The 56460-nt window shown below is 70.9% G+C and carries 46 protein-coding genes and 10 pseudogenes; 31 read left to right on the top strand and 25 right to left on the bottom strand.

Going from position 1 to position 56460, the window contains the following annotated elements; translation table 11 throughout:
* Nucleotides 1-172: 172 nt before the first annotated feature.
* A complete protein-coding gene (locus ACH4MY_RS36180; protein ID WP_398008799.1) occupies nt 173-406 on the bottom strand; it encodes a hypothetical protein in 234 nt (77 codons plus the stop codon).
* Nucleotides 407-1250: 844 nt separating this feature from the next.
* On the opposite strand from ACH4MY_RS36180, the gene ACH4MY_RS36175 reads away from it, so the two are divergent.
* Together ACH4MY_RS36175 and ACH4MY_RS36170 are read left to right on the top strand one after the other, a co-directional pair.
* Nucleotides 1251-2150, top strand: coding sequence for a universal stress protein (locus ACH4MY_RS36175; RefSeq protein ID WP_398008797.1), 900 nt, complete (start codon nt 1251-1253; stop codon nt 2148-2150).
* A pseudogene (locus ACH4MY_RS36170) lies at nt 2150-2347 on the top strand (helix-turn-helix domain-containing protein); the annotation flags it as partial. The gene ACH4MY_RS36175 and the pseudogene ACH4MY_RS36170, both read left to right, overlap by 1 nt.
* 30 nt (nt 2348-2377) lie before the next feature.
* Here the strand turns inward: ACH4MY_RS36170 and ACH4MY_RS36165 are convergent.
* A complete protein-coding gene (locus ACH4MY_RS36165; protein ID WP_398008838.1) occupies nt 2378-2536 on the bottom strand; it encodes a hypothetical protein in 159 nt (52 codons plus the stop codon).
* Here ACH4MY_RS36165 and ACH4MY_RS36160 point away from each other — a divergent pair.
* Complete coding sequence (locus tag ACH4MY_RS36160; protein WP_398008835.1) at nt 2477-2878, top strand: pyridoxamine 5'-phosphate oxidase family protein; 402 nt, start codon at nt 2477-2479, stop codon at nt 2876-2878. The genes ACH4MY_RS36165 and ACH4MY_RS36160 overlap by 60 nt on opposite strands.
* A 661-nt stretch (nt 2879-3539) precedes the next feature.
* On the opposite strand, the gene ACH4MY_RS36155 is transcribed toward ACH4MY_RS36160, so the two are convergent.
* A complete protein-coding gene (locus ACH4MY_RS36155; protein WP_398008795.1) occupies nt 3540-4220 on the bottom strand; it encodes a response regulator in 681 nt (226 codons plus the stop codon).
* A 379-nt stretch (nt 4221-4599) separates the two neighbouring features.
* Between ACH4MY_RS36155 and ACH4MY_RS36150 the strand changes: the two genes are divergently transcribed.
* The 4 genes and pseudogenes from ACH4MY_RS36150 (at nt 4600) to ACH4MY_RS36135 (ending at nt 7882) form a co-directional block, all read left to right on the top strand.
* Nucleotides 4600-4881 carry an STAS domain-containing protein gene (locus tag ACH4MY_RS36150; RefSeq protein ID WP_398008793.1) on the top strand — a complete coding sequence of 94 codons (282 nt, stop codon included), beginning with the start codon at nt 4600-4602 and terminating at the stop codon, nt 4879-4881.
* A 21-nt stretch (nt 4882-4902) separates the two neighbouring features.
* Nucleotides 4903-5433 (top strand): annotated as a pseudogene (locus ACH4MY_RS36145) (AAA family ATPase); the annotation flags it as partial.
* Between the two features lie 217 nt (nt 5434-5650).
* The gene (locus ACH4MY_RS36140) at nt 5651-6601 is read left to right on the top strand and encodes a hypothetical protein (protein ID WP_398008836.1); all 951 of its coding nucleotides are present in this window, start codon (nt 5651-5653) and stop codon (nt 6599-6601) included.
* 396 nt (nt 6602-6997) lie between these two features.
* A complete protein-coding gene (locus ACH4MY_RS36135; protein ID WP_398008791.1) occupies nt 6998-7882 on the top strand; it encodes a universal stress protein in 885 nt (294 codons plus the stop codon).
* Nucleotides 7883-8204: 322 nt separating this feature from the next.
* Here ACH4MY_RS36135 and ACH4MY_RS36130 read toward each other — a convergent pair.
* Nucleotides 8205-8881: pseudogene (locus ACH4MY_RS36130) on the bottom strand (IS5 family transposase); the annotation flags it as partial.
* A gap of 414 nt (nt 8882-9295) precedes the next feature.
* On the opposite strand from ACH4MY_RS36130, the gene ACH4MY_RS36125 reads away from it, so the two are divergent.
* From ACH4MY_RS36125 to ACH4MY_RS36115, 3 genes are all read left to right on the top strand, one after another.
* The gene (locus ACH4MY_RS36125) at nt 9296-10171 is read left to right on the top strand and encodes a slipin family protein (RefSeq protein WP_398008789.1); all 876 of its coding nucleotides are present in this window, start codon (nt 9296-9298) and stop codon (nt 10169-10171) included.
* Nucleotides 10172-10333: 162 nt separating this feature from the next.
* The gene (locus ACH4MY_RS36120; protein ID WP_398008787.1) at nt 10334-11488 is read left to right on the top strand and encodes a site-2 protease family protein; all 1155 of its coding nucleotides are present in this window, start codon (nt 10334-10336) and stop codon (nt 11486-11488) included.
* Between the two features lie 264 nt (nt 11489-11752).
* A complete protein-coding gene (locus tag ACH4MY_RS36115) occupies nt 11753-12295 on the top strand; it encodes a flavodoxin domain-containing protein (protein WP_398008785.1) in 543 nt (180 codons plus the stop codon).
* 62 nt (nt 12296-12357) lie between these two features.
* Here the strand turns inward: ACH4MY_RS36115 and ACH4MY_RS36110 are convergent, their stop codons facing one another.
* Nucleotides 12358-12756 (bottom strand): DUF302 domain-containing protein, encoded by a 399-nt coding sequence (locus tag ACH4MY_RS36110; RefSeq protein ID WP_398008783.1) that lies wholly within the window; start codon nt 12754-12756, stop codon nt 12358-12360.
* A gap of 682 nt (nt 12757-13438) precedes the next feature.
* Here ACH4MY_RS36110 and ACH4MY_RS36105 point away from each other — a divergent pair.
* The 3 genes from ACH4MY_RS36105 (at nt 13439) to ACH4MY_RS36095 (ending at nt 16339) form a co-directional block, all read left to right on the top strand.
* Nucleotides 13439-14257, top strand: coding sequence for a sigma 54 modulation/S30EA ribosomal C-terminal domain-containing protein (locus ACH4MY_RS36105; protein ID WP_398008782.1), 819 nt, complete (start codon nt 13439-13441; stop codon nt 14255-14257).
* Between the two features lie 72 nt (nt 14258-14329).
* The gene (locus ACH4MY_RS36100) at nt 14330-15112 is read left to right on the top strand and encodes a CBS domain-containing protein (protein ID WP_398008780.1); all 783 of its coding nucleotides are present in this window, start codon (nt 14330-14332) and stop codon (nt 15110-15112) included.
* Nucleotides 15113-15388: 276 nt separating this feature from the next.
* Nucleotides 15389-16339 (top strand): ATP-dependent metallopeptidase FtsH/Yme1/Tma family protein, encoded by a 951-nt coding sequence (locus ACH4MY_RS36095; RefSeq protein ID WP_398008833.1) that lies wholly within the window; start codon nt 15389-15391, stop codon nt 16337-16339.
* A gap of 183 nt (nt 16340-16522) precedes the next feature.
* On the opposite strand, the gene ACH4MY_RS36090 is transcribed toward ACH4MY_RS36095, so the two are convergent.
* Nucleotides 16523-16750 carry a hypothetical protein gene (locus ACH4MY_RS36090; protein WP_398008778.1) on the bottom strand — a complete coding sequence of 76 codons (228 nt, stop codon included), beginning with the start codon at nt 16748-16750 and terminating at the stop codon, nt 16523-16525.
* Nucleotides 16751-17023: 273 nt separating this feature from the next.
* Between ACH4MY_RS36090 and ACH4MY_RS36085 the strand changes: the two genes are divergently transcribed.
* The 3 genes and pseudogenes from ACH4MY_RS36085 to ACH4MY_RS36075 all read left to right on the top strand — a co-directional run.
* A complete protein-coding gene (locus ACH4MY_RS36085) occupies nt 17024-17332 on the top strand; it encodes a DUF2267 domain-containing protein (RefSeq protein WP_398008777.1) in 309 nt (102 codons plus the stop codon).
* A gap of 151 nt (nt 17333-17483) precedes the next feature.
* Entirely contained in the window at nt 17484-17990 is a 507-nt protein-coding gene (locus ACH4MY_RS36080; RefSeq protein ID WP_398008775.1) for an HPP family protein, read from the top strand.
* A gap of 135 nt (nt 17991-18125) precedes the next feature.
* A pseudogene (locus ACH4MY_RS36075) lies at nt 18126-18239 on the top strand (archease); the annotation flags it as partial.
* Between the two features lie 105 nt (nt 18240-18344).
* On the opposite strand, the pseudogene ACH4MY_RS36070 reads toward ACH4MY_RS36075, so the two are convergent.
* A pseudogene (locus ACH4MY_RS36070) lies at nt 18345-18662 on the bottom strand (DNA polymerase/3'-5' exonuclease PolX); the annotation flags it as partial.
* On the opposite strand from ACH4MY_RS36070, the pseudogene ACH4MY_RS36065 reads away from it, so the two are divergent.
* The 3 genes and pseudogenes from ACH4MY_RS36065 to ACH4MY_RS36055 form a co-directional block, all read left to right on the top strand.
* A pseudogene (locus ACH4MY_RS36065) lies at nt 18558-18836 on the top strand (hypothetical protein); the annotation flags it as partial. The pseudogenes ACH4MY_RS36070 and ACH4MY_RS36065 overlap by 105 nt on opposite strands.
* Nucleotides 18837-18922: 86 nt before the next feature.
* Nucleotides 18923-19297 (top strand): annotated as a pseudogene (locus ACH4MY_RS36060) (RtcB family protein); the annotation flags it as partial.
* A gap of 77 nt (nt 19298-19374) precedes the next feature.
* The gene (locus ACH4MY_RS36055) at nt 19375-19893 is read left to right on the top strand and encodes an RtcB family protein (RefSeq protein ID WP_398008773.1); all 519 of its coding nucleotides are present in this window, start codon (nt 19375-19377) and stop codon (nt 19891-19893) included.
* Nucleotides 19894-19912: 19 nt separating this feature from the next.
* On the opposite strand, the gene ACH4MY_RS36050 is transcribed toward ACH4MY_RS36055, so the two are convergent.
* From ACH4MY_RS36050 to ACH4MY_RS36035, 4 genes are all read right to left on the bottom strand, one after another.
* The gene (locus ACH4MY_RS36050) at nt 19913-20371 is read right to left on the bottom strand and encodes a cyclic nucleotide-binding/CBS domain-containing protein (RefSeq protein WP_398008771.1); all 459 of its coding nucleotides are present in this window, start codon (nt 20369-20371) and stop codon (nt 19913-19915) included.
* 11 nt (nt 20372-20382) lie between these two features.
* Complete coding sequence (locus ACH4MY_RS36045) at nt 20383-20577, bottom strand: hypothetical protein (RefSeq protein ID WP_398008769.1); 195 nt, start codon at nt 20575-20577, stop codon at nt 20383-20385.
* A gap of 93 nt (nt 20578-20670) precedes the next feature.
* A complete protein-coding gene (locus tag ACH4MY_RS36040) occupies nt 20671-22143 on the bottom strand; it encodes an AAA family ATPase (RefSeq protein ID WP_398008831.1) in 1473 nt (490 codons plus the stop codon).
* Between the two features lie 103 nt (nt 22144-22246).
* Nucleotides 22247-23113, bottom strand: coding sequence for a universal stress protein (locus ACH4MY_RS36035; protein WP_398008768.1), 867 nt, complete (start codon nt 23111-23113; stop codon nt 22247-22249).
* Between the two features lie 296 nt (nt 23114-23409).
* Between ACH4MY_RS36035 and ACH4MY_RS36030 the strand changes: the two genes are divergently transcribed.
* Together ACH4MY_RS36030 and ACH4MY_RS36025 are read left to right on the top strand one after the other, a co-directional pair.
* Nucleotides 23410-23874, top strand: coding sequence for an Hsp20/alpha crystallin family protein (locus ACH4MY_RS36030; RefSeq protein ID WP_398008766.1), 465 nt, complete (start codon nt 23410-23412; stop codon nt 23872-23874).
* A gap of 99 nt (nt 23875-23973) precedes the next feature.
* Nucleotides 23974-24597 (top strand): hypothetical protein, encoded by a 624-nt coding sequence (locus ACH4MY_RS36025; protein WP_398008765.1) that lies wholly within the window; start codon nt 23974-23976, stop codon nt 24595-24597.
* A 106-nt stretch (nt 24598-24703) separates the two neighbouring features.
* Here ACH4MY_RS36025 and ACH4MY_RS36020 read toward each other — a convergent pair whose 3' ends face one another.
* The 6 genes from ACH4MY_RS36020 to ACH4MY_RS35995 form a co-directional block, all read right to left on the bottom strand.
* Nucleotides 24704-24910, bottom strand: coding sequence for a DUF1918 domain-containing protein (locus ACH4MY_RS36020; protein ID WP_398008763.1), 207 nt, complete (start codon nt 24908-24910; stop codon nt 24704-24706).
* 368 nt (nt 24911-25278) lie between these two features.
* Entirely contained in the window at nt 25279-25857 is a 579-nt protein-coding gene (locus tag ACH4MY_RS36015; RefSeq protein WP_398008761.1) for a hypothetical protein, read from the bottom strand.
* A gap of 19 nt (nt 25858-25876) precedes the next feature.
* On the bottom strand, nt 25877-26803 hold the full coding sequence (htpX, locus tag ACH4MY_RS36010) for a zinc metalloprotease HtpX (protein ID WP_398008759.1): 927 nt from the start codon (nt 26801-26803) through the stop codon (nt 25877-25879).
* 7 nt (nt 26804-26810) lie between these two features.
* Nucleotides 26811-27089, bottom strand: a complete 279-nt coding sequence (locus ACH4MY_RS36005) for a hypothetical protein (protein ID WP_398008757.1) — start codon at nt 27087-27089, stop codon at nt 26811-26813.
* The gene (locus tag ACH4MY_RS36000) at nt 27086-27841 is read right to left on the bottom strand and encodes a PspA/IM30 family protein (RefSeq protein WP_398008755.1); all 756 of its coding nucleotides are present in this window, start codon (nt 27839-27841) and stop codon (nt 27086-27088) included. The genes ACH4MY_RS36005 and ACH4MY_RS36000 overlap by 4 nt, the downstream gene beginning before the upstream one ends.
* An 829-nt stretch (nt 27842-28670) precedes the next feature.
* Entirely contained in the window at nt 28671-28952 is a 282-nt protein-coding gene (locus tag ACH4MY_RS35995; protein ID WP_398008753.1) for a dsRBD fold-containing protein, read from the bottom strand.
* 974 nt (nt 28953-29926) lie between these two features.
* On the opposite strand from ACH4MY_RS35995, the gene ACH4MY_RS35990 reads away from it, so the two are divergent.
* Nucleotides 29927-30181 (top strand): hypothetical protein, encoded by a 255-nt coding sequence (locus tag ACH4MY_RS35990; RefSeq protein WP_398008751.1) that lies wholly within the window; start codon nt 29927-29929, stop codon nt 30179-30181.
* A 16-nt stretch (nt 30182-30197) separates the two neighbouring features.
* Nucleotides 30198-30739: pseudogene (gene hemC / locus ACH4MY_RS35985) on the top strand (hydroxymethylbilane synthase); the annotation flags it as partial.
* Here the strand turns inward: hemC and ACH4MY_RS35980 are convergent.
* A pseudogene (locus ACH4MY_RS35980) lies at nt 30735-30964 on the bottom strand (transposase family protein); the annotation flags it as partial. The pseudogenes hemC and ACH4MY_RS35980 overlap by 5 nt on opposite strands.
* A gap of 746 nt (nt 30965-31710) precedes the next feature.
* Here ACH4MY_RS35980 and ACH4MY_RS35975 point away from each other — a divergent pair.
* Together ACH4MY_RS35975 and ACH4MY_RS35970 are read left to right on the top strand one after the other, a co-directional pair.
* On the top strand, nt 31711-32847 hold the full coding sequence (locus ACH4MY_RS35975) for a tyrosine-type recombinase/integrase (protein WP_398008750.1): 1137 nt from the start codon (nt 31711-31713) through the stop codon (nt 32845-32847).
* Between the two features lie 2046 nt (nt 32848-34893).
* Complete coding sequence (locus ACH4MY_RS35970) at nt 34894-35865, top strand: esterase/lipase family protein (RefSeq protein WP_398008748.1); 972 nt, start codon at nt 34894-34896, stop codon at nt 35863-35865.
* 696 nt (nt 35866-36561) lie between these two features.
* On the opposite strand, the gene ACH4MY_RS35965 is transcribed toward ACH4MY_RS35970, so the two are convergent.
* From ACH4MY_RS35965 to ACH4MY_RS35950, 4 genes are read right to left on the bottom strand one after another with little or no spacing between them, the layout of a single operon-like run.
* A complete protein-coding gene (locus tag ACH4MY_RS35965; RefSeq protein WP_398008747.1) occupies nt 36562-37581 on the bottom strand; it encodes a DUF5914 domain-containing protein in 1020 nt (339 codons plus the stop codon).
* Nucleotides 37578-38672, bottom strand: a complete 1095-nt coding sequence (locus tag ACH4MY_RS35960; RefSeq protein ID WP_398008745.1) for a phytoene/squalene synthase family protein — start codon at nt 38670-38672, stop codon at nt 37578-37580. The genes ACH4MY_RS35965 and ACH4MY_RS35960 overlap by 4 nt, the downstream gene beginning before the upstream one ends.
* On the bottom strand, nt 38669-40189 hold the full coding sequence (locus ACH4MY_RS35955) for a phytoene desaturase (protein WP_398008744.1): 1521 nt from the start codon (nt 40187-40189) through the stop codon (nt 38669-38671). Before ACH4MY_RS35955 ends, ACH4MY_RS35960 begins: the two co-directional genes overlap by 4 nt.
* The gene (locus ACH4MY_RS35950) at nt 40186-41577 is read right to left on the bottom strand and encodes a polyprenyl synthetase family protein (RefSeq protein ID WP_398008742.1); all 1392 of its coding nucleotides are present in this window, start codon (nt 41575-41577) and stop codon (nt 40186-40188) included. Before ACH4MY_RS35950 ends, ACH4MY_RS35955 begins: the two co-directional genes overlap by 4 nt.
* Before the next feature lie 220 nt (nt 41578-41797).
* On the opposite strand from ACH4MY_RS35950, the gene ACH4MY_RS35945 reads away from it, so the two are divergent.
* The 4 genes from ACH4MY_RS35945 (at nt 41798) to ACH4MY_RS35930 (ending at nt 46651) form a co-directional block, all read left to right on the top strand.
* The gene (locus ACH4MY_RS35945; protein ID WP_398008740.1) at nt 41798-42985 is read left to right on the top strand and encodes a lycopene cyclase family protein; all 1188 of its coding nucleotides are present in this window, start codon (nt 41798-41800) and stop codon (nt 42983-42985) included.
* A 130-nt stretch (nt 42986-43115) separates the two neighbouring features.
* On the top strand, nt 43116-43835 hold the full coding sequence (locus tag ACH4MY_RS35940) for a class I SAM-dependent methyltransferase (RefSeq protein WP_398008738.1): 720 nt from the start codon (nt 43116-43118) through the stop codon (nt 43833-43835).
* Nucleotides 43832-45388, top strand: coding sequence for an FAD-dependent oxidoreductase (locus tag ACH4MY_RS35935; RefSeq protein WP_398008737.1), 1557 nt, complete (start codon nt 43832-43834; stop codon nt 45386-45388). The genes ACH4MY_RS35940 and ACH4MY_RS35935 overlap by 4 nt, the downstream gene beginning before the upstream one ends.
* Before the next feature lie 39 nt (nt 45389-45427).
* Nucleotides 45428-46651 (top strand): hypothetical protein, encoded by a 1224-nt coding sequence (locus tag ACH4MY_RS35930; RefSeq protein WP_398008735.1) that lies wholly within the window; start codon nt 45428-45430, stop codon nt 46649-46651.
* 41 nt (nt 46652-46692) lie between these two features.
* On the opposite strand, the pseudogene ACH4MY_RS35925 reads toward ACH4MY_RS35930, so the two are convergent.
* The 3 genes and pseudogenes from ACH4MY_RS35925 to ACH4MY_RS35915 all read right to left on the bottom strand — a co-directional run.
* Nucleotides 46693-47304 (bottom strand): annotated as a pseudogene (locus ACH4MY_RS35925) (transposase family protein); the annotation flags it as partial.
* A gap of 355 nt (nt 47305-47659) precedes the next feature.
* On the bottom strand, nt 47660-47809 hold the full coding sequence (locus ACH4MY_RS35920) for a hypothetical protein (protein ID WP_398008734.1): 150 nt from the start codon (nt 47807-47809) through the stop codon (nt 47660-47662).
* 516 nt (nt 47810-48325) lie between these two features.
* Nucleotides 48326-49279 carry a helix-turn-helix domain-containing protein gene (locus ACH4MY_RS35915; protein WP_398008733.1) on the bottom strand — a complete coding sequence of 318 codons (954 nt, stop codon included), beginning with the start codon at nt 49277-49279 and terminating at the stop codon, nt 48326-48328.
* Nucleotides 49280-49370: 91 nt separating this feature from the next.
* On the opposite strand from ACH4MY_RS35915, the gene ACH4MY_RS35910 reads away from it, so the two are divergent.
* Together ACH4MY_RS35910 and ACH4MY_RS35905 are read left to right on the top strand one after the other, a co-directional pair.
* Nucleotides 49371-53594 carry a S8 family serine peptidase gene (locus ACH4MY_RS35910; RefSeq protein ID WP_398008731.1) on the top strand — a complete coding sequence of 1408 codons (4224 nt, stop codon included), beginning with the start codon at nt 49371-49373 and terminating at the stop codon, nt 53592-53594.
* Nucleotides 53595-54304: 710 nt separating this feature from the next.
* The gene (locus ACH4MY_RS35905; RefSeq protein WP_398008730.1) at nt 54305-56038 is read left to right on the top strand and encodes a SulP family inorganic anion transporter; all 1734 of its coding nucleotides are present in this window, start codon (nt 54305-54307) and stop codon (nt 56036-56038) included.
* The last annotated feature ends 422 nt before the right edge of the window (nt 56039-56460 follow it).

The following is a 56460-nucleotide window of genomic DNA, read 5'->3' as shown; positions in this document are numbered from 1 at the left end:
CGGTGTTCCCGGCTGGGGTGGGGGTCGGTGTTGCGGGGGCGCTCATCGTGGTACCCGGGCGGTCGCGCCCATCCGGGCTCGGCGTGCTGTCTGCTGGACATGGCCTTGCGTCATCGTGCCCACCTCCGCGGAAAGGGAGACAACTCGCTTCCCATGCTGGGGCAGCGCGAAGTCACCCGCATACCGGCCCGGCCCGCACCGCCCCGTATCCGGTACTGAGAGCCCCGACCCCGGCGCCGGGAAGGCGGACCTTGGCGGGCTGCCGTCCGGACGGGTCCCGTTCGGACGTTCGGCCGGGCTGTCGCCGGGCTGTCGCCGGGCTGGTGCGGGGGTGGTGGCCGAGCCAGCGGTAGGCGGTCAGATCGATGCGGTCGTTGATGAGGAACCAGAGCAGCGCGTGGGCCATACACCCCTCCCCTGCGGCCCGGCCGAGCGAATGGCCCTCGGCTTGACGGCGCACAGATGTCCGAACTGGGGGTCGTGTTTCCTGTGACGTGTTCCCCATGACCGCGGGGCCCCGGCGTCCGGCAGCGGATTGCGCCTACCGGATCGACTCGCTGGGGGCTCGACGCGAGCGGGGCTCCCGTCGTCGAGTGCAACTGCGGCACGGTCCGGGCGTCCTGTCCCGTCGACCGCAAGCAGGAGGAGCGGGAGAATGCCGTGTCAGCGATCTGCGCAAGGCGATGATCCGGGGAGGATGGCGGCGGGCCGATTTCCCGGAGCCGTCGAGCAGGCTCTGCATGCGTGTCAGCGATCTCCGTGTGCAGCTGTTTCGCCCGCACGGGACGCGACACTCCCTCCGCGGCCGGCGCAGCGCGGGCGGAACGGCGTCGCTCGAAAGGCCAGTCCTCGTCGACCATCGGCCGCTTGAGGTGCCCGCCGCCCGCGGCCCTCCGTTGCTGCTGCGCTCCCTGGGTCCCGACGATCCGATGGTGCCGTCGGCCGTTTCCCGTACGGCAAGGGCCGAAAGGGGGCCGTCGGGGCCCGGACGGCCCTGGCCGGAGCACTCGGCGCGTGCTTTCCTGAAGGTGAGGAGAGGTCCTCCTGGAAAGACGCGGAGGAGCGGACTTTCGAGCCGCGCACCGCGCAATCAGGATCCGCGAGAAGCGGATGGGCCCCTCCTCCCGTCGTTCCCGCGTAGTGATGTCCGGGCGGACCACGGCCGGGACCGACCGGCCCTACCACGCCTCCCCCCCTCCCGTGTGAGCGTGGCAGCAAGGCATCCCACATCCCGAAAGGCGGTGGGGGCCATGGAGACGCCCCTCGTGGTCGGAGTCGACGGTTCCGACACCAGCCTCACGGCGACCGACTGGGCTGCGGACGAAGCCGTCCGTCTGGGAGTCCCGTTGCGTATCGTGAACGCCTCGCGGTGGGAGTGGTACGAGGGCTCTGTGCCGGCCTGGAGCCTGAATCGGCCTTCCGGCCAGGTGCTCGCCGAGAACATCGCCGCCACTGCGGCCGAACGTGCCCGGCGTCGCGCCCCGGGCCTGAAGGTCACGACGGACGTCCTCGTCGAAGACGCGGCGAGCGCTCTGGTGAAAGAAGGACGCTCGGCCGCGGCGGTCGTCGTCGGATCCCGGGGCCGCAGTGAGCTCGCCGATCTCCTGCTCGGCTCCGTCGGACTCATCGTGGCGGCCCGCTCCCACGGTCCTGTCATCGTCGTGCGCGGCGATCGGCATGCCCTGGAAGCGCGCCACCGGAGAGTCCTGCTCGGTATCGGCGAGTACGACGTGGACTCGCCGGCCGTCCGCTTCGCCTTCCGTGAGGCCGCTTTCCGGCAGGTCGAACTCGACGTCGTCCACGCCTGGCGGCGCCCGGCCCACGAACCGGTCGATCATCCCTTGCTCACCGGGGGTGCCTCGCACTACGAGGAGCAGCGGGCGACCGTGGTCCTCGACAAGGCCGTGGAGGCTGCCGTCCGGGCCTATCCGGAGGTGCGGCTGCGACGCACCACGGTCGAGGGCCCGGCGCACAAGACGCTCGTCGAGCGGTCGGTGGCGGCGGACCTGCTGGTCGTCGGAGCACGGCGCCGCGAGGGCCACGTCGGCATGGAGCTGGGCCGGGTCGTCCATCGGGCCCTCCACCACGCCGCCTGCCCGGTCGCCGTCGTCCCGCAGGGCCACGGCGCTTCGACCAGGGGTGAACGGTGATGGCCGGCGCCACCCCGCACGCTCGCGGCGACATCGGCCGCCGGGTCGCCGCCCGGCGTGAGGCTCTCGGCCTGACCAGGGAAGAGGTGGCCGAACGCGCCGGTTCGGCACCGAGCTACATCCAGTACGTGGAGGAGCGGGTGGCCACGCCTGGCATCTCCTTCATGACCCGCCTCGCCAACGCCCTGGAGTGCACCGTCCAGGACCTGACCGGGTATACGGCCGAACTACCGGACGGCGCCGGCCGAGCAGGACGCGATGCGCGGCTCGCCGAGCTGGACGAGCCGGAGTGCCGGCGTCTGCTCGGCACCCACGGCGTCGGGCGGATCGTCTTCACCACCGAGGACGGACCTGCGGCCTTCCCCGTCAACTACCAGATCGATCACGGGGAGGTCGTCTTCATGACGGCGCCGGGCGCGGCGGTGGTCCGTACGGACGGGAAGGAGATCGCCTTTGAGGCCGACCACGTGGACGAGGCCTTCAGCCAGGGCTGGAGCGTGCTCGTCGTGGGCCAGGTCCGCCGCGTCACCGAAGCGTTCGCCACCCGACGGCTGCAGAGCTCGGCACGCAGACCCGTATCCATGGCCTCGAACAGCTCGGAGTCGTGTACGAGGTCGAGCACGGTGTCGGTGTGCCAAGGGCCGGGTGTGAGCAGCCGGCTGCCTTCGAGCAGAGCAGCGGACCGCAGTGCGTCGAGAACCGCCTGCGGGACGCGTTCGTCGGTGTAAGGGAAGCGGCTGGTGTGGCGGCGGCGCAGCACCGGCTGAAGGATGGCGAGGGCGTCGTCCATGACGGGGTCGGTGGCCTTGCGGAGCGTCACCTCCGCGAGGAACAAGGGGCTGTCGGGGTCGGGCAAGTGCCGTACGGACGTCCCCCAGCCCCGCCAGGCCGCCCCCACCCGCATGTTGAGGACGGCGGCACCACACCCCAGGTGGAGGGCGCGGTGCTGAGGGTCGGCTTCTGGCAGCGTACGCGCGGGGTCGCCGTACACCTCGATGGTCTCGCCGTTCACCCGGTGGAGTAATCGCCACGGCTGGGCGTTCTGCATGGAGGGGGCGGTCACCGAGTCCTCGACGAGCGAGGTCACCAGCGCCGCGTCGGGACGGTGGAGCGTCATGGCGGTTCGTCCTCTCCAGTGGTGGTTCGCTACGGAACCGGCGAGGTGGTCACCACCTCTCACCTTCCGCGCGGCTGCTGTCGCTGGAACAGGGCCGAACGGTCCTGGGCCATGGCCGAACGGTGCCGGCGTTCCGGAGGGTGGCAGGTGCAGAGGTCTGAGGAACCTCGCCGAGCGCACGGCAATCCTTGGGCGGTGAGGCCGGTGCAGCCGAGAAAGCCGTCCGGCACCCGGCTGGACGGTAGGTGATGCCGCCACGGTGACTGTCGGTGTCAGAGGTGTGGCGCGTCGTGCTCGTGTGCCCCGGCGGCGATCACCGCGGCTTGCACGCGCCGCTCGACGCCCAGCTTGCCGAGGAGACGTGAGATGTGGTTCTTGACCGTCTTCTCCGACAGGTACAGACGCTTGGCGATCTCATGATTGGTCAGTCCCTCGCCGACCAGGTCGAGCACCGCGTGTTCGCGCTCCGTCAGCACGGCCAGGCGTTCGTCCTCTGGCGGCTTCCCGGCCTGAGGGCCGCGCAGGGTGCTCATGAGGCGAGCCGTAGTGGCTGGATCCAACATCGACGCGCCCGCGGCCACCGTCCGTATCGCCGCGACCAGGTCGGAGCCTTTGATCTGCTTGAGGACGTAGCCGGAGGCCCCCGCCATGATCGCGTCCAGCAGAGCCTCCTCGTCGTCGAACGAGGTCAGCATCAGACAGGCGAGTCCCGGTACCCGGCAACGCAGTTCGCGGCACACCGAGACACCGTTCCCGTCCGGCAGCCGTACGTCGAGAACGACGACATCGGGTCGCAGCGCAGGCCCGCGGGCCAGTGCCTGCTCGGCCGACGAAGCCTCCCCGACCACCTCCATGTCCGGCTCGTCGTTGATCAGGTCACGCACGCCTCGGAGTACGACCTCGTGGTCGTCCACGAGGAAGACCCGGGCGGGTGGAGTGAGGACGTCGGCCATGCCGGACCCCAGTCGACGGACGGCGAGAAGCTGTGCCCCGATTGTCTCAGGAGCATCGGTCGCGCACACGGCGGAAGCGGCCCGCTCGGCCGTCGTCGCCCGGCCGCAGCGGTCGGAGCGAGGGGCGCCGCCAAGGTGCCCCCTGATGCCCAGGTCATCGATCATGTGGTGCGGCCCGCCCGTGCCGTCGGGCTGTGAACGAACCCGACGGGCGCGGGTGCGTTCCTCTTCGTCGGGTGCCACTCTTGGAGGGCGTCTGTCTCCGCTCACCGCGCGCACCGGATCTCCGTGAGCCCCGCAGCTCGACTCCGGGACAGCCGAGGGGCCATCCGATCGGCGTGGCCGAGTGGCGTCGTTCCGCCACGGACGGGAGGACCTCGTGATCATCAGTCACAGCGTGGACGGAGACATCCTCCGGGTCACGATCCATCGCGACCTGGACATCACCAACCGCGCTGCGGTCGCGCGTGCGCTCCCGGCCTTGGTCCAGGCGCACCGTCCCACGCGGGTGCTCGTGGACGGCCCGCTGACCGAGCCCTCGCCCGCTACTCTGAGTGCTCTCGTCCGAACCCACCATATCTGCAGGAATGTCGGCGTCGACTTCGTGCTCACCGGGCTCGGTGCCGACGCCCAGCGACTCCTGGACGCGAGCGTCTCGTGAGCGGCCGGCATCCAGGGCGGCATGCACGGGTGGCGCTCGGGGAGGGGCCGAACGGGTTCCCACAGGGGCCGATCGGGCCCTCACGGTCTGTTCCCCGGCTCGTATCGTGAGATGCGCGGGGCGAAGACCCCCTCTCCTCGCCCCGGTCTTCGGGTCGTCCACAGGCACGAGAGGTGTCCTGGGAAGGGGGAGAGAACAGTGGGAGCTCTGAGCACCCCTGTCGACCGGCCTCAGGGGCTCTACGACCGTGAGGCCGAGTGGGACAGGCTTGTCGCGTTCGTCGACGATCCGCGTCCCAGGCCCGCGATCGGTGTCGTCACCGGTCCACGAGGGCACGGCAAGTCGTTTCTTCTCAAGGCCCTGGCCCGTGCGACGGGCGGGTTCTACTTCAGCGGCCAGGAGGCCGCTCAGGCCGAGACCCTGCGCGCGCTCGCCCAGCAGTACGCGCGCCGTGCCGATCTCGCACGGGCACCTCACTGGACGGGATGGAGGGACGCGCTGCTCACGCTGGCGGCCGAGGGGCGTGGCCCGACCGCGTTGGTCGTCATCGACGGATTTCCCGAGGTCGTGCGGCAGAGCCCAGGGCTCCCGGCCACGATCAACGAGGTGTGTCATCAGCTGGGTGACGGCCCAGGAAGTTCCTCCCGGCTCCGGCTGCTGCTCTGCGGCAGTACGACACCGGTGATGAGCCGGCTGCTCAGTGCCTCCGACAGGTGGGTGGACCAGGTCGTGGAGATGGCCCCCCCCGGACTACCGGCAGGCACGAGAAATGTGGGCGATCGACGACCTCGCGCTCGCGCTGCGCGTACACGCCGTTGTCGGTGGCAGCGTGGCTTTCCGCTTCGACCCCGCAGGCGAACGACCTCCCGCCGGCTTCGCCGACTTCGACCGGTGGATACGCGAGTGCGTGCTCAGCCCGCGCCTGCCGCTGTTCTGGAAGGCCGGGCACATCCTGGACCGGGTACCGGACAGTTGGGACGTCGCCGCATGCCACTCCACCGTGGCCGCGCTCGCCGCCGGCCGTTCCACGCCCGGTGAGATCGCCGATTTCCTCGACCGGCCGGCGACGGATGTACCGCACATCCTGTCCCACCTCGAAGAGCGCGGCTTGGTACGCGGCGAGCCCGACGCCTTCCAGCCTGGGCTGATCCACTACTGCATCGCCGAACCGCTGCTGGCCTTCGACCACGCCGTGATCCGCCCTCACCGCTCCGACCTCGTGGACGCGGGTGCCACGGAGATCGACGAGATCTGGCGGCAGGCCCGGTCCGTGTTCGAAAGAGACGTGGCGGGCCCGCATTTCGCTCAGATATGCCGGGAGTGGGCGGCCCGGTTCGCTGCGGCGGAGCTCTTCGGAGACGTGCCGGAATCCGCACTGCCGGGCTCCCTGCCCCATACCACCGGTGAGGCGGCGATCATGGACGTCGTGGTGCGCGGCCGATCAGGCCGCCGCCCCGGTCCGCTGCTGTCGATCGGCTTGGTCTCCTGGTCGCACCCCATGGACACGCCCCACCTCGAACGGCTGCGCGACCAGCGGGCGCACCTCGCCGCTCTCGGCGAGGACGCCGGCCAGACCCGCCTCGCCTGCTACGGAGCCGCGGGCTTCGGACCGGCGCTGAGGGACGCCGAGGCGAACGGGGAGGTGCTCCTCGTATCACCCGAGCAGGTGTACGGCGACGGACCGTGGCCGCGCACCGCGGAGGAAGGAGGACGTCCGTGACCGACAGGGCACAGCCGCCCTCCACACGGGAGACCGGGGCCAAGGTCCGGTCCGGTGATCGATGACCACCGGCTCGTCGGCGAGATCAGCGAGGCGGATCTCGCCAGGCACCGGGACGAGCAGCAGGTCGGGAAGTTCGTCGAGGCCGTCTGCTCCTGACAGGTCACGGCCCCCGACACTGTCGGCAGGGACGTGGCTGGTCCTCGGGGGAGCGAGGGATTCGGGGACCAGCCCCGACCGTGTGTCGACACGCAGCCAGCCACCGGCTCCGGGCTGCGGCGGGTCGACTCGCGTCGCCGGTCCACGACATCAGGAGGATCTGCCGGTCGGTTTCCTCTGTGGCCGTCGAGCGTCGCCGGGGTGAGGCTTGACATGGGGGCTGAGCGGAGGAGCGCCGTGAGTGGTCTGGTGATCGTGGGAGCGGACGGTTCGGCGTCGAGCCTTGGCGCCGTCGAGGCGGCGGCCAGGGAGGCCCGGTGGCGAGATGCGGGGCTGCGGATCGTCCATGCCTTCCACTGGCCGGTGGCGCGTATGCCGTTGTGGCAGGCCCTGCCGATGCCGGCCGAGGGCGAGATCCGGAAGATGTCGGAGGGCCTGCTGGCTGAGGCGGTGGAACGGGCCAGGACGGTGGCGCCGTCGGTGGATGTCACCGATGCCGTGGTGGTCGGGGAGCCGGTGACGGTGCTGGAGGCACAGTCGCGTGCGGCGGAGCTGGTGGTCGTCGGGTCCCGGGGCATGGGAGGGTTCGTGGGACTGCTGGTGGGCTCCACGGCGGTGCACCTGGCAGCGCACGGCCGATGTCCCGTGCTCGTCGTGCGGGACCGGTCGGAGTCGACCGGGCCGATCGTGCTGGCGGTCGACGGCTCTCAGGCGGGTGCGGCAGCGGTGGATTTCGCGTTCGCGGAGGCCGCGCTGCGCGGTGTGGGCCTCGTGGCCCAGCACGTCTGGACCACGTGGAACGCCCCTATGCCCCCGCCGCAGGATCCAGCCGAACCGTATGCGAGCGGTCCGGGCATGCTCGCCCAGGCCGAGGAGCGTCTGCTCGCCGAGGCGCTCGCGGGTCACCGGGAGCGCTACCCGGACGTCCCAGTCGAGCTCCGGGTGACTCGCGGCGGCACTCGTGAGGCTCTGATCGAGGCAAGCGGCACCGCGCCACTCCTGGTCGTCGGCGCACGGGGACGCGGTGGTTTCGCGGGCCTGCTGCTGGGCTCGGTGAGCCAGGCGGTGCTGCACCACGCGCACTGCCCGGTCACCGTGGTGCACCAGCCTGGTGCGCGCTGATCCAGTGGCTCGCTCCGGCGTCGGTCCGGACGACCCGCCCCCGGCCCAGGTCGTGGTTCGAGGCGACAGCTGGAGCGGGGGGGGCGTGACTGGAAGCGAAGTGGGAGAGAAGGTCGCCGAATGCGACTTCGGGCCTTCCTCGCACGGTTCCGGCTTGTGGGCGCGCCCGGTGCGGCCGTCGTCGCTGTGCCCGCCGACCGGACGGTCGATCCCGCCGCAGAACTCGGTCCGGTGCTTTCCCGGCTCACGGGCGTCCAGGAGGAGGCGTCGGAGATCCGCGCCAGAGCCGGGGGCCGATTCCGCAGACGCCGTCCGTCGGGTGCTCGCCGCCTCGCTCCGGGATCACCGCCCGGATGCCCCTGCGCCGTAGGGGCTGGCGGATCGCCCGGGACGAGTACGCATTGTCCGCGATGACCGCCTCGGGCCTGCGGCGGGACCGTCCGGCGCCGGCCCGGGGCACCCTCACCTCGTCCATGACCTCGTCGAAGACGGTGGAGTCGTTGACGTTGCCGGGCGTGACGCCGACGGCCAGGGGCAGGCCACGGCCGTCGCAGACGAGAGGGACCTTCGTGGTCAGCCCACCGCGGGACCGGCCGAGCGCCTCGCCAGCCGTCGCGCATCCCGGATCTTCCGGTTCGCCCCCTGCCGCCGCCCCTTTTTACGGGCTCCGGCGGCGTGCTGGTGGGCTCGGTCGATCGTGGAGTCGACCCAAACCATCCACTCCACGACTCCGACCCAGTCGTCCCGGACCTGGACCTGCTCCAGCAGGCGGGCCCAGGTGCCGTCCGCCTCCCAGCGGGCGAACCGCTCATAGACCGTCTGCCACGGCCCATAGCGTTCCGGCAGGTCACGCCACGGAGCACCGGTCCGCAACCGCCACAACACCCCGTCAATGACCTGTCGATGATCCCGCCACGGACGACCTCGCCCGTCAACACCCGGCAACAACGGCGCTATCCGCTCCCACGCCGCATCCGTCAGCTCACCACGACCCACCACAAGATCAACTGTCAGACACGTCCTAGACGCCCGACGCATGCCTGCATCGGCTGGCCCCGACGGCTTTCCGCCGCAGGTCCCACAGCAAGGAAGCAGGGCTCCGGACGCAAGCTTCCGTGATCGAGCATGTGGGGAACCACAGCGTCATGTGTCACTGTGCGTCATGGCGGAGCGTGGAGCCACCCGACGCACGCGGACCTTACCGCACGCCGCCGCTGAGCCACCGGCGGCGGACGAGCGGCCACGGGGCCGGGCGGCGGCGATACAGGCCCTGTCGGCCCTACCGTACGGCGGCTCCAGTGGGGCAGCCTCGCAGTGGGACCGGGAAACGGTTCTGCGCCACAGACGCCCGGCTCAGGTGATGCTTCGTTCTGACGGGCGCTCGCCGCAGCGCATCCTGCTTGGGAGCGAGACATGACCATTCTGATCACCGTCGTGGTGGTGCTGGTCGTCCTGGTATTGATCACGCTCGCGATGGCGGTACGTATCGTCCGGCAGTACGAGCGGGGAGTCCTCTTCCGGTTCGGCCGGCTGATCGGCACGCGCGAGCCCGGGCTGCGGTTCATCATCCCGTTCGTCGACGTCCTGCACCGGGTCTCGCTGCGCATCGTCACTATGCCCATCCAGTCCCAGGGCATCATCACCCAGGACAACGTCAGCGTCGATGTCTCGGCCGTGGCCTACTTCCGTGTGGTCGACGCGGTCAAGTCGGTCGTCGCGATCGAGAACGTGAACTCCGCGATCAACCAGATCGCCCAGACCACTCTGCGCAAGGTCGTCGGGCAGCACACGCTGGACCAGACGCTGTCCGAGACGGACCGCATCAACCTGGACATCCGTCAGATGCTCGACGTGACCACTACGGAGTGGGGTGTCGAGGTCACGCTGGTCGAGCTCAAGGACATCCAGCTGCCGGAGTCCATGAAGCGCGCGATGGCCCGACAGGCCGAGGCCGAGCGGGAGAAGCGCGCCAAGATCATCAGCGCCGAGGGGGAGTCCCTCGCCGCTGCCGCCCTGGGTGACGCCTCCGACACGATGATGGCTCACCCGCTCGCCCTGCAACTTCGCAACCTGCAGAGCCTGATCGAGATCGGTGTGGACAAGAACACCACCGTGGTCTTCCCTGCACCGCTGATGAGCACCATCGGGGACCTCGGCGCCTTCCTCGCCCGCGAAGCGACCGCCGCCACGGCGCGGCCCGCCCCCAAGCCCGTATCGGCATTCGACCTGGGCAAGCCGGCCGGCGCAGCGGCACCGGACGAGGTGGCCGAAGCCAAGCGTTTTGCGTAGGCGCGAGCACGCGGTCACCCACGGCACGCGGTGCCCCCGACGGCGGGGCCGGACAGATCCCGGAGCAGGCCGAGAACGAGGAGTTTGTCCGCAGACGCCGGCCTCCGTAGAGGGGACGCGGCGACTGTGGACCCGTCACGCATCTGACGTTGGGAGAGCACCATGCGGCCGACGTTCGTTCTGGGACGGATCGCAGGGGTCCGGATCGGAGTCCACTGGAGCGTTCTGCTCATTTTCGCCGTGATCGCCCTCGGGCTCGCGGAGGGCCGTCTGCCCGAGGCGCACCCGGGCCACGGCTGGCCGGCGTACTGGGCTGCAGGGATCCTGACCGCCGTGGTCTTCTTCGCTTCTCTGCTCGCGCACGAGCTGGCGCACGCGATCGTCGCCCGGCGTAACGGGGTCGAGGTGGACGACATCGTCCTGTGGCTGCTCGGCGGTGTGGCACGGCTCAAGGCGGAGGCGCCGAACCCGGCGGCGGAGCTGCGGATCGCGGGCGTCGGTCCCCTGGTCAGCCTCGTTCTGGGCGGGCTCTTCACGCTTGCCGCGTGGCTGCTCGACACGACGGCCGCGCCGGGGCTGGCCGTCGAGGCGCTGGCCTGGCTCGCGGCGATCAACATCCTGCTGGCGGCGTTCAACATCGTTCCGGCCGCTCCGTTGGACGGCGGGCGCCTGCTGCGTGCCTTCCTGTGGTGGCGTACGGGAGACCGGCTGCGCGCGACCGCGGGCGCGACGGCGGCCGGTCGCGCTTTCGGCTGGTTCCTGACGGTGGTGGGACTGTTCCTGTTCGTGCGGGGAGACGTCTTCGGCGGACTGTGGCTGGCGATGATCGGCTGGTTCCTGGTTGCCGCGGCCACCACGGAGGGGCAGCAGGCACAGCTGCGTGCCGTTCTCGCCGGCATTCCGGTACGGCAGGCCATGACACCGGATCCGGTCACGGTTCCCGTCGGCCTCACGGTGGCGGCCTTCCTGGCCGACCCGCACTACCGGTTTCGCCATTCGGCCTTTCCGGTGACCGGCGACGGCTCCGCGCCCGTCGGCCTCATGACTCTGGACTTGGCCAGGAAGGTGCCGGAGGACCGGCAGCACGCCGTGACGGTGGAGCGGGTCATGCTGCCGCTGACGGAGGTCACGGTCGTCGGCGCGGACGATCCCCTGGCGGATCTGCTGCCGCGCATGCAGCCGGGCGCCGAGCATCGGGCCCTGGTGCTCGACCGGAAGAGGCTGGTCGGCATCGTCTCCGCGTCGGACGTCAGCCGCACGGTCACGTGGCTGATGACGAGCGTCCCGCGCGGCCGCGGTGGAGGCCGGGGTGCGTAATGCCCCTACGTCGGCGTGCAGAGGTCCGGCGAACGCGTGCACTGTCCTGCCGATGGATCAGGAAACGCCGATCCTGCACATGGGACGTCGGCCTCTGCGTGTCCGGACTCATGCGACCTAGGAGGCGATCACGGAAGAGCCGCAGGCAGTCCGGGCTGATGCGGCGGCCGCCTGCGCAGCCCTCCGGAGAGGACTTCCCGAGTCCTACTTATTCCGCTTAGTGCCGCCGCCTTCGCGGCGGATCCCAGACACGGAGGCAGAACCATGGCATTTGTACGCGTCCTGTACGCCTCCGAGCATCACTCGACGCAGGAGATCGCCTCACGGATCGGCGCTCGCCTGAGAACTCACGGTCACCATGTCGACGTGCGGGAGCTGGCCTCGGCCCTCGGCGGGCAGGGGCTCCCGCGGGCTGACGCGTTCGTCATGGGGAGCGCGGTTCATGACGGAGCCTGGCTGCCGACGGCGGAAGCCGCCGTCCGGGTCGGCGCCGAGGGGTTGCGTGAGCAGCCGGTGTGGATGTTCAGCGTCGGGATGTCCGCCGCCCTGCCCAGGCTCTTGCGCCTGCTGGCCGACCGCGCCGTGCAGCCGCGTGTCGCCGCGCTCGTCGACGTCGTCCTTCCCCGGGAGCATCGGCGCTTCTCGGGCGTGATCCGGCGCGAACACCTGGACCGCAAGGGGGCTGTGCTCTTCCGTCTGCTCGGCTGTCGTTACGGAGACCACCGGGACTGGGCGGCGGTCGAGGCATGGGCGGACGACATCGCAAGGCAGCTCACGGCCCTGCGCGCACGCGGCCCCGCAGACTGACGGCCTCCCACGGCCGACCGGCCCTCGCGGAGGGCAGGTCGGCCAGCACGGTGTTCGCCCGCTCACGCACCGCCTTCCGCGAGGGAGGCGAGTGCGGCGTCGAGGCGGCGGGTAGCCTCGTCCGCGACCGGGGTCATGGCGTCGACGCCGGTGAGAGCGACCATGGTGGAGGGGTCGATCGCCTGCACGATCACCTGGTCGCCGTCGGTGCGGACCACGACATTGCAGGGCAGGAGCAGCCCGACCGAGCGGTCGGCGTCCAGCGCCTGTCGGGCGAGCGGGGGATTGCACGCCCCGAGGATCAGGTAGGGCTCCATGTCGTGGTCGAGCTTCGCCTTGAGCGTGGCCTGGACGTCGATCTCGGTCAGGATGCCGAAGCCCTGCTCCCCCAGTGCACGGCGAACGGCCTCCACGGTCGCCTCGAAGGTCCCCGCCGGCTTGACGGTGCGGTCGTACGGCATGCTCTCCACCTCACTGTTCCGATGATGACGACCTCGTCGGGCACATGTCCGGCCCCGGTCGTCGTGCTGCTGTACGGGCGGCCCGGGCCGGGCCGCGACCAACAGCATGATGCCCTGACCGCACTCGTCCGGAGGCGAACCACCCCGGCGGTGGCAATGCGGTTCGCTCCGGCTCTTCTGTTCGCCGCCTGCCCGTACGCGGACTCGACAGGGGCGTCGCACATCGATGGCGTACGGCGTGGTCCGGCGCTGCCGCTTTCGATGTGACGGACCGCCGCCGCCCGCCTTCCCCGCCGGCGGACCCGCGATGTACGGGTCGCGGTTCACCTCCGCGAAACGATGATTCTCAGGACTGATCGTGCTGCGAGTCGTCGTCGCACCGATCCGGTAGGCGGACCTGTCAGCCCCAGGGAAGGGCCGTTCGGCCCGCTGCGAGTCTCGTGGATCGAAGGAAGACTGGATGACGAGTGAGGACTGGTGGCTGGAACCGAGCTCCCCGGCCTGGTGGCATCGAAGGGACCCGCGTACGACGGGCCACTGGCCCCTGCACATGGCATGAAAAGTCCCCGGGGCAAGCAGCCCCGGCGGTCCGGCCGGCTGATGAACCCCTGCCCGACCAGGAGATGTGGGGGCATGCCGGCCACGCGAACTCCTCCTCGCAGCGGAGGTCACCATGAAACGAATGGCGTCACAACCCCTCGTGGACGTGCAGGTGGAGACCCGGGGTGGTGTGTCCGCCGAGGACGCCGACTATGCCCGGGACAAGGTGCGGGCCGTGTTCGGCCAGGCACCGGGGCCGGTGCTCTTCGCCCGGGTGAAGCTGACCCGCTACGCGAACCCGGCGATGGAGCGGCCCGTGACGGCCCAGGCGAATCTCGACGTCAACGGCAAGCCCGCCCGCGCACACGTGGCGGGCAGCAATGCCACGGAGGCGGCCGATCTCCTGCGGGACCTGCTCGAAGTCGTGCTGGCGCGGATGGCGGAGCACTGGGAGGCCCGACGCGGCCGAACGCATCCGCCGGGAGCCGCCCACCCATGGCGGCACGGTGACGAGCCCGCCCATCGCCCCGACTACTTCCCGCGCCCGGCCGAGGAACGCGAGGTCGTCCGGCACAAGGCGTTCGCCCTCGCCTACGAATCGCCCGACGAGGCGGCCGATGACCTGGAGAGGTTGGACTACGGCTTCCAGCTGTTCACCGATGCCGGATCGGGCCAGGACAGCGTCCTGTACCACTCGGACCCGGCGGGATACCGGCTGGCGCAGGTGCATCCGCAACCTGACCTGATCGGCCCGGTTGCCGTCCCGCTGACCGTCAGCCCGGCCGCCGCCCCTCGCATGCGTGTCACGGAGGCGAAGGAGCGCCTGGACGTCACCGGCTGGCCGTTCGTCTTCTTCGCCGACGCCGACACCGGCCGCGGGAACGTCCTCTACCACCGCTACGACGGCCACTACGGCCTCATCACCCCCACTGCCCGCGAGCCTTCCACCACAGCGGCCTGACCCGCACGAGCCACCGTGCTGTCCCAGGCGCGGACGCCATGACCGCATCTGGGGATATCGCCATGAAAGAGCATGAGAAGTTCGCAGCGGGTGCCGAGGCGAGCCGTGCCCGCTCGGCTGGCGGCCCGACGAACAGCAGCGGCAGGACGCCCTGCTGCGCTACGTCGGCGCGATCGCGAACGTGTCCGCCGCCAAGACATCTCGGCCCGCTGCCCAGGCACCCCGTACCGCCCTCCTCGTACGCGATCTGATGACCGCGCCCCCGCCGCCGGGGACACCACCCTGCCCGGCATCGTCCGCGCGCTGTCGGAGCACGAGACGGGGTCGCTGCCCGTCGCCGACACCGACGGCCGGGTCACGGGTGCCGTGTCCGAGGCCGACCTGCTCGCCGCGGTCGCCGCATGGACGCACCGGCCCAGCGCGGCGAGCCAGGTACGGGAGACCAGGCCCACGGCCGAGCCGGGCGAGGAGACGGCCGAGACCCTCATGACCAGCCCTGCCGTCACCGTCCAGCCGGACACGACGGTCTCCGAGGCCGCCTGGCTGATGGCCCTGTCCCGACTCAAGCACGTTCCCGTGGCGGAGCCGGACGGGCGGCTGGTGGGCTCCGTTCACCGGCACACCCTGCTGGACGCCCTGCTCGGGGACGACGTGACCATCCTCGAGGGCGTGCGGGGCCGCATCAGGCAGGTGTTCCCCGAGGTTGCCGACACGGTGGAGGCCACGGTCCAGCAGGGAGTGGTCCGCCTTCGTGGCTCCGTGACGGGCGACGAAGGGGGGCGGCTGCTCGCCGAGGTGAAAGGGCTCGACCCGATGACCGACGTCCTCGACGAGTTGACGGTACGCGACGGCTGAGCACCGGTGGGTGGGGGGACCCGCACACGATTCTTGAAGCGGGACGCTCACCCGCGATCCGCCCTCTTCTTCGAATCCGGGAACCGCCTCGCCTGGGGGCCGTCTTTCCGTCAAGGGAGTCGTCCGGTGATCACATCAGTCCTTCTCTCAGGCCGGCATCTGTCGCGCTCGGCGAAATCCGGCCCTCCGTGTGAGCCGCCCAAGCCGTCGGAGCCCTCGCCGAAGCCCTCGTGGACGCGCTGGCTGCTGCCCATCGCCACCTTGGTCCTCCTGCTCATGGTCCTGCTGCGCTTCCCCTCCCAGCAAGGCGCGACGCTGTCGTACAGCGACTTCCTCGGCAGAGTGGGCACCGGCCAGGTCAAGACGGTCGACATCAAGGACACGGGCGCGATCAGCGGAACCCTCAAGTACGGCGGGAAGTTCACCCCCCGGATCCCCACGGCCCTGGACAACAGCCGCCTGGAGCAGCAGTTGCAGTCCGGGAAGGTGGAGATCACCGCCACCCAGATCGCCGTCCACATGGTCCGCGAATTCGGCCTGTCCTCGGCCCTGGGCCCCGTCGGGTACGGTTCCGGTGCCCCCGGTTACCTCGGGGCGACAGCGCCGAAGACGCGCTGCGGCGGCCCTACTCCGAGCAGACGCAACGCGTCGTCGACAAGGAGACCGCCCGCCTGGTGCGCCAGGCCGAGGAACGCGCCACGGCCCCGCTGCGGTTGCCGTGCCCGCCGTGGCTCCGGAACCGAGGCGCCGAGTATGTATCCCGCGTTCCCGCTGGTCGGTGGTGCGTTGTCCGGCTCGGCGCACTGGTCCGCACCGGTCCGGAGCTGGCGGCGCTCCGCCTCGTCGGCGGCCCAGGCAAGCGCCGTGCGTCTCCCCGTATCGGGGTCGAGGCCGACCATGATCGGGGGCGTCCTCCGTTGTCCGTCATGGCCGTCTCCTCCGGCAACAAGGTTGTGTCCGGGGTGTGTCCGAGCGGCTGACCACGACCCAGGGCGTAGCAGAGCCGAGTCACAGGCGACTGCTCTGAGGCGATCCGCTGCGGTACGAGGTGCGGTCGGTCCCAGGGACATGCGCGTACGCGATTGCCGCCACGCACACGCCGGTGCGGGCCACGACGGCCCGTGCCCGTGCCGTGCTGCCTCCGTAGTGAGCTTGGTCGGCCATAGGCAAGCACCACCGCTCGGGTCGGGCCCCGGCAGCGCGTGCCCCGACGGTCACCGTCCATAGCCAGTAGGCAACGGGTGGCGGGAGCCCGCAGCGAGCCAGGACTTCGGGGCGTATCGCCTGGCTCCCCGACGGCGCGACCGCAGGGCCACGGTGCCGGGATGCTGGAACCGGGCGTCGATCGACGGAGCCTTGCTCGCCGTGGCCCCACACACCGATGCGGAACGAAACGCTGCCGCACGTCAATCAGCGGTGACGCGGGTGCCGATATCGCGCCCTTCGCAGATCGCCGCCATGGCACCTGCCGTCGCGGCATCGAAGGACATGCACGACCAGGCCCTGCTCCTCGGCCAGCACGACGGCAGCGGTGTCCAGCACCTTCACCCTTTGCTCCAGCGCCTCCCGGTAGGTGGGACGCACGTACCGTTTCGCGTCCGGATGCGTCTTCGGATCGCTGTCGTAGACGCCGTCCACGCCGCGCGCTTGGCGACCAGCAGCGCATCGGCCGACAGCTCCAGGGATCGCTGCACCGCTGCGTAGTCGGCCGTGACATACGGCTGTCCGATGCCTCCGGCCAGCAGCACGATCCGGCCGTGCCCCAGGTGCCGGTCCGCACGCAGCCGGATGAACGGCCCGGCGAAGCTCTGCATCGGGACGGCCGTCATCACCCGTACGTCCGGTTCGCCGCGCGCGGTTCTCCCTCCCTGCACCGTAGGGTAGACAGAGGAAGGCCGCCGAGTTCGACCCGTGCTGCACACGCTCCGCGACCGACTCACCGTCGACGTGGCCGCCCACTTCGCCGCCCAGCTCCCCGACCTGTTGCGGGGCGCGTACTACGACGGCTGGGATCCCAGCACCGTACCGGTCAAGTACGACCGCGGAGGCTACGTCAACCGCTTCGTCCATGAGGTCAAGGTCACTGCCGAGAAAGTGCCCCGGATCGCTCCTGTCGTCACCGGCGTCGTACGCGAGCACGTCTCGCCCGGACACCCGGAGGCTGCACTGGAGCAACTCCCGCACGACATCCGAGCAATTCTTCTCCAGCCGACCGGCTGATCGGTGCTGCGGGTCCGCGCCTGCTGGCATGGCGTCAACTGTGCGGAAGTCCGAACCGCTCGAACCCCACTCGGGGTGACTTGCCCGCCTCCGGGCGAGCCCTGCGGAGGCGGGCAGCCGCAGTCCGGCCCTTGTGACCGAGGAGGCGATCGTGGAAGAGCAGGACGAGGTCCTGGCGCGGACGGTGGGCGCGGTGATGCGCCCCGCCATGGTCACGGTCGACGTCGGTGAGACGGTGCTCGTGGCGTGGGAGCTGTTGGAACGGTCGGGGTGCCGTCACCTTCCGGTGGTGCGTCCGGACGGTCGCTGTGCCGGCTTGCTGGAGAGGGCTGATGTGGCGGTCGCGTGTGGTGCTCCCGCCGTTTCGCTGTCGGAGGTTCGGGTGGATGAACTCCTTCGGGGCCACGGGCCGGTGCTCGTGCACGTGGAGCAGACCGTACGCCACGCGGTCGACATGATGACGTACACCGGCGCCGATGCCCTTCCGGCGCTGGCCGAGGACGGGCATCTTGCCGGGGTGCTGACGGCGGTCGACATCGTCGCGGCCCTGGCCGGTCATCCGGTGCGGGAGGAGTCGGCGGACCGGCGTCCCCGGGCCGGCACGGTGTTGCCCGGGCTGCCGCCCCGGCGGGGCTACCGTGGCACGGCCTTTCCCTGACTGCCGGACGCGACGCGCGAGGGAGACAGGGGCGTGAAGGGACCGGACCCCGCGGCTGGCCGCAGTGGGTTTCGCGATGTGCCGCATACGGCGGATCTGCGGGTGGAGGCATGAGCCCCCACCCGGGAGGAGTGCCTGGCGCAGGCCGTACGAGGCGTCTGCGCGTCGTTCCTGGACTTGACGGGGGCGGAGGGTGTCCGCCGGCGGGACGTGGAAATACGGGCGGAGCGGGACGAGGACGTGCTGGTCGCGCTCTTGGACGAGGTCGTCTACCGGCTGGACACGGAGGGCGAGGTCCCGGTCGACGTGGAACCCGCCCCCGTCGACGGCGGCGTGAAGGGCGTCTTCCAGATGGCCGATGAGGCGGGTGGTGGGATGGCCGATGATGCCGACGTGGGGGTCCTCGCAGGCGCGGACGAGCCGACGGATCACCGCCTGCCGGTCGATGCTGAAGTGGGAGTGCACCGAGGTGACGCAGAGGTCGAAGCCAGCGAGGAACGCGTCGGGCCCGTCCACGCTCCTGCCCGGGGCTCCGTTGAGCTCGGTGCCGTGCAGGAGGCGCATCCGATGGTGCCTGCGGTCCAGTGCCCGTACGCGTTCGTGCTGGTCCAGGACCTTCTCGTCGGTCATGCGCTGCACGGACAGGTCCGGAGCGTGGTCGGTGACCGAGTAGGGGGATCCGTGCCACGTGAACCGCCGTGTCGAATCGGCGGGGTGGCCGCCACGGACATGGACGCCGGCGGAGTGATCTCGCCCGGCGGCGTCGGCTTCGACAGCTCGTGCCGCGTACGGCTGTTTGCCGCCGGCATCGACCGCGGCCCGCTGGCCCCATGGATGCGGCGCCTGATGGACATCCTGGGTGACACCGTCCCTCGCGGCCTGGGACCGGGCGGGCTGTGGAAGCTGTCGGGCGCTCCCAGCTGGAGGAACTCATGGTCTCCGGGGCCGCCTACGCGGTCGAGCACGGCCGGGGTGTGCCCCGCGACCTGGAGCGCTGCGAGGACCGCGGGACCTTGCCGGGGGCCGATCCGTCACAGGTCGGCCAGCGCGCCGTGGACCGGGGACTCCGGCAGGTGGGCAGTCTGGGGTCGGCCAACCACTTCCTGGAGGTGCAGGCCGTGGACCGGGTGTACGACGAGCCCACCGCGACCGCCTTCGGGCTGCACACAGGTCAGGTGTGCGTCATGATCCACTGTGGTTCGCGCGGCCTGGGGCACCAGGTGTGCAGCGATCACGTCCGTGTCATGGACCAGTCCCTGCGCTCCTTCGGCATCGAGCTGCCGGACCGGCAGTTGGCCTGCGCGCCCGCCGTCTCCACGCCGGGCAGCGCCTATCTGGGGGCGATGGCCGCCGCCGCCAACTACGGGGACGCGCCAACCGCCAATTGCTCACCGAGGCCGCGCGCCACGCCTTCACCGTCGTCGCAGGGGCGGGCCTCGACCTCGTCTACGACGTCTCCCACAACATGGCGAAGATCGAGACTCACGATGTGGACGGGGTACGGCGCCGGTTGTGCGTCCACCGCAAGGGTGCCACCCGGGCTCTGCCGCCCGGACACCCGGACCTGTCGGACGACCTGGCGGAGGTCGGGCAGCCCGTGCTTGTGCCCGGCACCATGGGCACGGCCTCGTACGTGATGGCCGGCATCGTCGGCAACGCCGCCTTCTGGTCCTCCGCCCACGGCGCCGGCCGCGTCTGGAGCCGCCACCAGGCGCTGCGCCCCGTCCGCGGCGAGCAACTGCACGAGGAGCTGGAATCGCACGGCATCGCTGTACGGCCGAAGTCCTGGCGTGCGCTTGCCGAGGAGGCGCCCGACGCCTACAAGGACGTCGACGCCGTGGCCGTCGCCACGGAGGGCGCGGGGCTCGCCCGGCTGGTACCGCTCGGGGTCGTCAAGGGATGAGCAACCAGGCGTCCCGCTGTCAGGCCCCGCGTGAGCGGGGGTCCGCGGAGGGCGGCCCGGGTGGTTCCTCCAGGACGCTCCAGGCGACCGGGCCCAGGAGGTCGGCCAACCGTTGGAAGACGTCGATGAGCATGTCGTCCACGGTCAGGACGCCCACGACCCGGTGACCGTCCAGGACGGGAAGGCGACGGAACCCGGACCTGCGGAAGGTTCGGTAGGCCACGTGGATGTCATCGGTGACGTCAACCGTGATCACGGGCGAGGTCATCACCGAATCGATCAGCTCGTCCGCGTCGAGACTTCTTGCGAGAGCGGCCAGCGCGAGGTCGCGGTCGGTGACGATGCCTCGGAGGGTGTCGCCCTCGGTGACGATCACGGAACCGACCCCGTACTCGGCCATCTCTCGGGCGACTTGTCTCAGCGGTGTCCTCGTGGGCACGGACACCGCCGGATGGCTCATCGCTTCGGAGACCTTCATCGGCCTGGTTCCTACAGTCCCTGGGACAGGAGCAGCTCGTGTGCCAGCCGGGCGCCGCGAGCCGCCTGCTTCTCCCTGTCGGTGTCCTCCGAGGGGATCTCCTCCAGCCCTTCGGCGAGCGCTCTGACAGCCTGAGCCAGGACCTGTACCTGGGCCTCCAGGGTGCGCAGCCTCTCGTGCTCGTTCGAGGTGATGTTCTCGGTCATTACGTCTCCTTTTTGCGGTGAACGGGGGAGCGGGCTCTCCCGGTCGATGGGGTGAGTCGTGCTGTGGGTCGGTCGCATCGGCGTCCTTCGCTGCTATCCCGGCTCCATGTAGGGGCGGCGGAAGACCAGGGGGCCGGTGTCGTGCGGGCGTACGACCGCCAGCGCTTGGGAGACCGCGGCTTCCAAGGGACCACTGGTGTCGATCGTGATGGCTTCTGTCCACGGAGGCTCTCGCGCCGCGATTGCGGTGGCCACGTCGAGGTCGGCGTCGGACGGTCCGGCGGCGCGGTGTTCCAGGCGGGCCGCCGTCATCTCGTCCGGGACCTGGCAATGCAGGCCCACGAGGTCGGCATGGGTGCGTTCAGCCACGCACTGGGCCGCTTCGCGCTGTCCGGCGCTCGACCAGGTGGCGTCCAGGACGACGGACTCGCCGCGGGACAGCAGGGTGGCTGCGCGTTCCAGCAGGGCCGCGTAGGTAGTGGCGGTCCACTCGGGTGTGTACAGGCCCTCGCCGTAGGGGGCGGAAGCGGGCTGCTCCGCCGGGATGCCCGCGAGTTCCTTGCGGAGGCGGTCGCTGCTGAGGAGTGTGACGCCCAGGCGGTCGGCGAGTGCGCCGGAGAGGGTGGACTTCCCGCTGCCGGGGAGCCCTCCGACGAGGGTCAGGCCGACGGCGGAGGTGCGCAGGTGACGCAGGGTCGTCGTGATCAGTCGCCGTGCGGCGAGGCCGGCGTCCGGCGCGCCTTGGTGTGCCTGGATCAAGGAGACCTTGGCACGGACGAACGCGCGATAGGCGACGAAGTGGTGCCGCAGCGAGGGCGGTGCGGGATCGCCGGAGTGCTCGCTGTAGCAGGCGAGGAAGAACGCCGCCAGATCCGGGGCATCGAGCTGCTCCAGATCCATGGCGAGGAAGGCGGCGTCGTCGAGACCGTCGACGAAGCGCAGGTGGTCGTCGAACTCCAGACAGTCCAGGACACGGGGACCGTCGTCGAGGCAGAAGATGTCGTCGGCGAGCAGGTCGCCGTGGCCGTCGACGATCCGGCCCTGCTCGATGCGCATCTCGAACAACTGCTCACGTCCGGCGAGATAGCGGCGGACCAGCTGCTCGATCTCCGCCACGCCCTCGGGTACACGGCCTTCTCCGTACACCGCACGGACCTGCGCGAAGCTTGCTTCCCAGCGTGACGACAGGGCGTCGCGTGTGCCCTGCGCGTCCACCTCCGGCGTGTGGGGTGCGCTCGTGTGGCGGGTGACAAGCAGTCGTGCGACGGCCCGCAGGGCATCGTCGACAGTCGCGCCCTCCCGTACGAGCCGGGACAGGCGGCGCTCCGCTGGCATGCGGCGCATCGCCACGAGAGGCTCGGGCGCTTCCGCGTCAGGGACCCGGATCTCGCCCACACCCAGGTAGACATCCGGGGCGAAGCGGCGGTTGAGAGCGACTTCCCGCTCGCATGCGGCCCGTCGTGCCTCCACGGTGGTGTAGTCCAGGAACTTCAGGTCGACCGGCTTCTTGAGCTTGTAGGCGCGGTCACCGACGAAGAACACGACTGCGGTATGGGTCTCGCGCACCTCCGCCCGCGGTAGCGCGCCGGTGTCAGAGGCGGCGCCCGGCGGGGGCGTGGCGGTGTGATCCTGGCGCACCGTCGCGATCAGCTCGTTCAACGGTGTCGGCTCAGTCATGGGGGACGACGGCGACAGGGCAGCGCGCGTGGTGCAGGGCGGCATGGGCTACGGGGCCGAGGCGTGGTGCGAGCGGAGGACGGTGCTTGCGCCGGCCGACGACCAGCAGGTCGGCCCCCTCGGCGGCGCGCACGACGGCCTCGGCGGGGCTTGCGAGGCGGATCGTGTCGACCGGCTCCACGCCGGGGAACTTCTCGCGCCAGGGACGGAGGACCTGAGCCAGCTGCTTCTGCGCATCCTCCGTGATCTCCTTGGCGACGTCGTGATCCACGCCCCAAGGGGTGTGCGCGTGGAGCGGCAAACTTCGGCCGTGGACAACCTGGAGGGGCACACCGCGGGCCGCGGCAGCATCGAAGGCGAAGGCGAGCAGGTCGTCACACTGGCCGTGCAGCTTCAGCGCGACCGCGACGCTACGCGGGGCGGGCGACGGGCCCTGTTCACGGGCCCCGGCACGGACCAGGACCACGGGCCGCGTGGCCCGAGCCACGACGGCCATACTGACGGAGCCGAGGAAGTAGCTCTCGGAGGACGTCAGGCCGAGCGAACCCAGCACGGTCAGCTCGGACTCCGATGCCGCCTTCAGCAGGGCGTCCTGCGCGTCGTCGGCGACCAGGTTGCCGACGACCAGGAGGCCCGGGTGGCGGGCCTGGAGTTCCGCCTGCGCGTGGTGCACGAGCCGCTTCGCCCAGTAGTTCTGATCGATCTCCGATGCGGCGCGGACCGGCTCGGGCGCGAGCGTGGGCCAGGCATGCATCAGGTGCAGAGTGACCTTGCGCCGCTCGGCCTCGTCGGCGGCCCAGTGAGCGGCGGCCATGCTCTCGGGCGAGCCGTCCAGGCCGACCGTGACGACTGGCTCCATGGCAACTGCCTCACTCTCGAACGACGCGGCAGGAAGGGACGCGCAAGCGTCGGCGACCGAGGGCCGAAGCACGCCCCTTCCTCTCATTCGAGGAGTACCCCAGATCGTCCTGCCGCGCATGTGGGCCGCGACGTGACCCGGCTCGGGAGCGCTGTGACGTTGCAGCTGTGCGCCGGAGGGGCCGGTAGGTCCCTGGAAGCCGTGCCCCGTTAGGGCCCGTCCGGCACTCGGAGAGCGCGCCGACGGGCGCCAGGGTGGGATGACAGGTGGATCCACGACGCAAGGAGCGAACGATCATGTCAACTGGCATGGAACGTCGTCGCAGCTTCTTCCCCGAGTTCCCCGACGTCACGGACTGGTTCGGCGACCTACCCCGCTTCCCGATGTGGCGCACGGCTTTCGACCGGCACGCCATCCCTATCGAGGTGGCGAGCGGCGAGGGACGGTACGTGCTGAAGGCGGAGCTGCCCGGCGTGGACCCGGACGAGGACGTCACGATCACTGTGGACGGCGACGTGCTCAAGGTCAGCGCCGAGCACGAGGAGAGCAGCGAGACGAAGGACCACTCCGAGTTCCGCTACGGCTCCTTCGAGCGCGCGGTGCGCCTGCCGGAGGTGATCGACCCCGAGGACGTGAAGGCCGAGTACGCCGACGGCATCCTCACCGTCAGCATCGCCTTCCGGCAGCCCCAGGAAAGCCGCGCCCGCACCGTTCCCGTGACCCGTGCAGGGGGATCCGACGAAGCGGAATCCGCCACATGAAGCCCGGCCAGGTCCCGGATCCACCCCTCGGGGCCGAAACCACCGCACCCCGCTGAGCCCGTGCGGGCCCGGTGGGGCCGTCCCACCTGGAGGCCCGTCATGCGCGACGGAGCGACACCGCCCCCCGGGCAGCCGCAGCGGCCCTGGCACGACGGCCGCAACGGCGACCCTGCCGGTCCGGACGTCAACCCCCTGCGCCGCCCCTGCGACCGGACCCGTACCCGCTGGCACGTCGGCCTCGCCCTCGCCATGCTCATCGCCTTGATCTGCGGCGTGATCGCGGGTGCCCGCATGTGGAGCGACGCGGCACGAACCGCCCGCGACGAGGCAGGCCACCGCCACGAGACCACCGCGACCACCCTCGCCCGCGCCAACGGCTCGTCGACGGCGGCCCGCTTCGCCACACCCCCCGTGCTCGTCGACGCCTCCTGGCGCGCCCCCGACGGCACACTGCGCACCGGCAAGGTTCCTGTCCAGCCCCGTACCGCCGAAGGCACCACGAAGACGATCTGGGTCGACGACGCCGGGGCGGTCACCCGCGCCCCACGCAGTACGGCCGAAGGACAGTTCGGCGCCGTCGCCGGCGGCACCCTCGTCGCCGGGACGCTCGCCCTGACCGCCGCCGGCGTGGTCGGCCTGCGCCTGCGGCGTACCGAGGCCGCCACCCTGGACGAATGGGACAGCGAGTGGGCGGTCGTGGAGCCGCTGTGGACCCACCGTTGACGTACCTGAACCGGGCCGGAGCCATGGCCATCGTGTGGTGTCCTCGACAGCCGACAACCCTGATAGCCGCAGTCGGTGAAGCCGGCGACCGCCGCTCGCGGTGGGGCTACCCGGATGAGGGATCGCGTACCGGACGGGTCTCGATCACGCATGCTGGGCCGGGATGGATCTGTGTCTCGTGGCCATCCTCGTAGCGCGCTCGATGGGGCGCTTCGCCATCGGTGCCGAGCCCTTTCACGACGGTGGCACGGTGTTCGGGCGTCCCTACGGTTCTGCCGGTGAATCGCAGCACGTCACCTTCGTGCGCTTTCATCAACGCTCACCTCGTTCGTTGCCGCAGTCCTTGTCTTTGATCAGGATGACCCCGGCAGGCAGCTCGTGGTGAAGGGCCGCTCGGGTACCTCCAGGGGACAAGGGGGCGCGAACGGCTCGTTCCGCAGGGCGGGCGGGGCTCGTGAAGCAGGCGCATCCTGGAGTTGGAACGAACCGCGACGCCAACCCGAACGTGCCTCGGTGCGGCGGCATCACGGGCATGGTGGCAGGTGGCGCCGAGAGCCCCTCTCGGGAGCGACCATGCGACTTTCCTTCCTCGCCCCCTGTACCGTCGGGGTGCGGCCCCCCTCGGGACGGGCATCGGCCTCTGTCACGTGGGCACCGTCCTCGATCGGACAGGCTCGCTCCTCATAGGCCGGGGGCGCCCCAGAGCGGGAACCAGCGGGTCAGGTCCTTCTCGATCCGTAGATCGTCTTTGACCACGGCCTTGACCTGGAGTTCCAGCGGATTGTCGCGCCTGTCTCCGGGCAGCGGAGCGAACGGGTAGAAGGTGCCGCGCTTGTAGAGATAGACGAGCGCGAGGGAACGCAGCTCGGCGTCGTGGAAGGTGACCAGGGAGCAGAGCAGTTGTGGGCCGAAGCCGCTGTCCTGAAGGGCGGTGTTCACCGCGTGCAGATCGTTGACCAGGCTGGTCAGGTCGCCGGGGTCGCGGCGGGAGAGCAGCCACGAATATCCGTAGGTGTCGCGGCTGAACTCCACCGGCGCGCCTCCGCGTTCGAAGTCCGCACCGAGGAGGGCACGTACCTCCTGCTGGACCTGTGCGAACGCCCCGCCCTCGATGGCGGCGAAGCAGACCGAGCCCGCTCCGGTCGGGGTGAAGCCGACGGCTGCCTGAAGGGTGATCGCCGCTGAGGGAAGGCCGAAGAGCTGGTCCAGGTCGGGCTTGACCGGCTTGGACCGGCCGAACAGGACGTCCAGGAATCCCATGGGTACCAGCTCCTTCTCCTCACGCCCCGGCGTGCGGTTCGCCGCCTGCCTCGCCCAGTTGCGCGGAGATCTCCGCGAGTGCCTCGATACGGCGTTCCAGGGTGGGGTGGGTGGAGAACAGGTGCGCCACGGTCGTGCCGGGCCCGAGGGCGGGGGTGAAGAAGAACGCGTTGAACGCCTGCGCGGTGCGCAGGTCCCGGGTGGGGATGCGGGCGATGTCGCCGCTGACCTTGGTCAGCGCCGACGCCAGGACGGACGGCTTTCCGGTCAGCATCGCCGCGGCGCGGTCGGCGGCCAGTTCGCGATACCGGGACAGGGCCCGGATGAGCAGGAAGCTGATGGCGTAGACGAGGGCGGAGACCGTCATCACGGCCATGAAGACGACGGCGGTGTTCTGGTCGCGCTGGTCGCGTCCTCCGAACAGCTGGGAGTAGAAGGCGAAGCGGACGACGAGTCCGGCGATCACGCCCAGGAACGAGGCGATGGTGATCACGGCGACATCGCGGTGCGCGACGTGGGAGAGCTCGTGGGCGAGGACGCCTTCGAGTTCTTCGGTCTCCAGACGGCGCATGAGGCCGGTGGTCACGCAGACGACGGCGTTGTCGGCGTTGCGGCCGGTGGCGAACGCGTTGGGGAGATCCATGTCGGAGACGGCGACCCGGGGTTTGGGCATGTCCGCGGTGGCGCACAGCCGGTCGATGACCCCGTGCAGCCGTGGCTGCTCCTCAGGTGTGACGAGGCGGCCGTGCATGGCGTACAGGGCGATCCGGTCGGAGTACCAGAACTGCGCGCCCAGCAGCGCCGCGGCGATGAGGACCACCAGGACGACGGACTTGAGCAGCACGATCAGCGCGGCGATGAACGCCACGTACACCAGCCCGAGCAGGAACATCGTGACCACCATGCGGGCGGTCAGCTGCCGGTCGGGCTCGAAGCGGCTTCGCATCACACACTCACCCTGGGATCAGACCCTCGGCGGAGAGCAACTCGCTCACCTGCGCGAGGCTGGTGCCCTCATCGGGAAGCACCAGTTCCGAAGGAGTGATCCGCTCGTCCGGCACCCGTGTGCCGAGGCTGTGCACCGCGTCCAGCAGGGCAGACAGGGCGGAGGCGAACGCCGCCTCGTCGCCCGCGGTAGCGGCCGCCTGCAGGGTGGAGTCCAGTTCATTGAGGTGATCGAGGTGTTCTTCGGCGATCTCGTACTGGCCCTCGCCGAGAATCCGCATGATCATGACCTCTCCTTCCCCTCGGGGCCCTCTACGGCTGCGGGGCCGGTGGACGCCGGGAGCTGCGCCTTCATCCGGGCCAGCTCGGTCTCCACGTCGCTTCCCGCGGTGACGCGCTCGAGTTCGGCCTGGATGTCGTCACGGCCGGCCGGCAGCGTGGCGTCGTCCAGCGCGCCGGAGGCGAGCAGTTCGTCCAGCGCACCGGCGCGCGCCTGGAGCTGCTCGGTCTTGTCCTGCGCGCGTTGCATGGCCAGGCCCACATCGCCCATCTCCTCGCCGATGCCGGTGACGGCCTCGGTGATGCTGGTCTGGGCCTCGGCGGCGGTGTAGGTGGCCTTGATCGTCTCCTTACGGGTACGGAACGCGTCCACCTTCGCCTCCAGACGCTGCGCCGCCAGCGTCAGCTTCTCCTCCTGGTCCTTCAGCGACGCCTGCTGTCCCTCCAGATCGGTGATCTGCGAGTCCACTGCCGTACGCCGGGTCAGCGCCTCACGGGCCAGATCCTCACGCCCCACGGCAAGTGCCTGTTCCGCCTGGCCCTGGAGCCTGCCCGTGGACTGCCGCAACTGGTTCACCTGCAGCTCGACCCGCTTGCGGCTGGTCGCCACATCGGCCACGCCACGTCGCACTCTCTGCAGCATCTCGCGCTGCTGCTCGTAGGAGTAGTCCAGAACCTCGCGTGGGTCCTCGGCCTTGTCCAGCGCCTTGTTCGCCTTGATCCGGAACAGGGTGGCGATGCGTTGGGTGATGCTGGTCATGGCGACCGCCTTCCTCCACGCCGCGGGTCAACCATCGGAACACGCCTCTTCCATTGTCCCGGCGCTTCACCGTCCCGGCAGCCTGATCGTGTTCCGTGCGGGCTGTCGTGGGTGGTCATGGCCCACCCCCGGCCCGGGGGACGGCCTGCGGCCTCGTGGAGGACCTTCCAGGAGACGGCGATCAGCCAGGAGCCGACGCCGAGTGCGACGTAGCCGGCCAGGCGGAAGGTGCTCAGGCAGGGTCGCCGCTCCAGCCGGTCAGGTCGTTCCACAGGTGGCCGTCGGCGTGGGTGTCCTTGAGCAGCGGGAACGGGGAGCCCGAGCCAGCTGCCCAGCAAAGACACGGTGAGTGGGATGCCGTGTATCTCGTTGAACAGTGCCACCAGGAAGGCGTTGGAGGCGCCCATGACCTGCCAGTCCCGCATTGTCTTCGGGTGGAAGAAGCCGGCGGTGAAGACGCTCCTCCTTGAGGCTGCCCGTCCGCAGGAGCAACCACAGCACCTGCGACTCGCCGCCCGGCGGTTCCCCAGCGGACGCGCTGCGTGCCGTGGCCAGCCGGGTGAGAGTCACGGCGTCGACGGCACGGGACGACGACTCCACGTAGTCCACGCACCCCGGTGCCATGGCTGCCCGGTCTGCCGGGTCCCTGCGAGTAAGGCGGGTGGTTGCCTGCGCCGGGCCACTCGTCGGCCGATGTCTCCGAGTCGGGTCCGGCGGTGATCGGCAGTCCCCGCCGCCTGCGTGCTTTATGAGCACCGTTCCCTCCGTGAGGGCCGGACGCCGCCGCGATGAGCGGACAGGCGGCCGCCGAGGGGCGCAGCCATGGCGGTCATCCTTGTAGCGGCGGTTCGTTGGCGGCGGCATCGGCCATGCCGAAGCGCAGCAGCTGGTGGCCGAGGTCGACCAGGGCGCGTCCGGCCGCGTATTCGTCGCCGATCTCCGGCGCGGGAGGGTCGTGCGGGTTGCGGTGGGCTTCGGTGCGGCTCTCCAGCCGGTTGTCACCGGTGTCGAGGACGGCGTGCACCTTCGTGACGTCGCCTTCCTCGAAGAGGTCCACGCGCAGGGTCCACGTCTTGGTACGCGTCGGCGTGTTCGTCGTCTCATCGTTCATGTCCAGTCCTGTCCTCTGAGGGGGACGGTGAGGTTTCCGTCCCGGGGGGATGGACGCGTCGGGCCGGAACAGCCGCCTGCTGTCAGGGCCCGTCGGTGTGGTGACCTCTGGTGGGGACGGGAACCACCTTCTTCGTCCGGGGTCCGTATCTCCAGCGTGAACGAGGCCGAGACTGTTGGACATGGGCCGCCCGGCCCAACGCGGGGCGGCGGTCGGACACGGTCCGTGGGCGCCGCCGACTCGGTCGCCGCCGTCCGCTGTGGCCCGGCAGCGGCGCTCCCGTCCCGTTCCGCCCGCTCGCGGAGGAACGGTGGGACAGCGGCCACCGGGGCCACCGCGAGTGGGCGGCCGGGGACATGGCGGATTCGCCGAGGCGCATTCAGCCTGGTCGTCGGGGCAGTGACGGGGCCGTTCGGCCTTGGTGCGGGGTGGTGGCGGGAGTATCGTGGAAATTGGCCTGCAGGGCGAGCGAGGGAGTTCGACCGGATGGCCCCGGGCGACGGGCGGAGGCTCCGCGCGGGGCGTTTGTCGGCGGTCGGGCTGAGAGGCTGGAAGGTCTGTGAGACCGGAAGGCGACCTCCATCACCTGATCCGGACAATGCCGGCGCAGGGAGCCCACCTTGCAGGTTTCCGTCTGCCCGCACGACATTACTGTGAGTCGCGATCAGCGACGGGACGGCGACAAGGGACGGCGGAGCGTCCGAACGGCCTCGCCGAACGCGAGCGCATGCCGCTTCGGTCATGGCTGGCCCGTGGCGGACTCGCCGGCCACACCTCGGAAGTCTGCGAACTCCCCGTCGGCGGCCGGGCGCGGAAACACGCCCGGATCCCGCCGCCGTTCGTCCGCATGCTTGTCGCTCACACAGTCTTTGTGACTTCTTTACCAGTGGGTGTCCTGTGTGGCATGTGTTCATCCTGGCAGACGGGGTGACTGAGGTGTGCCGGAAGGTCGGCGTGCTCATGGGGACTTCTACTTGCGCGGAGACGAGCAGCTCGGCTTCGCGTACGTCGTCTGCCGGCCAGGGAAGCACCTTCGGCCGCCGGTCCTCCTCGCTCTGCTCAAGCCGGGCGCCCTGTACGTCGTGGACGACATGCTGCCCCAGAACACGTGGCCGGACGACCACCGGCCCCGGGTCGACGGCTTCCTCGAACGGCTGCCCGAGGTACCCAACTGGCGCGCGACGCCCATGTGCTGGGCGTCCGGGCTGGTGGTCGCTGCGCGGATCTGAGGGTCTATCGTGCCCCATGCGCAGTGATCTGATTCGCATCGTTTCCCGTGATTCGCCCATGGCCCTCGCCCAGGTGGAGCGCGTCCGCGCCGAGCTGGCCGCGCTCCACCCCGGCATCACCACCGTCCTGTCGGTGAAGACCACCGGCGACAAGCGGATGGGTCACCTCTCCCAGGTCGAGGGCAAGGCGCCTTCACCAAGGAAGTCGACGCCGCCTTCCTTGCCGGCGACGCCGACCTCGCGGTGCACTGCGTCAAGGACGTCCCCGCCGACCGGCCCCTCCCGGCCGGCACCGTCTTCGCCGCCTTTCTCAAGCGCGACGACATCCACGACGCGCTGATCCACCCCGGCGGCCTCACCCTGGACGAGCTGCGGGAAGGCACCCGGATCGGCACGTCTTCCGTCCGCCGGATCGCGCAGCTCGCCGCCTCCCACCCGCACCTGGAATGCGTTCCGATGCGCGGCAACGCCAACCGCCGCCTCGACAAGCTCGCGGCCGGCGAGGCCGACGCGCTGCTCCTGGCGGTCACCGGCCTGGAGCGAATCGGCCGCGCGGACGCTGCTCCCGCCTGCCGCGGAAGGGTGCCCGGGCCATCCCGCCGTCGCCCTGGTAGCCCTTGTCCACCCAGCAGGTCAAGCTGCGCCGGTGAGGGCGACGATGATGCCGTGGGTGCGGGCGGCCTTGATGTGGTGGACCGCGCCCGGGAGGGTGGGTGAGGCCCACAGCAGTCGGCCATGCGGATCGGCGATGACCTGCACATTCATGCCGTGCTTCTTGTGTTTGGCCTGCGGGTCGTGGAATAGACGTTCGCATCCCAGGCCTTCGGTCCTGCTCGCTTGCAGCAAAGTCGGCAGCCGGGCCTGGACACGCTTCCGCCCCAGTGTCGAAAGGGCCTGTGCGCCGCCGGCCGGGAAGCCGTCACTCGCGAGTTCCACGCTGCCGAGGGGCATCGGGCGGGCGGCAGGCAGCGAGCCGACTTCCGGAGCGGTCGAGCGTCGACCGGCTGATGGCCAAGAGGGGCCGTGTTCCGTGAACCGGAGCGATGTCGGTGCCTGACGGTTCGGTGGTGGGTGGGCGCATGTCCTCCGGGTGCGCAGAAGGACCTCCCGCATGTCTGATGGGTCATCAGGTAAGTCGGCATCCGGTCAGCAAGAGTCCCCGCGCGTTCCTGGGCGGTCGTCTCAACAGGCGCCGGCACGGCGCGAAATCCCAGGCAGGAAGCTGTCTAGTTCGACCGGAGCGATGTTCCTCACAAACATCGTTCGGCGCGCGCCGGTGTACAGTCGAGACCGCCCTTGACCTGCACGAAGCAGGCAGGGAGCCGTCTTCGAGGAGTCCACAGTGCTGCGCACTCTGTTCAAGTCCAAGATCTGACTATTTGGCGTTGCCGCAGGTCAGGGGCATCATGTGCCCCCCCCTCAGGTCAGCAAACGGTCAGCATGCGTCCCAGACGTTTCCCCGCTTGCTGACCTGCGACCGACAGTGCGGCGCCTGAGCAGGTTCTTGGGCTGGAACGGATGGTGCGTACATGGCCCGACAGCTCGCCCGCGGCATGGGGTCCTTCTTCAAAGACTGCGGCTGCGCCAAGCCGACCCGCTGCCCTCACCCGTACTCGATCTGCTTCCGCGACGCGCTGGGCAAGCAGCGCGAGGAGTCCGGGTACGGCACGCAGGACGACGCGATCGAGCGTCTCACGCAGCTGTACGCGGAGAAGAAGACCACGGCGCCGTCCGTGGCGGCGGCCCGCCGGGAGCTGGGACAGCTGACGGTCGAGGAGTACGCGAAGCAGTGGCGGCCCCGTCAGCGCAAGATGACGGATTACTCCACGGGCGAGCACGTCGACAGCTCGATCAACGTCCACATCGTTCCGCGTCTCGGATCGCGGAAGCTGAACTCGGTGACCCCGATTGTCGTCGAGCGTTTCCTGGACGAGATGGAGAGCGACGGGGTCGGCCGCGGTAACCAGATGAACATATTCCGCACCCTCAAGACGATCCTGCGAGACGCCTATGGCAAGGGGGCCATGGCCGACGATCCGGTGAAGGGGGTTCAGGAGCCGGAATATGTTCGGGGAATGGTGGTCATCCCGTCCCTCGACTATCTGAAGAAGGCACTGGCCGTTGCCGATGAGGACCTCGCGCTGGAGATCGTGCTGATGGCGGGATGCGGCCTGCGGAACGGTGAGGCACGGGCGGTGAACGTCAACAATGTCGTGGCGGATGACGTCTACCGGGTGCGCGAGCAGATCCACTCCAACACGCTGAAGCCGGCGAAGCTGAAGCACCACAAGGTGGGGGAGTTCCGGGAGGTTCCCCTGCCCCGGTCGGTACGGGAGGCGATCGAGCGCTACGAGGAGAAGCACGGCACCACGAAGGACGGCTATCTGCTGCGAGGCCCGGGCGGCTACTTCACCGAAGGCATGGAACGGCGCCGGGTGAAGAGGCTCTTCAAGAACCTGCCTCCGGAGGAAGGCGTCGGGATGTACGGCTTCCGCCACTACTTCGCCTCGAACGCTCTCGGGAAGGGCATCCCCATCACCGACGTGGCGGAATGGATGGGCCACAAGTCCATCGAGGAGACGTACCGCACCTACCGGCACCTGATGCCCGGCAGCATCACTAAAGCCGCCCGGATCCTGGACGCCGGCCTCTGGGAAGCAGCCTGATTTCCGGACTTGAGGGAACAGCAGAGTCTTGGTCTGCTGGTGGCACACGCCTCACATGGCCGCTGAACAGCGGAAACGGCCATGATTCGGCCAAGCTGCAGGCGGCTGGTCCGTGTATAGCCCTGATCTTGGTCGGCGCAGAGTGGCCCCCGGCCGATTGCCCGTGGCGGCGGCGAGTCCGCACACAAACGAGAGGCAGGCCGACAGGTCTCCACGGAGCATGCTTCGATCCAACGCGCCACGAGAGAGAGTCGCCAGGGCTTGGACCGCGGAGCGGGCAACCAATCGGCTGCTGCGAAGGACCCGAAGGCTCTCGAGTGGATGTCATGGCACAGGGAGTGACGAGGTCACCTGCGCGGGGACCACCTGCGGGGATCAACCCGGTGCGCCCCTGCCGACGGACCACCCCCGCTCGCGCGGGAACCACATGGCCTCCTGGCCGTTCTTGGCCAGACCGGTCGGATCACCCCCGCTGGCGCGGGGACCACTCGAACGTCATCCGGTCGAGGATGTCCGAGCTCGGATCACCCCCGCTCGCGCGGGGACCACATGCGGTCGGGGTCATGCCGGTCTCCTTTACGGACCACCCTCGCTCGCGCGGGGACCACCGGAGGGGCCGGTCGAGTGGAAGTCCGGCGAACGGAACACCCCCGCTCGCGCGGGGACCACGCGGCCAGGGCGGTGGCCATGGCGTCGGCCATCGGAACACCCCCGCTCGCGCGGGGACCACGCCGATGTGTGGGCGGCGCAGATGACTTTTACCGGAACACCCCCGCTTGCGCAGGGACCACGAATCCGACGTCATCAACACGATCACGCTGTACGGAACACTCCCGCTCGCGCGGGGACCACGCGCCCCGACGGAGGCCGACGCCCTGGCAGTACGGAACACTTCCGCTCGCGCGGGGACCACCTGAAGGTGAACCTGCCCGGCTTCTGGTTCATCGGAGCACCCCCGCTCGCGCGTGGATCGGGACGAGGGCTTGGCACCCGCACCGGACCACCCCCGCTCGCGCGGGGACCACAGCATCTCGGCGGCGGCGATGGCCATGACGGTCGGAACACCCCCGCTCGCGCGGAGACCACGAATGGGCCCTGGAGGTCCTCCACCCCACCCCCGGAACACCCCGGCTCGGGCGGGGACCACGCCCCCGTCTGGGACTGGCCCGTCACCGACACCGGATCACCCCCGCTCGCGCGGGGACCACCGACCGTTCGCGGTGTTCATGGCGGTGGGCATCGGAACGCCCTTGCTCGCGCGGGGACCACTGCCCGGCAGGCTCGTGCTCGGGCTGGGAGTGCGGAACACCCCCGCTCGCGCGGGGACCACGGCGGGTAGACCGAGACGCCGACCGAGGACGGCGGAACACCCCCGCTCGCGTGGGGACCACCTGCGCAACAGCACCGTCAGGAGGTGTTGGGCCGGAACACTCCCGCTCGCGCGGGGATCGGTCGTTCAATACGGCGGTCATGGCAGCATCGTAAGGAGCACCCCTGCACGCGGGGGACCGGCAGGACGCCTGGTCGATACCTGCACCTGCGGCGGAACACCCCGCTCGCGCGGGGACCACTGGGTCTCTTCGTAGGGCGGAATCCCGCCGTACGGAACACCCCCCGCTCGCGCGGGGACCACCGCGCGGAGCTCTCCCCCCCCCCCCCGCGGCTTGCAGCTCGGAACACCTGCGCTCGCGCGGGACCACGGCGAGGATCTGCGCGATCTGCGCCGCCTGGTCGGAACACCCACCGCTCGCGCGGGGATCACTCCATGGCCACCCTGACATTGTGATCAGCGTACGGCTATGCCTTGCTGGCGCTCCCCTGGGCTCGTTCCAGCGCCTTGTGGTAGCGCCAGAGTCGGTAGTTCTGGTACCAGGCGAAGCGGCGGATGGTGAATCGGGAAGTAGTCGGCCTCACGTCGGCATCGCCCTTGACCTATAAGGGGCATGCCGGTGTGCTGACACGTATCAGTGTGTGTCAGTGCAGTAACTCCCCAGTAACTCCAGTGCACCCAGGGGTGATTGTCCCTCGCCAGGGTGCTCCTTCGAGATGTGGAGATCGTCGATGCCCGTTCCGCTCCGCTCCCCCGAACGCGTCCAAGCAGCCTGCGGTACATCGCCTCGGCGGTGCTGGCGGCGGTGCTGGCGGCGGTGCTCGTTGGGTTGGTGCCCGGCACGGCGTCCGCCGCCGAGAGCCCGGATTCGCGTGCGACGCTCACCTCGGGCACGGGCGGTCAGGTGGAGTCGACCGAGGGGGGATTCCCCGCCCAGCTCCAACGACGTCGACTGCAGGCCCACCACCGCGCACCCGTACCCTGTCGTCCTCGTGCACGGCACCATGGGCAGCATGGCCGAATGGGAGAAGTTCTCCCGGGCGCTCGCGGCCGAGGGGTACTGCGTCTTCGCGCTCAACTACGGCGGTGCGGCCGACAGCCCCGTCTACGGATTCGGAGACGTACCCACCAGCGCCGGACATGTCGCAGGGTTCATCGACCGGGTGCTCGGCGCGACCGGAGCGCCCGAGGTCGATCTCGTGGGCTACTCGCAGGGCGGCGTGCTGGTGCGGTATCTCGTCAAGAACCTCGGGGGCGCCTCCAAGGTTCGCGAACTCGTGGCCCTCGCGGCGCCCAACCACGGCACCACCATGTCGGGACTGGCGAATCTGGTCTCGTCGATTCCGGGCTCCGCCGACCTGGTCGAGTCGATGTGTGCCGCCTGTACGCAGCAGATGGTCGGCTCCGACTTCATCCAGGCCCTGAATGCCGGCGGGGAAACCGTCGAAGGGGTGCACTACACCGTGATCGCCAGCAAGTACGACCAGGCCGTCACGCCGTACGGCAGCAGCTTCCTGAGCGGATCGAGCGTCACCAATGTCCTGCTCCAGGATGTATGCGCGCAGGACTTCACGGACCACCTGGGAATACCCAAGGACGGTGTGGCGCTGCGCCAGACCCTCAATGCCCTCGACCCGAAGAACGCGAAGCAACACTGCACGCTGGTGCTGCCGGTATTCGGAGGCTGATCGCAAGTGGACGTGGTGCCACCTGGACACGGCGACGCCGGCCGCGGGCCACGACATCTGCGCGGATGACCGCTGGATCCAGGGTGCGCAGCCGGTCTCCTGGGCCGGCCCGTTCCGCCCGAACGCCACCGGACAAAAGGTGATGGCAGGGACTGCTGGTCTTCGGCTCGAACGTACGCGGCGGCGGTCGCCGGCTACGTGACCGTGTGTGACGCCCGCCCGGTTCCCGCTGGCGAACGCGGCGACAGGCTCGCCCTCCCGGGCACTCGCGGAGTTGTGCATTTTGATTCGCCGGCCAGTTGTGGGCCGGATGGGGCGTCTGGCACGTGTTCTGGCTGGTCAGACGCCCTTTCTCGTGCCTCTGGAAGAAGCCGAGCTTCTTCGGGGAGTACGAGATCAGGGGGTTCTTCGGGTGCTGCTGGTACACGGCCCGCACGTGTGATGACCAGCGAAAACGAATGAACTGGTGATCACTGGGCGCGACGTGGCCAGGGAATCGCCCCGGTCTTGGAGCGGTGGTGAGTGATCGCCCGTCTGCCATCCGCTGGGAGAGTACGGGGCGGTTCCGGATCGGGGGTGCTGGCACGCCCACCTCCGCCTGCGCGGAGAGCACTCGTTCACTGGTGTTCACGCCCGTTGGAACGCCGACCCACCTCCGCCTGCGCGGGGCGGCCGGGGCGGCGCGGTAATGCGGTGTCAGCCCGGGAACCTGCCCGTCGACCGCAGCTGCCAGCGGCGCTCGGCGTAGGCCAGGTCGTCCCTCCACAACCGGGCCGCCGCGGTGCGCATCACCGGGCGCAGGAGCGGGGCGGCCCGGCGTACGAACGCGAAGCCCGGCCGGTCGGAGGCGGCCACCACGGCCTCGGTCACCGCCGTGCGCGGACGGCCCCGCTCGTCCGGCCCGAGCGGGGTCGCGTGGGTCTCCACCACGGAGCCCGTCCCTTCCCCCCCGGTGATGCGCATGACGACCGTGCGCGGCTCGGGCGCGGTGAAGACCGCCCGTACCGGCACCACGAGCCGCCCGGCCACCTTGAAGGAGACGTCGACGGTGAAGCCGTCGTCGGCGCCCTCGGGGAGTTCGTCGGGCGGGCCGACCACCGTCAGGTCGACGAACGAGTACGGGTGGAACCAGGCCCCGTGCCACGGATCCAGGCGATTGGCCACGACGTCCTCGGGTTCGCAGACCCCGGTGCCCTCGTACACGGCCGTCACCCCCCGCGCGGAAACCGGACGGACCGGTACGACGGGGGCGGCCAGGGGCGTCTCCCCGCCGGTCTCGTCGAGCCGCACCCAGACGAGGACGCCGTCGTCGAAGACGGGCAACGGCTCCCAGCCAGCGGTCGGGGCCCCGTCGAGGGCGAGTCCGTGCCAGTGGCACACCAGTGTCCCGCACCGGACTGGGCTGTCCGCCAGGGGCGCCCCGAGGTGCGGGCAGACACCGGGCCCGGCGACCAGCCGCCCGTCGGCGCCGCGCCAGACGACGACCTCTCCGCCCGTGACCGTCCGGGCCAGGGGGCGGTCGGGGCGCACTGAGGCGGAGGCCCCCACGACGTACCAGTTTCCGGACGGTTTGGCCTGCGCCCGCTTCAACGCCTTCGCGATGAGGCCCGGTTTGGCGTCGCGCCAGGTCGGCCGCTGCCGGTCCCACGGGACGGGCCCGCGGCGCAACGAGAGGGGCAGACGGGCGCGCCGTACGGACGGCGGTTCGGCGTTCACACGACCTCCTCGGAGACTGGTCGGACGGGGGCGGGGGCGGTCGGCGGTGCCGGGCTGACGGGCGGAGCCGGAGTGGAGGGAGGGGCCAGAGTGGCGGACGGAGCCGGAGTGACAGGCGGTGCCGAGCGCGCCGGTGCCCGGAGCGTCGCGGACCGGCCCCGGTGCCGCAGCCGGGCCGCCAGTACTCGGGCCAGCCCGTTCGCCGCGACCGCCGCACGCTCCCGGCGCGGCACCAGGGAACGGCGGTGCAGCACGGCGTAGCCGTCCCGGGCGACGGCGTCGAGGATGCCCCCGTACAGGATGTACGCGGTGCGGATGCAGGGGCGGGACACGGGATCCAGCATGGAAAGGCCGGGTTCCGCCTCGCGGTAGACGCGGCGGGTGAGCGCCTCGAACTCCCGCAGGGCGGCCGTGACACGCGTGTCCTGACGGCCCGTGTCCCGGCACCGACGCAACAGTTCCCGGTCGACACCGTGCCCGGCCAGCAGATCGGCCGGCAGGTACACCCGGCCGCGGTCGAGGTCCTCGCCGACGTCCCGCAGGAAGTTGGTCAGCTGGAAGGCCACCCCGAGGGCCGCCGCGTGCGGTTCGGCCTCCTCGCGCGGCACCACCGTCCCGAGGACCGGCAGCATCTGCAGGCCGATCACGGCGGCCGATCCGTGCATGTAAGCGCGCAGGTCGGCGTAGGTGGCGTAGTCCGTGACCTCCAGGTCCGACCTCATGGCGGTCATGAAGTCCTGGAAGTGGCTGTGCTCGATCGCGTGGCGGCGCGCGGTGTCGGCGAGGGCCAGCACCACCGGTTCGTCGTCGGGCCCCTGCCGCAGTCCGCTGTCCAGACGCTGCTGGAGGGCCGCCAGACGCGCTCCGCGGCGGCCGTCGTCGTCGCCGGGATCCAGTGAGTCGACGATGTCGTCGGCCCACCGGGCGAAGCCGTACAGCGCGTGCACGGCGGGCCTGCGATCGGCCGGCAGGAGGCGGGTGGCCAGGAAGTACGTCTTTCCGTGCGCCGCGTTCAGCTCACGGCACCGGCGGTACGCCGCCCGCAGCGCCGGGTCGGTGATGCCGGCGGCGTCGAGTTCGCGTGCGGTCATCGCGCCGCCCTCTCGGTCCGGGCGGAAGGCCGCCGGGCCCCACCGGTGATCCGGGCCGCCGCCAGCTTCCCCGACACCAGGGCGGTCGGTACGCCGACGCCCGGGGTGGTGCCGCAGCCGGCCAGGACGGCGTTCTCCGTGCCCCGTACCAGGTTGCGGGGCCGGAACGGGCCCGTCTGCAGGAACGTGTGGGCCGCCGAGAAGGGGGTGCCCGCCGCATGCCCCTGGCCCAGCCAGTCGGCCGGGGTGACGAGGCACTCGTCCTCGACGGCGGCCTCGATGCCGTCGAGACCGCGTCGTTCCAGCTCGCGCAGGAGCTCCGACCGGTAGCGCGGACCGAGCTCGCCCCAGACGGCCGCGCCGGGTCCGATGTCGGTGTTGGGGCAGGGAGCGAGGATGTAGTGCAGATGGCGGCCCGGTGGGGCGAGCGTGGAGTCGGTGGCCGTGGGCCGGGTGATGAGCAGGGACGGATCGCTCATCAGCCGCCCCTGCCGGGTGAGTTCGTCGAACGTGCTCCGCCAGGCGGCGCCGAACGAGATCGTGTGATGGGCCAGCTGCGGCCAGGTGCGGTCCGTGCCCACGTGCAGGACGACGGCGGAGGGAGAGTGCCGCAGCCGCACCGGCCGACGGGGCCGGCGGCCGAGGAGCCGGTAGGTGACGGGCAGGTCCGGGGTGAGGACGACCGCGTCGCAGGGGACGCGGTCCCGGGCGGTGACGACGGCGGTGACGCGCTCGCCCGACCGTTCCAGCCGGGTCACCCGCTCGCCGAACCGCAGCTCGGCGCCCGCGTCGGCGGCGGCGTCCGTCATGGCCCGCGGCAGGGCGTGCATGCCGCCGCGCGGGAAGTACACCCCGGCGACCGTGTCCATGTAGGCGATGACCGCGTAGGCGGCGAGCGCACGCTCCGGCGGCACACCCGCGTACAGGGCCTGGAAGGAGAAGACCCGCTGCAACCGCTCGTCCTTGAGGAAACCGCCGATACGCCGGTCGAGGCGGCCGAATCCGCCGAGCGCCGCAAGCCGGGCGAGGTCACCGGTCAGCAGGTTGAGGGGTGAGTCGAAGTTCGCGTCGATGAAGCGGCGCATCTGGACCCGGTAGAGCCGCTCCAGCCAGACGCGCAGCCGCCGGTAGCCCACCGCCTCACGGGCCCCGGCGAACCGTTCCACCTCCGCGGCCATCGCCTCGCCCTCGGTGTGCACGTCCAGCGTGCTGCCGTCCGCGAACGACGCCCGGTAGGCCGGGTGGAGCGGGATCAGGTCGACCCGCTCCCGCAGGCTGTCGCCGACCGCCGCGAAGGCCTCGTCGGCGAGGTCGGGCATGGTCAGCACGGTCGGACCGGTGTCGATCCGGTAGCCGCTCAGATCCAGGCGGCCCGCCCGGCCGCCGGGCAGGACGTCTTGTTCGACGACGGTCACCCGGCGCCCGGCGCCCAGCAGATGAAGGGCCGCCGACAGACCGGCCAGACCCGCCCCGACGACCACCACGTGATCCGTAGGGCCGGACAGCGTGCGCGTCATCGACGGGCCTCCCGCGCTCCGGAGCCCACCGGAGCGAGACCCGGTGCCGGGTGTGGGCGGGCAGGCGGGCGTGAGCGGGCGGACGGGCCGTCCGCGGCACGGGAAACCGTGGCCGCGGTCAGCAGCTCGCGCAGGCGGCCCTCGGCGTCCGCGTCGCGCAGGTGGCCCCCGGCATCCGCGTCGAGCAGGGCGCCGTCGAAGCGACGCAGTCCCTGCGCCGAGAGGCGGTCGATCTTCGACTCGACCGCCGCCCGGGTACCCGTACGCACCAGGACGTCCCGCACCTCCTCCAGCCCGGCCGGAGACAGACCCTCGTCGCCGAGCGCCCGTTCGAGCACCGTCAGAGCGGGCCGATCGCCCGCGGCCTCCGCGCGCGCCACCGCCAGGGCGACCAGATAGGTCGGCTTCCCCTCGCGGATGTCCCCACCGAGGCTCTTGCCGGTGCGCCGGGGGTCACCGAAGACGTCGTCGAGGTCGTCGCGCAGCTGGAAGGCCATCCCCACACAGCGCCCCGCCGAACACAGCGCCCGCAGGGTGCGGCCGTCCGCGCCCGCCACCGCCGCGCCCAGGGCGAGGGGGCGTGCCACCGAGTACAACGCGCTCTTGAGACACGCGGCGCGCAGCGCGCGCGGCCCCGCGCGCGACCCGGCCAGCTGCCCCTGCAGGTCGAGGAACTGCCCCGCCACCATCTCCGTGCGCATGTCGCCCCACAGCCGGCGCACCACGGCCGCCGCCCGCGGATCGAGCGCCGTCCCGGACACCACGTCGTCCGCCCACACGAGCGCCAGGTCCCCGGCCAGGATCGCGGCGGCCTCCCCGAAGCGGGCGACGCGGGCCGGGGACGCCACACCGCTGTACCGTGCGCGCACGTCGGCGTGGAGCGCCGGACGGCCGCGCCGCAGCGTCGAGCCGTCCATCACGTCGTCATGGACCAGCGCGCAGGTCTGGAGCAGTTCGAGCGCGGCCCCGACGCGCAGGGCCGCCGTGAACGTCGGTTCACCGGCCCCGCCGCAGGCGCGCATCGACCACCAGACGAGCTGCGACCGGATGCGCTTGCCGCCCTCCTGGGTGAAGCGGGTGACCCGTTCGGCCAGTTCGCGGGCGAAGAGGGCGTCCAGGTCCCGGGCCCGGACGAGCCGGTCGGCGAGCACCCCCTCCAGCATGCGCCCGACCGCGGTCGGCACGTCCGCATCGACGGCCTCGGGCCCGACGGCCTCGGGCCCGACCGCCGCAAGGGCGGCGCCTCCCGCCGGGCCCGTGCCGTGCGCCGCGCCCGCGACCGCTCGGCCCGGCCGCCTTCGCCGCGGCGGGGACCCCGAAGGGGCGACCGGGCGGACGAGGGGCGACGGCGTGGCCGCGGGGTGGTCCTTCGCCTGGATGGGGCGCATCCCGGTTCCTCTCATCGTGGTATCGCTCGCTCATTACGGGTCTTCAGTCCCTTCCCGTGATACGGATGCGGTGCGGAACAGGTACCCGAAATATTCAGTAATGCAGCCATATGGGCGCACCCCTCCAGGCGGAGGCCTCCGGCGACCGCATCCGAGTCCATGCCGGGACGGGAACCCCTGTGGGCGATGTGCAGCGAGAAGAGAGATGGAGGGAGCGGCCGTGCTGAAGGCGGACGTGGCGGTCATCGGGGCGGGAGCCGCCGGACTATCCCTGGCCCATCGGCTGAACGGCCCCGTGGCAGGTGCCCTGACTCCGTCCGTGATCCTCGTCGACGCCCCGCCCGGCCCGCTCCGGCCGGCTCCGCGCACCTGGTGCTTCTGGGAGTCCGGCCGCGGCCGCTTCGACGCCGCGGTGCGATCGGAATGGCGTCACCTGCGGGTACGGCCGCCCGACGGCCGCGCGATCGAGGGGGACATCGCGCCGCTGCGGTACAAGATGATCCGCTCCGACGACTTCGAGTCCCTGATCGCCCGGGACCTCGCACACAGCGCCAACGTCCGGCGTCTGGAGGCGGCCGTGGACACCGTGGAGGAGATCCCCTCGGGCGCCCGCGTGCTCATGACCCGGTCCGACGGTCGCCCCCGCGTCCTGGAGGCCCGCTGGGTGTTCGACTCGCGCCCCCTGGGCAGCCTCCCGGCCGCCCGCACCACCCTGCTGCAACACTTCCACGGCTGGTTCGTGCGCACCGCCCGGCCCGCCTTCGACCACGGGACCGTGGAACTGATGGACTTCCGCACCCCTCAGCCCGCCGACGGGCTCTCCTTCGGTTACGTCCTGCCCACCGGCCCGTGCGAAGCCCTCGTGGAGTACACGGAGTTCTCCCCGCGCCTCCTGACGGCGAGCGGCTACGAGGCGGCCGTACGGCACTACGCCGGCGACGTACTGCGCCTCGGCGACCTGGAGGTCGCCGCCACCGAGACCGGAGTGATCCCCATGACGGACGCTCCCATGCCCCGACGGGTCGGCGCGTCCGTGTTCCGGATCGGTGCCGCGGGCGGTGCGACCCGTCCGTCCACCGGATACGCCTTCGCCGGTCTCCAGCGCCAGACACGAGCGGTCGCCGCCGCACTGCGGCAGGAGCGCGGACCGGTCCCGCCGGCCGCCCATTCCTGGCGGGCCCGCACCATGGACTCGGTGCTCCTGCGCGCTCTCGACAGCGGCCGCGTCGACGGCCCCGCCCTGTTCTCCCGGCTGTTCGCCCGCGTCCCGGCGGGTCGGCTGCTGCGCTTCCTCGACGGGCGCACGAGCCTGTTCGAGGACCTCTCCGTCGGTCTGCACACCCCGGTCGTCCCCATGCTGCGCACCGCCGTCGAACTCCCCGGACTGTCACGCCGCCCCTTCGACTGACCCGCCTGTTCCCACCGTCCCTACGTCCGACCCGCCCGTTCCCACCGCCCCCTCGTCCGACCGGCCCGCTTCCGCCGTTCTTTCAACTGCCCCGCCCGTTCCCACCGATCACCGATCCCCTGGAGAGCGCATGACCCTGCTGCGCGACGAGAACCTCGCCGCCGCGTTCGACCACGCGTCCCGTAGTTACGACGCCCTGGTGGCCGCCAACCCCGGCTACCACGCCCATCTGCGGCGCTCGGTGCGCCGCCTAGGCCTGCCAGGGCAGGGGGCCGGGCTGCGCGTACTGGACCTCGGCTGCGGCACCGGAGCCTCTACGGCCGCGATCCGGTCCGTCCTCCCGGCCGCCTCCGTCACGGCCGTCGACGCCTCGGCCGGCATGCTCGAGCGGGCCGCCGCCAAGCCGTGGGCGGTCGGAGTGCGGCTCGTCCACGCGCCGGCCGAGGGACTGGCGGATGCGGGGGTCGAAGGGCCGTTCGACGCGGTGTTCGCCGCCTACCTCTTCCGTAACGTCTCCGATCCCGACGCCGTCCTCGGTACGGTCCGCGCCGTCCTGGGCCGGGGTGGACGGCTCGGGGCGCACGAGTACAGCCTCAGCGGCCGCCGCGCCCACCGGGCGGTGTGGACGCTGGTGTGCCGAGGCGTCGTCCAGCCCGCCGCGACCCTGCTGGGGGACGGGCCGCTCTACCGTCACCTGTGGCACAGTGTCGTCGGCTTCGACACGGCCGGCCGGTTCGCCGACCGGATCCGGAAGGCCGGCTTCGACCACGTCCGGGCCCTGCCTCTGCCGGGCTGGCAGACGGGCATCACCCACACGTTCGTGGCCTCGCGCGGGAAGGACGTCCGATGACCGGTTCGATGTCCCGCCCGCCCGCCGCACGCCGAGGCCGGGACCGCCGGGCCCGCGTGCTGCCGGCCCGCCCGGGAGCCGACCGCGCCGACGGCCGGCCGTCGGCCGCCGTCGTCGGCGGAGGGATCGCCGGACTAGCCGCCGCCACCGCGCTGGCGGAACGGGGCGTGGCGGTGACGCTGTACGAGCGCGAGCCCTACATCGGCGGCCGGGTGGGCGGTCGGCCGACCCGCCTGCGCGACGGCAGCACTGTGACGATGAGCCGGGGCTTCCACGCGTTCTTCCGGCAGTACTACAACCTGCGGGGCCTGCTGCGGCGTACCGACCCCGCCCTGGCCCGGCTGGCCGGACTGCCCGACTATCCGCTGCTGCACGCGGACGGGACGCGCGACAGCTTCCGGCACGTGCCGCGCACCCCGCCGTGGAGCGCGCTGGGTTTCGTCGCGCTCAGCCCCTCCTTCGCACTGTGGGACCTGCGCGCCATGGACCCGGTCGCGGCCCTGCCGCTGCTCGACGTCCGCGTACCCGACGTCTACCACCGCCTCGACAACATCAGCGCCTACGACTTCCTCGAGACCGTCCGCTTCCCCGAGCGCGCCCGCCACCTGGCGTTCGAGGTGTTCTCCCGGAGCTTCTTCGCCGACCCGCGACAGCTGTCGGCGGCCGAGATGGCGCTGATGTTCCACATCTACTTCCTCGGCTCGGCCGAGGGCCTGCTGTTCGACGTGCCCCGCTCGCCCTTCCCGACGGCGCTATGGGACCCCCTCGCCGGATACCTCCGACGGCACGGCGCCGAACTGCGCACCGGCAGCGCGGTCGAGCACGTCGCACCTGCCCGAGGCGGCGGATTCGAGGTCGCCGGGGACCGCGGCGAACGCCGGTACGACGCCGTGGTCCTCGCCCTGGATGCCGCCGGCCTGCGGTCCCTGGTCGCGCGTTCGGAGCGGCTCGGCGACCCCGCCTGGCGGGAGCGCGTCGCGCGCCTGCGCACGGCCCCGCCCTTCCTGGTCACCCGCCTGTGGCTGGACCGGCCCGTCGCCCCCGACCGCCCCGGCTTCCTCGGCACCAGCGGCTTCGGCGGCCTGGACAACATCAGCGTCCTTGACCGTTGGGAGGACGAGGCGGCGCACTGGGTGGCACGTACCGCGGGATCCGTCGTGGAACTCCACGCCTACGCCGTCGACCCGCACGAGCCCCGCACCGTCGTAAAGAAACGCCTCGTCGAGCAGCTCCACCGCGTCTACCCGGAGACCGGGGCCGCCGAGGTCGTCGACGTCCGCCACGAATGGCGGGAGGACTGCCCGCTGTTTCCCGTGGGCGGCTACGCCGACCGTCCCACCGTCCGCACCTCCGATCCCGGCTTGGTGGTGGCCGGCGACGTCGTGCGCACCGACCTGCCCGTCGCTCTGATGGAACGGGCGGCGACGACCGGCTTCCTGGCCGCGAACGCCCTCCTTGAGCGATGGGGCGTACGCGGGCAGACCCTGTGGACGGTGCCGGACCGCGGTCGTGACGCCGTACTGCGCCGTGCGGCCGCGTGGGCAGGGCACTGAAGGGGCGGACACCGACCCGCGGAAGGACGTACCGCGTCCGTGGCCGGACACTCACACCGTTGCCTTGCACAGGAACTCTCAGCCGTCCTGGAGGCCGACGTCCAAGCGGTGCCCGGCTACGCCGAGGCGCTCGACGGCGCGGACATCGCCGCCGCAACGACGCACGCCGTCGAACCCGTCATCCGCCGCTCGTGGCTGACACCCGGGGTACACATCACATCCGTGGGATACAACCCGGCAGGTCGCGAGATCGACGACGCCACGGTCGCCGAGGTGCTGGTGTGCGTCGAATCACGCCAGGCCGTACGTGCCCCACTCCCTGCGAGCAGCAACGACCTGCTCATGCCGATCGGGGACGGCCTCGTCACAGCCGAACATGTGCACGCCGAACGGGGCGAACTCATCACCGGCAGCAAACCGGCCCCGCGAGCAGTCCATCGGCCAGGACCTCACCCTTCGGTGATGCTGGAACTGGTCGCGATCGCCCCACCTGGTCGCGGCCGGGTCGACAACGGGGCGGCACTGGCTGGGCACATTCGCCCGTACGCGGCTGAACACATAGGCAATAGGCGCGTACGCCAACAGGTCCGGTCCCGCGATTGGATCGCCAGGCTTCCCGGAGGTGAAACCAGGCGATCCGTCGCTGTTCAGCGCGCTGCCTACCTCCGCGACGGAGCGCCCTCGCCGGCGGCGCGACGCAGCGACCTGAGCAGGCTCAAGGCGGCACTGATCAACCGGCGGATCACCATCGAAGAGGCGATCAACGCCGACTTCGGCAATCGCTCACGCCATGAGACCGCGATGACGGAGCTCGGGGGCGTGGTTCAGGGCATCGACTACCTTCAGCGCAATCTGCGTCGGTTCATGCGTCCGACCGGCCGCCACACTGCCTGGCACATGCGCTTTGGCACCAACCGCATCGAATACCAGCCGCTCGGGGTTGTCTCACCGTGGAACTATCCCGTCAACCTGTCGCTGATGCCCCGTCGTCACCGCGATAGCCGCCGGCAACCGCGTCAAGCTCAAGCCGTCGAAGTTCACCCCCGCGACGAACACCGTGCTCGCGTCGGTGCTGAGCGACGTCTTCCCGCAAGAGCAGGTCACGATGGCCTCCGACAGCGTGCCGCTGGGTGCCGGGTTGCGCAGGCAGTCGCGGTGGGCGGCGACGCAGGTCTCCACCGCTCGGCCCAGGCCCTGCCACAGATGGAACCGGTCGGCGACCTGCAGAACGTCGGGGCACCGCGCCAGGCGCCCTCGGCGTAGGCGCCCGCCCGGTCCCGGCAGATGACCTCCACCCCAGGGTGACGGTCCAGCCAGGTTGCCAGCGGTGCGGCTTCACGGGTCGGGAGCACGTCGACCACGCGACGGTCTTCGACGCTGGTCAAGACGGTGGAGTAGGTCTGGCCGCGACGGATCGCGAAGTCGTCCACGCCCAGCATCCGTGGAGTACTGAATCGCGGATCGGGCAGTGCCATGACCCTGCGTAACAAGGTCATCCGTCCCGCATCGAAACCGAGCTGGGCCGCCAGCCGGGCACCGGCCCGCCCCGCCAGGGCGAGCCCCACCCGTTCCAGAGGACGGTTGAGCGGCGTGGTGAACCGCGCGTACGGCGCGACCAGTCGGGAGAACGGCTCGGCGAACGTCAGGCGCTGACGGTCCGCCGACCCGCAGATGAATCGCCGGACCGTCAGCCGGATCACAAAGCCCTGATCAGCGAGTGGAAGGTCATTCAGCCTGCGCTGGTAACGATCGTGTACCCGGCCCGAGAAGAGGCCGCAGTCCGGACATGCCGCCCCGGCCGTGCGGCCTCTCGCCACCAACTCGACCGTGCCGAACGCGGCCGTAACCGCCTCGACCTCGACCTCGTCGATCCCGTCGAACACCAGCGAACCCCAGAACGGTGCATCGGTCTGCATGACCAGCACCATCACCTTCCACAGCCAGCCACAGCAGCGAACGGAACGCACCTGAGGGAGCGTCACCCCACCGTCCGACGCCAAGGCGTACGCCGTCTCGCACGAGCCAGTCCCTCGCAATCGAACAACGACGTCACGCTCCGCGACGGTTCGCCAAGATCTGTGCCAGAACCCCCTTCTCACCTACGCAGCCAGTCAGAACCCCCTGTCCGTCAAAGCGGCATGGCCAAAAGGGACATGGAGGTGAGACAGAAGCGCCGTGCTCCGCAACTGAGACTCCCGCAACAGACCAGCTCAGCACGTCGGAACAGGACATTCCGAATGCGGACCCACATCCGAGGCCCGATGGTGACCGTCACCGGGTCTCACCTCCGTCGACGAGTTCGGGGGCGGGCACGTTGGCGTACCGGTACCCGGCGGTGAAGTGGCGCAGGACCTCGTGGGCGAAGGGGTGACAGTCCCTCGGCGGGCTGGCGGGGTCGACCCAGACCAGCTCTGTGTGCATGTCCGGTGCCCGGTCTTCCAGTACTGCGCCAAGTTCCTGGACGGCCTGCAGGAGCACTCCAACCGGCTCATTGAGGAGTCGATGCAGGAGTGGGGTCGGCGCAGTGGGGGCAGCGGTCCTACGGGCTGAGCCGCAATCTGGCCCGTGTATGGCCCGGAACTGCTGGTCAGGACTGGGATACCAGTGGGATGAACTGGGAGAAGAGCTCTATTTCACCACCTCGCCCACTTGCGTTGCCGGCCGCTCCACGGAGGCGCCTGGCCCGGGCGAAAGCCCAGCTCAGGCGCCTCCTTCCGTGCCGTTAGAAGAAGCCCAGCTTCTTCGGTGAGTAGCTCACCAGCAGATTCTTCGTCTGCTGGTGGTACAGCCAATGAACCCGCGCTGACCAGTGCGATCGGTCGTATGCGCCGCTTCTTGGAGGGAGTTGGTCCGGGAACGGTCCGGGTACCTCCCAAGCGCTCATGGCTGTGGGCGGGATCACCGCCAAGTGGCCGTCAGCCCCGGCTCGGCGGCAGGTCAGATCCAACCGCGGCGTGCCGCGACGACACCGGCCTGGAAGCGGTTCACCGCGCCCAGAAGTTCGTGGAGGCGGCTCATGCGCCGGCGCATCGTGCGGACCGACCAGCCGAGCTGGCGGGCTATGGCCTCGTCCTTGAGGCCGCTGACCAGCAGGGTGAGCACCAGGCGATCCTCCTCCCCGAGCGGGTCCTCGGAGGGGGCGTCGAGCGGCAGGGCCTGCTTCCAGCACAGTTCCCAGTAGTCGGTGAGCGCGTCCAGCAGCGTGGAGGGGCGGATGACCGCAGCGCGCACGCCGTCGAGGTCCAGAGAGAGCGGCATCAGCGCCAGCCGGCGGTCCGCGATGGCCAGTTTGATCCGCAGGCCCGGCATCACCCGGGCCTGCTCGCCACGGCGCACGAGTCCGCGGATGTCCTCGAGCACCCCTGGCCACTCCAGCGCTTCGGGGGCGTAGACCGCGCGGTAGCGCACGCCGCGCCCCAGCGCCGTACTCTCCACCGGGTTGGAGGTGGTCAGTGCGTACGGCGGCCGGTCCAGTGTCATGACGTCCTCGCGCGCCTCCTGCTGGAGGCGGACGAACCAACGGCCGAGCGCCTCACGGCCGGTGACGATCTCCACCTCGTCCTCCCCGGCGGTGCCGGTCTGGGCCGCGGCGAAGAGGCGGGACAGCTCGCCCGCCGCCGAACGGACCCGGTCCAACTCCGCTGTCCTGTTCCGTACCAGTGACTCGACCGCGGCTCCCGGCTCGATCGCCGCGTACCGGCGGCGGACCCCCGTGAGCCGCCCGACCAGGCCGTGGTCGTGCAGCCGGTCCAGCGCCCTGGCGGCGCGGAGAGGGGAGCAGCCGAGGTCGGCGGCGAGCTCGGCCGGGGCCGCCGTACGCCGGGTCAACACGGCCCGGTAGACGCTCTCGTCGAACGGATCGATGCCTGCCGCGGTGAGCTCGTTCGTCATATGCGGATCCTGGCCCACTTGTGCCAAGTGCAGCAATGGGCCGCCAAGATCCGTTGTACGGAGAGTGACTTCGGCGCTAGGACTTCTTCCCATGGCCAAGAACCCACGAAGAAGCCGACGTCTGGTGGCCGCCACGGTCACCACCGTCGCGCTAGCCGGGACGCTCACCGCGACACCCGGCACCGCGACCGCGAAGTCACCCGACCCGAACCAGCGGGTCATCGTCGAGCTGTCCGGAGACGCCGCCGTGGCAGCCGCCCCCGGCGGCTCGCTCACATCCCTGACCGCCGGCACCACCTCCGCCGTCGGCGACGCCCGACGGGCCCTGGCGGCACGGCAGGACGCCTTCGTCGGGACGGTACGGCAAGCCGGGCTGCACCCCGCCGCACCCCGCAGACTCGGCCTGCTCGTCAACGCCGTGGCGATGACGGTGCCCGCCTCCGAGACGGCACGGCTGGCCGCGCTGCCGGGCGTCATCGCCGTCCGGCCCGACATCCGGATACAGGTGCGCACGGACACCAGCGTCCCGCTGACCGGCGCGCCCGACGTCTGGAAGCGCGAGGACCCGGCCGGGGTGAAGGCCACCGGCAAGGGCACCGTCGTGGCGGTCCTGGACAGCGGCGTGGACTACGGCCACCCCGACCTGGGCGGCGGCTTCGGCAAGGGTCATAAGGTCGTCGGCGGCTTCGACTTCGCCAATGGCGATGACGACCCGATGGACGACAACGGTCACGGCACCCACGTCGCCGGCATCATCGCGGGCAAGGCCGCCAAGGAGGGAGGCGTCACCGGCATGGCGCCCGACGCTTCCCTGCTGGCCTACAAGGTCATCGGCGCCGACGGCAGCGGCTACACCTCCGACATCATCGCCGGCATCGAGGCGGCGGCCGACCCGGCCAACCCCCACCCGGCCGACGTCATCAACATGAGCCTCGGCGGCCCCGGTGACGGCACCGACCCGCTGGGCCGCGCGGCGACCGCCGCCGTGCGAGCCGGAGTGGTCGTCGTCGCGGCTGCGGGCAACGACGGGCCCGGCAGCGGCACCGTCAACTCTCCGGCCTTGGCCGACGGCGTCATCGCGGTCGGCGCCTCCACCAGCGGGGTGCGGACACCCAGCGCGTACCTGGCGGGCAAGAAGCCCGAACTGATCCAGACGTACCGGGGCATCCTGTCCGCGAACCCGCCCCGGGAACCGGTCACCGCGCCGCTCGTGGATGTCGGCGCGGGCACCCCTGAGGACTGGGAGCGGATCGGTGACGTACGGGGCAAGATCCTGCGGGCAGACCTTCTCGTCGCGCCCAGTACGGACGTCCTGAGCCAGAACGACATCGACTGGGCACGCGAGGCCGAGAAGCGCGGTGCGCTCGCCGTGCTCGGCGGCCTCCCGGTCCACGACGGACCCGTGCTCGCCGCGACCCCGGGAACGGTCGAGGCCCCGGCGACCCCCGCCCGCCCCGACTTCACCCGGACCGCCGCCTCCGGCGACTCGTTGCGCATGGACCACCTGGTCGTCATGGGCATCGACACGACCCAGTACGCCCAGCTGAGCCGTGAACTGGCCGCCGGCAAGGTGTCCGTCACCCTGCGCGGCACCGACTCCACCGACGAGATCGCCTCGTTCTCGTCGCGCGGACCCGGCACCGGCTTCGGCCTCAAGCCCGACCTGGTCGCACCCGGCGTGGAGATCCGCTCCACGATCCCCACCTCGATGTACGAACCCGGCGTATACCGCATGTCGGGCACCTCGATGGCGAGCCCGCACGTTGCCGGAGCCGCCGCCCTGCTGCGCCAACTGCGCCCGGACCAGGACCCCGACGGGATCAGGTCCGCACTGGTCGGCACCGCGAAGGCGCTCGCCGGCACCGGCCCCACCGTCCAGGGCAATGGACGGCTCGACGTGGCCGCAGCGGCGTCGGCCACGCTCGGCGCCTCCCCGACGACCGTGTCGTTCGGCCTCGCCGACCTGTCGCGCAGGACCGTAGGCGGCGCCGCGAAGGTACGCCTGGCCAACCCCGGCAAGGCACCGCTGACCGTCACCCTCGGCAGTACCGGGCCCACCACCGTGTCCCCGGCGCGGGTCACCATCCCCGCCAAGGGGTCCGCGACCGTCACCGTCACCCTGCGCGCCGACCGCCCGGCCACCGACACGGAGATCAGCGGCCGGATCACGGCCACCCCCGCGCACGGACCGGCCCTGCGGGTGCCGTACCTGCTGGTCGTCCGGCACCTGGTCGTCCAGGCGTCCCCCGACCCGAGCGACGGCCGCTCCACCGTGCACGTCGCCGCCCCGGCCGCGCTGAACGCACCGCCGGAGATCACCGTCACGCCGCCGCACGGCAAGGCCTTCACGCTGGCCACCACCATGAACGGCGCCGGCTACTACCAGGCCGACGTGACCGGGAAGGCGGCCGGCGCCTACCTGCTGGCCGTGCGGGCCACGACCACCGACGGCCGACGGATCACCGGCACCAGCGCCTTCGAGGTCACCCCCGCCGGCAGCCGCGGCAACCGCTGGGAGCCCATCGGCCCGAACAGCGAGGCCGGCCACCTGGCGCTCTCGCCCGCCCGGCCGAAACAGGCCGTCGTGACCCAGTACCGCAAGGCCGCCCCCTGGCTGACCACCGACGGCGGCGCCAACTGGCGCCAGGTGGGCCGGCTGCCGATCGCCGACGGCAACGGCACTGGAGCGGTCGTGGTCGACGCCCACCGCCCCGATCGCTGGTGGTACGCCGTGAACACGGCCGGTGACCCCACCCGCCGGGGCTCGATCCTGCGCACCGACGACAACGGCGGCACCTGGCGTAAGCTCGACGTGCCCGACGCGTACATCGACGAGTTCGTCGCGGACGAGCAGACCCGCACCCTCGCCGCGATGGTCAACGGCACGCTGATGGTCAGCACCGACGCGGGCGACACCTGGGCGATGTACCCCACCGGCGTGACCGGTTCCGTCCGCGACGCCACGCTCGTCGGCGACACCCTGTACCTGGCGACCTTCGAAAGCGTCTGGCGGATCGACGGCGTCGGCAAGGGCGACCCCGGTACGGCGCACCTCGTCCTCGACGAGCCGGTGGACACCATCCGCGGCCTGGCGGCCGACTCCACCGTGGTGGCGGCCTACGTCCCCGGTACGGGCGTCCGCGGCTCCTACGACAAGGGCCGTACCTGGTCCACCCTGCTGCCCGTGCCGGAAGGCGGCAACGGACTGTCCGCCTCCGGCGGCGACCTGTACCTGCGCGCGCTGTTCGGCGCCGGGCAGGTGAGCCACGACCACGGCAAGACCTGGAAGCCCGTCCGCGCTCCCTCCAAGGCCGCCATCGCGATCGACTACGACCGCTGGGCCGACGGCTCGGTGACCGTGTCCAGCGAACAGGACGGCCTGTACCGCGGCTCGGCCGACGGCACCGGATACCGGAGGATCGGCGTCCAGGGCCTGACCACCCTCGCCCTGGCGACCTCCGGCGACCAGCTGCTCGCCGGAACGGTGAGCGGCACCTACCGCACCGCGATCCCGGTCGCGAGCCCCGAGTGGGGCCAGTCAGGCGCAGAGGGCAGGACCGGTCGCCTCACCTCGCACATCGCCGTCTCCCCCAAGGACACCAAGGTGGTGTGGCAGGTCCGGCGCACCGCGACCGGCCTCTTCGAGGTCTCCCGCAGCGGTAACGCCGGCCGGACCTGGCAGGTGAAGGGCACGTCGTCGGAGATACCGACCTCGATCCTGGTCCACCCGGCCGACCCGAACCGCGTGGCGATCAGCTTCAGGAGCATCTTCGGCGACGGGCTGTTCACGACTCTCGACGGCGGCAGGACCTGGAAGAACCTCTTCCACGAGAAGTCCTTCGGCGCCATGGCCGGTGACCCGCGCGACCCGCGGCGCATCTGGCTCGGCAACGCCTCGGGCCTCTACCGCTCGGACGACGGCGGCGTCACCAAGACCAAGGTCGCCGAAGGCCCCGTCTCCGCGATCGTGGTGGACGGCCGACGCCTGGTCGTCGGCGGTTCGTCCATCCGGATCAGCACCGACAACGGCAAGACCTTCCGTACCGCCGACACCGGCCCGCTCGCGGTCCACGTCTCGGACCTGCTGCGGGTCGGCGGAGCGCTCTACGCGGCCACCACCGGCTCGACGGCGTCCGGACTCGTCCAGGGCGGCCGGGGCGTCCTGCGCAGCACCGACAACGGCCTTACGTGGGAGAACATTTCGAGCGGTCTGCAGAACACCGACACCACCAAGCTGGCCGCCGCCGCCGACGGCCGCACGCTCTACGTCGGCGCGGTCGACGGCGGCGTACACCGCCTGAAGCTGCGCCGCTGACCCACCCGCAGCACGACGAGTGTGACCGTACGACCGGCGCGAGCGCCGATCCGGCCCGGAAGTCCCGGGTCCGGTCGATGCTCGTGCGCGGGGCCGGCGGGAGAATCGCCCGCCGGCCCCTCTCCTTCCATGTGCCGGGAGCGTTTGTTCGCCGTTCCGTGTCCACGTGGGCGGTCCGCTGATGTCGGCTCGTGCCGGACCGTGAACGTCGCCGTGGGACGTGGTCACAACTGGCTCCCTTCGAGGAAGGGGCCTGGGGAGAGGCGCCTGACCTGGGTAGAACCCCAGGTCAGGCGCCTCTTTCTCTAGCCCTGGAAGAAGCCGGGCTTCTTCGGCGAGTGGCTGACCAACAGGTTCTTCGTCTGCTGGCGGTACACGCGCTGCACCCCAGCTGAGCTGCAAGAACGTCAACCGTTGTGCCGAACGATGGGGTGCTGGTCCGTGAATGGACCGGATCTTGGTGCGGAGGGCCGCTCCGCGCTCGAGCCCCAGAGGCTCGTGGCACCTCCTCGACTGCCCCTCGAACACGACGTGTCGGGCACGCGGCTTTGAGCGCTTCAGCCGTCCGGCCCGGCCTGGGCCCGTGCTGGGCGAGCGGGCGCACTGGCGGTCACGCCCGGAGGCAATGGATGGCGGCGTGGTGAGACCTTCGGGTCCCGCGGCCGTGACAGAGTCGGTGGGATCTTGAAGCGGCGGGGGAGAGGAGCCTCATGTCGCAGCACGCCCGACCCAGCGATTCGGGGTGGCGCCGTTTGCTGCCTGGCACGCCTGGAATCGCTGTCCTCGCCCGCTACGAGCGCTCCTGGCTGCGCGGCGACCTGCTGGCGGGCGTGACCGTCGTGGCGTATCTCGTGCCGCAGGTCATGGCGTACGCGACCGTGGCGGGGCTGCCGCCCGTCGCCGGGTTGTGGGCGATCCTGCCCGCACTGGTGCTGTACGCGCTGCTCGGCTCGTCACGGCTGTTGTCGGTCGGGCCGGAGTCGACGACCGCGCTGATGACCGCCACGGTGGTCGCGCCGATCGCCGCCGGGGACCCCGGGCGATATGCCGTAGTGGCGGCCGCGCTGGCAGTCGCGGTCGGGCTGCTGTGCGTGGTGGCGTGGGCGGCCAGGCTCGGCTTCGTCGCCGATCTCCTCTCGCGGCCGGTCCTGGTCGGCTATCTCGCGGGTGTGGCGCTGATCATGATCGTGGACCAGCTGCCGAAGACGACAGGCGTGAGCACCACCGGGTCGGGCTTCTTTCCGCAGCTGGTGTCCTTCGCGAAGAACCTGTCTGGGGCCCAGCCCGCCACCGTCGCCGTCGCTGTCACCGCCCTCGTCCTCCTCTTCGCCCTTCCGCTCTTCCTGCACGCGGTGCCCGGGCCGCTGGTGGTGGTGGGGCTCGGAACCGTGGCGGTGGCGGCGTTCGGTCTGGAAGAGCACGGCGTCGCCGTGATCGGAGCGGTGCCGGCGGGGCTGCCCCATCCGGCTCTGCCGGACTTCGACGAGCTGTCTCGGCTGATGGTTCCGGCGCTCGGCCTCCTCCTCGTGGGCTACACGGATGTCATCCTCACCGCGCGTGCCTTCGCCACCGGCGACGAGCTCGGGCGCCTGGACGCCAACCAGGAGTTGCTGGCCCTGGGCGCCGCGAACCTCGGCGCGGGCGTCCTGAGCGGGTTCCCGGTGAGCAGCAGTGCCAGCCGCACTGCGCTGGCGGACTCCACAGGTGCGCGAAGTCAGGTGTACTCGCTGACCGCCGGCGCGGCCGTTCTCGCCGTACTGCTGTTCCTCAGCTCGCTGCTGAGCCTCACTCCGGTTGCCGTTTTGGGCGCCCTCGTCATCTACGCCGCCGTCAAGATGATCGACCTGGCGGGCTTCCGGCGGCTGGCCTCCTTCCGCCGCAGGGAACTCCTGCTGGCCGTCGGCTGCCTGTGCGGCGTGCTGTCCCTGGACATTCTGTACGGGGTGCTGGTGGCGGTCAGTCTGTCGGTGGCCGAGCTGCTGACGCGGGTCGCGCGCCCGCACGATGCCGTCCAAGGGCTGGTTCCCGGCGTGGCCGGCATGCACGACGTCGAAGACTATCCGGAGGCCCGTACGATTCCAGGGCTGGTCGTCTACCGGTACGACTCGCCGCTGTTCTTCGCCAACGCGGAGAACTTCCGGCGCCGTGCACTCGCCGCAGTCGCGGAGCAGTCCGGGCCCGTCCGCTGGTTCGTGCTGAATGCCGAGGCCAATGTGGAGGTGGACATCACCGCGCTGGACTCCGTCGATGAGCTGCGTCGCGAACTGGCCGGGCGCGGCATCGTGTTCGCGATGGCACGTGTGAAGCAGGACCTGCTTCACGATCTCGACGCCTACGGGCTGACCGAGTCGGTCGGTCCCGATCTGATCTTCCCCACACTGCCGACGGCGGTGACCGCGTACCGGGACTGGCGCCGCGCCCGCGAAGACGGTTCTCCTGAGTAGGAGTCACAGCCGTTCAGTCAGCTACTGCGCAGCGCAGTGGGGCTCGCTGGGTCCTCCTCTACCACCTAGGGCAAGCAGAACCCGCATCACCAGGGTCGCAGCCGACGCCCCGACGCTGAATGTGCGTCAGCGCCGCTCGTTGTCGTGTACGAGCGTTGCCGATTCTGCGAGGAGGTCCGCCGCTCGGTCGAGCAGCTCGGATGCCGAGGAGGGGTGGGCAGGTGTTTTCCGCTCGGACCCGAGGCCGGCCCCGCAGCGCCGTCGGGGAGAACGTGACTCGGCCCAGCGATTCAAGGGCGCGGTACAGCAGTCTTGCGGCCGTGGCCTTCATTCGGTGACGCGGACCGCGAGCGCGGGGCGGATGGCGGCAGCGCGGCGGGCCGGCCCGATCGTTGCGAGGAGGGACGCGGCGAAGGTGGCTG

This window comes from Streptomyces sp. NPDC017246 (assembly GCF_044331325.1).
Taxonomy (GTDB): Bacteria; Actinomycetota; Actinomycetes; order Streptomycetales; family Streptomycetaceae; genus Streptomyces.
The sequence above is the reverse complement of the archived record's forward strand: the minus strand, read 5'-3'. Positions and strand labels throughout refer to the sequence as shown.

Excerpts from the sequence above, each read along its gene's own strand:
- ACH4MY_RS36180 (WP_398008799.1), bottom strand. The coding sequence starts at position 406 with ATGGCCCACGCGCTGCTCTGGTTCCTCATCAACGACCGCATCGATCTG.
- ACH4MY_RS36175 (WP_398008797.1), top strand. The coding sequence starts at position 1,251 with ATGGAGACGCCCCTCGTGGTCGGAGTCGACGGTTCCGACACCAGCCTC.
- ACH4MY_RS36155 (WP_398008795.1), bottom strand. The coding sequence starts at position 4,220 with ATGGCCGACGTCCTCACTCCACCCGCCCGGGTCTTCCTCGTGGACGAC.
- ACH4MY_RS36140 (WP_398008836.1), top strand. The coding sequence starts at position 5,651 with ATGTGGGCGATCGACGACCTCGCGCTCGCGCTGCGCGTACACGCCGTT.
- ACH4MY_RS36125 (WP_398008789.1), top strand. The coding sequence starts at position 9,296 with ATGACCATTCTGATCACCGTCGTGGTGGTGCTGGTCGTCCTGGTATTG.
- ACH4MY_RS36120 (WP_398008787.1), top strand. The coding sequence starts at position 10,334 with ATGCGGCCGACGTTCGTTCTGGGACGGATCGCAGGGGTCCGGATCGGA.
- ACH4MY_RS36115 (WP_398008785.1), top strand. The coding sequence starts at position 11,753 with ATGGCATTTGTACGCGTCCTGTACGCCTCCGAGCATCACTCGACGCAG.
- ACH4MY_RS36110 (WP_398008783.1), bottom strand. The coding sequence starts at position 12,756 with ATGCCGTACGACCGCACCGTCAAGCCGGCGGGGACCTTCGAGGCGACC.
- ACH4MY_RS36105 (WP_398008782.1), top strand. The coding sequence starts at position 13,439 with ATGGCGTCACAACCCCTCGTGGACGTGCAGGTGGAGACCCGGGGTGGT.
- ACH4MY_RS36100 (WP_398008780.1), top strand. The coding sequence starts at position 14,330 with ATGAGAAGTTCGCAGCGGGTGCCGAGGCGAGCCGTGCCCGCTCGGCTG.
- ACH4MY_RS36095 (WP_398008833.1), top strand. The coding sequence starts at position 15,389 with ATGGTCCTGCTGCGCTTCCCCTCCCAGCAAGGCGCGACGCTGTCGTAC.
- ACH4MY_RS36050 (WP_398008771.1), bottom strand. The coding sequence starts at position 20,371 with ATGAAGGTCTCCGAAGCGATGAGCCATCCGGCGGTGTCCGTGCCCACG.
- ACH4MY_RS36045 (WP_398008769.1), bottom strand. The coding sequence starts at position 20,577 with ATGACCGAGAACATCACCTCGAACGAGCACGAGAGGCTGCGCACCCTG.
- ACH4MY_RS36035 (WP_398008768.1), bottom strand. The coding sequence starts at position 23,113 with ATGGAGCCAGTCGTCACGGTCGGCCTGGACGGCTCGCCCGAGAGCATG.
- ACH4MY_RS36030 (WP_398008766.1), top strand. The coding sequence starts at position 23,410 with ATGTCAACTGGCATGGAACGTCGTCGCAGCTTCTTCCCCGAGTTCCCC.
- ACH4MY_RS36025 (WP_398008765.1), top strand. The coding sequence starts at position 23,974 with ATGCGCGACGGAGCGACACCGCCCCCCGGGCAGCCGCAGCGGCCCTGG.
- ACH4MY_RS36020 (WP_398008763.1), bottom strand. The coding sequence starts at position 24,910 with ATGAAAGCGCACGAAGGTGACGTGCTGCGATTCACCGGCAGAACCGTA.
- ACH4MY_RS36015 (WP_398008761.1), bottom strand. The coding sequence starts at position 25,857 with ATGGGATTCCTGGACGTCCTGTTCGGCCGGTCCAAGCCGGTCAAGCCC.
- htpX (WP_398008759.1), bottom strand. The coding sequence starts at position 26,803 with ATGCGAAGCCGCTTCGAGCCCGACCGGCAGCTGACCGCCCGCATGGTG.
- ACH4MY_RS36005 (WP_398008757.1), bottom strand. The coding sequence starts at position 27,089 with ATGATCATGCGGATTCTCGGCGAGGGCCAGTACGAGATCGCCGAAGAA.
- ACH4MY_RS36000 (WP_398008755.1), bottom strand. The coding sequence starts at position 27,841 with ATGACCAGCATCACCCAACGCATCGCCACCCTGTTCCGGATCAAGGCG.
- ACH4MY_RS35995 (WP_398008753.1), bottom strand. The coding sequence starts at position 28,952 with ATGAACGATGAGACGACGAACACGCCGACGCGTACCAAGACGTGGACC.
- ACH4MY_RS35975 (WP_398008750.1), top strand. The coding sequence starts at position 31,711 with ATGGCCCGACAGCTCGCCCGCGGCATGGGGTCCTTCTTCAAAGACTGC.
- ACH4MY_RS35970 (WP_398008748.1), top strand. The coding sequence starts at position 34,894 with ATGTGGAGATCGTCGATGCCCGTTCCGCTCCGCTCCCCCGAACGCGTC.
- ACH4MY_RS35960 (WP_398008745.1), bottom strand. The coding sequence starts at position 38,672 with ATGACCGCACGCGAACTCGACGCCGCCGGCATCACCGACCCGGCGCTG.
- ACH4MY_RS35955 (WP_398008744.1), bottom strand. The coding sequence starts at position 40,189 with ATGACGCGCACGCTGTCCGGCCCTACGGATCACGTGGTGGTCGTCGGG.
- ACH4MY_RS35950 (WP_398008742.1), bottom strand. The coding sequence starts at position 41,577 with ATGCGCCCCATCCAGGCGAAGGACCACCCCGCGGCCACGCCGTCGCCC.
- ACH4MY_RS35940 (WP_398008738.1), top strand. The coding sequence starts at position 43,116 with ATGACCCTGCTGCGCGACGAGAACCTCGCCGCCGCGTTCGACCACGCG.
- ACH4MY_RS35935 (WP_398008737.1), top strand. The coding sequence starts at position 43,832 with ATGACCGGTTCGATGTCCCGCCCGCCCGCCGCACGCCGAGGCCGGGAC.
- ACH4MY_RS35920 (WP_398008734.1), bottom strand. The coding sequence starts at position 47,809 with ATGCACACAGAGCTGGTCTGGGTCGACCCCGCCAGCCCGCCGAGGGAC.
- ACH4MY_RS35915 (WP_398008733.1), bottom strand. The coding sequence starts at position 49,279 with ATGACGAACGAGCTCACCGCGGCAGGCATCGATCCGTTCGACGAGAGC.
- ACH4MY_RS35910 (WP_398008731.1), top strand. The coding sequence starts at position 49,371 with ATGGCCAAGAACCCACGAAGAAGCCGACGTCTGGTGGCCGCCACGGTC.
- ACH4MY_RS35905 (WP_398008730.1), top strand. The coding sequence starts at position 54,305 with ATGTCGCAGCACGCCCGACCCAGCGATTCGGGGTGGCGCCGTTTGCTG.